The sequence below is a fragment of the Pseudomonas sp. PGPR40 genome (assembly GCF_022014505.1).
Taxonomy (GTDB): Bacteria; Pseudomonadota; Gammaproteobacteria; order Pseudomonadales; family Pseudomonadaceae; genus Aquipseudomonas.
The window spans coordinates 171,034-221,213 of record NZ_JAKLSP010000005.1; the positions used below are offsets into that span (position 1 = coordinate 171,034).

At 59.9% G+C, this 50,180-nt stretch carries 46 protein-coding genes (1 of these 46 running past the window's edge); 26 read left to right on the forward strand and 20 right to left on the reverse strand.

Translation table 11 applies throughout. The features are described from left to right. Positions 1-1,153, reverse strand: the 5' portion of a protein-coding gene (gene quiC / locus MEB48_RS06870; protein ID WP_237883062.1) for a 3-dehydroshikimate dehydratase QuiC. 749 nt of this gene lie to the left of the window's left edge; 1,153 of the gene's 1,902 nt are visible here — the first part of the coding sequence; its start codon is at positions 1,151-1,153; the stop codon falls past the left edge of the window. Positions 1,154-1,642: 489 nt separating this feature from the next. Here quiC and MEB48_RS06875 point away from each other — a divergent pair, with 489 nt between their 5' ends. Further along, the gene (locus MEB48_RS06875) at positions 1,643-2,980 is read left to right on the forward strand and encodes an MFS transporter (protein ID WP_442969065.1); all 1,338 of its coding nucleotides are present in this window, start codon (positions 1,643-1,645) and stop codon (positions 2,978-2,980) included. Here the strand turns inward: MEB48_RS06875 and MEB48_RS06880 are convergent. Both MEB48_RS06880 and MEB48_RS06885 read right to left on the reverse strand, forming a co-directional pair. Further along, the gene (locus tag MEB48_RS06880; protein ID WP_237883064.1) at positions 2,970-3,899 is read right to left on the reverse strand and encodes a DMT family transporter; all 930 of its coding nucleotides are present in this window, start codon (positions 3,897-3,899) and stop codon (positions 2,970-2,972) included. The genes MEB48_RS06875 and MEB48_RS06880 overlap by 11 nt on opposite strands. A 305-nt stretch (positions 3,900-4,204) precedes the next feature. Then, positions 4,205-4,981, reverse strand: coding sequence for an IclR family transcriptional regulator (locus MEB48_RS06885; RefSeq protein WP_237883066.1), 777 nt, complete (start codon positions 4,979-4,981; stop codon positions 4,205-4,207). Between the two features lie 288 nt (positions 4,982-5,269). On the opposite strand from MEB48_RS06885, the gene ypfJ reads away from it, so the two are divergent. Further along, positions 5,270-6,163, forward strand: coding sequence for a KPN_02809 family neutral zinc metallopeptidase (gene ypfJ / locus MEB48_RS06890; protein WP_237883068.1), 894 nt, complete (start codon positions 5,270-5,272; stop codon positions 6,161-6,163). Continuing rightward, positions 6,163-7,122: an alpha/beta fold hydrolase gene (locus MEB48_RS06895; RefSeq protein ID WP_237883070.1), complete on the forward strand. Its 960-nt coding sequence runs from the start codon at positions 6,163-6,165 to the stop codon at positions 7,120-7,122. Before ypfJ ends, MEB48_RS06895 begins: the two co-directional genes overlap by 1 nt. 100 nt (positions 7,123-7,222) lie before the next feature. On the opposite strand, the gene MEB48_RS06900 is transcribed toward MEB48_RS06895, so the two are convergent. From MEB48_RS06900 to MEB48_RS06910, 3 genes are all read right to left on the reverse strand, one after another. After that, positions 7,223-7,816 (reverse strand): HAD family hydrolase, encoded by a 594-nt coding sequence (locus MEB48_RS06900; protein ID WP_237883072.1) that lies wholly within the window; start codon positions 7,814-7,816, stop codon positions 7,223-7,225. Beyond that, the gene (gene tesB, locus MEB48_RS06905) at positions 7,813-8,682 is read right to left on the reverse strand and encodes an acyl-CoA thioesterase II (RefSeq protein ID WP_237883074.1); all 870 of its coding nucleotides are present in this window, start codon (positions 8,680-8,682) and stop codon (positions 7,813-7,815) included. Before tesB ends, MEB48_RS06900 begins: the two co-directional genes overlap by 4 nt. A 106-nt stretch (positions 8,683-8,788) precedes the next feature. Next, a complete protein-coding gene (locus tag MEB48_RS06910; protein ID WP_237883076.1) occupies positions 8,789-9,358 on the reverse strand; it encodes a GNAT family N-acetyltransferase in 570 nt (189 codons plus the stop codon). Between the two features lie 85 nt (positions 9,359-9,443). Between MEB48_RS06910 and MEB48_RS06915 the strand changes: the two genes are divergently transcribed. Together MEB48_RS06915 and MEB48_RS06920 are read left to right on the forward strand one after the other, a co-directional pair. Beyond that, on the forward strand, positions 9,444-10,364 hold the full coding sequence (locus tag MEB48_RS06915) for a histone deacetylase family protein (RefSeq protein ID WP_237883078.1): 921 nt from the start codon (positions 9,444-9,446) through the stop codon (positions 10,362-10,364). A gap of 280 nt (positions 10,365-10,644) precedes the next feature. Beyond that, the gene (locus tag MEB48_RS06920; RefSeq protein WP_237883080.1) at positions 10,645-11,886 is read left to right on the forward strand and encodes a TIGR03862 family flavoprotein; all 1,242 of its coding nucleotides are present in this window, start codon (positions 10,645-10,647) and stop codon (positions 11,884-11,886) included. Positions 11,887-12,026: 140 nt separating this feature from the next. On the opposite strand, the gene MEB48_RS06925 is transcribed toward MEB48_RS06920, so the two are convergent. Further along, complete coding sequence (locus tag MEB48_RS06925; RefSeq protein ID WP_237883082.1) at positions 12,027-13,361, reverse strand: DEAD/DEAH box helicase; 1,335 nt, start codon at positions 13,359-13,361, stop codon at positions 12,027-12,029. Positions 13,362-13,424: 63 nt separating this feature from the next. Continuing rightward, positions 13,425-14,351 carry a drug/metabolite exporter YedA gene (yedA, locus tag MEB48_RS06930; protein ID WP_237883084.1) on the reverse strand — a complete coding sequence of 309 codons (927 nt, stop codon included), beginning with the start codon at positions 14,349-14,351 and terminating at the stop codon, positions 13,425-13,427. A 163-nt stretch (positions 14,352-14,514) separates the two neighbouring features. On the opposite strand from yedA, the gene MEB48_RS06935 reads away from it, so the two are divergent. Next, positions 14,515-14,961 (forward strand): Lrp/AsnC family transcriptional regulator, encoded by a 447-nt coding sequence (locus MEB48_RS06935; protein WP_237883086.1) that lies wholly within the window; start codon positions 14,515-14,517, stop codon positions 14,959-14,961. Positions 14,962-15,091: 130 nt separating this feature from the next. On the opposite strand, the gene MEB48_RS06940 is transcribed toward MEB48_RS06935, so the two are convergent. The 3 genes from MEB48_RS06940 to MEB48_RS06950 form a co-directional block, all read right to left on the reverse strand. Further along, the gene (locus MEB48_RS06940) at positions 15,092-15,703 is read right to left on the reverse strand and encodes a 3'-5' exonuclease (protein WP_237883088.1); all 612 of its coding nucleotides are present in this window, start codon (positions 15,701-15,703) and stop codon (positions 15,092-15,094) included. Positions 15,704-15,725: 22 nt separating this feature from the next. Further along, positions 15,726-16,205, reverse strand: coding sequence for a LabA-like NYN domain-containing protein (locus MEB48_RS06945; RefSeq protein ID WP_008012653.1), 480 nt, complete (start codon positions 16,203-16,205; stop codon positions 15,726-15,728). Between the two features lie 137 nt (positions 16,206-16,342). Then, a complete protein-coding gene (locus tag MEB48_RS06950) occupies positions 16,343-17,098 on the reverse strand; it encodes a DUF2076 domain-containing protein (protein ID WP_237883090.1) in 756 nt (251 codons plus the stop codon). Between the two features lie 177 nt (positions 17,099-17,275). Here MEB48_RS06950 and MEB48_RS06955 point away from each other — a divergent pair, with 177 nt between their 5' ends. Both MEB48_RS06955 and MEB48_RS06960 read left to right on the forward strand, forming a co-directional pair. Continuing rightward, on the forward strand, positions 17,276-17,950 hold the full coding sequence (locus tag MEB48_RS06955; RefSeq protein ID WP_237883092.1) for a YciC family protein: 675 nt from the start codon (positions 17,276-17,278) through the stop codon (positions 17,948-17,950). A 97-nt stretch (positions 17,951-18,047) separates the two neighbouring features. Then, positions 18,048-19,127 (forward strand): endonuclease/exonuclease/phosphatase family protein, encoded by a 1,080-nt coding sequence (locus tag MEB48_RS06960; protein ID WP_237883094.1) that lies wholly within the window; start codon positions 18,048-18,050, stop codon positions 19,125-19,127. A gap of 125 nt (positions 19,128-19,252) precedes the next feature. On the opposite strand, the gene hrpB is transcribed toward MEB48_RS06960, so the two are convergent. Beyond that, positions 19,253-21,769, reverse strand: coding sequence for an ATP-dependent helicase HrpB (gene hrpB, locus MEB48_RS06965; protein WP_237883096.1), 2,517 nt, complete (start codon positions 21,767-21,769; stop codon positions 19,253-19,255). Between the two features lie 109 nt (positions 21,770-21,878). On the opposite strand from hrpB, the gene MEB48_RS06970 reads away from it, so the two are divergent. Next, positions 21,879-22,298, forward strand: coding sequence for a polyribonucleotide nucleotidyltransferase (locus MEB48_RS06970; RefSeq protein ID WP_237883098.1), 420 nt, complete (start codon positions 21,879-21,881; stop codon positions 22,296-22,298). Between the two features lie 30 nt (positions 22,299-22,328). After that, complete coding sequence (locus tag MEB48_RS06975; protein ID WP_237883100.1) at positions 22,329-23,225, forward strand: cation diffusion facilitator family transporter; 897 nt, start codon at positions 22,329-22,331, stop codon at positions 23,223-23,225. Here MEB48_RS06975 and MEB48_RS06980 read toward each other — a convergent pair. After that, the gene (locus tag MEB48_RS06980) at positions 23,219-24,217 is read right to left on the reverse strand and encodes a DUF6515 family protein (protein ID WP_237883102.1); all 999 of its coding nucleotides are present in this window, start codon (positions 24,215-24,217) and stop codon (positions 23,219-23,221) included. The two genes, MEB48_RS06975 and MEB48_RS06980, sit on opposite strands and share 7 nt — an antisense overlap. A 437-nt stretch (positions 24,218-24,654) precedes the next feature. Here MEB48_RS06980 and MEB48_RS06985 point away from each other — a divergent pair, with 437 nt between their 5' ends. Then, the gene (locus MEB48_RS06985) at positions 24,655-25,134 is read left to right on the forward strand and encodes an Lrp/AsnC family transcriptional regulator (protein WP_007894448.1); all 480 of its coding nucleotides are present in this window, start codon (positions 24,655-24,657) and stop codon (positions 25,132-25,134) included. 286 nt (positions 25,135-25,420) lie between these two features. Next, positions 25,421-25,630: a DUF2788 domain-containing protein gene (locus MEB48_RS06990; RefSeq protein ID WP_007937369.1), complete on the forward strand. Its 210-nt coding sequence runs from the start codon at positions 25,421-25,423 to the stop codon at positions 25,628-25,630. Here the strand turns inward: MEB48_RS06990 and MEB48_RS06995 are convergent. The 4 genes from MEB48_RS06995 to MEB48_RS07010 all read right to left on the reverse strand — a co-directional run bounded on the left by MEB48_RS06995 (position 25,625) and on the right by MEB48_RS07010 (position 32,087). Beyond that, entirely contained in the window at positions 25,625-26,266 is a 642-nt protein-coding gene (locus MEB48_RS06995; RefSeq protein WP_269137411.1) for a pseudouridine synthase, read from the reverse strand. The two genes, MEB48_RS06990 and MEB48_RS06995, sit on opposite strands and share 6 nt — an antisense overlap. A 69-nt stretch (positions 26,267-26,335) precedes the next feature. After that, positions 26,336-27,835, reverse strand: a complete 1,500-nt coding sequence (amn, locus tag MEB48_RS07000) for an AMP nucleosidase (protein WP_176466936.1) — start codon at positions 27,833-27,835, stop codon at positions 26,336-26,338. Between the two features lie 149 nt (positions 27,836-27,984). Further along, complete coding sequence (locus tag MEB48_RS07005; RefSeq protein WP_237883104.1) at positions 27,985-29,634, reverse strand: acyl-CoA dehydrogenase family protein; 1,650 nt, start codon at positions 29,632-29,634, stop codon at positions 27,985-27,987. 74 nt (positions 29,635-29,708) lie between these two features. After that, positions 29,709-32,087, reverse strand: coding sequence for a hybrid sensor histidine kinase/response regulator (locus MEB48_RS07010; RefSeq protein WP_237883106.1), 2,379 nt, complete (start codon positions 32,085-32,087; stop codon positions 29,709-29,711). A 697-nt stretch (positions 32,088-32,784) separates the two neighbouring features. Between MEB48_RS07010 and MEB48_RS07015 the strand changes: the two genes are divergently transcribed. From MEB48_RS07015 to MEB48_RS07030, 4 genes are all read left to right on the forward strand, one after another. Then, positions 32,785-33,582, forward strand: a complete 798-nt coding sequence (locus MEB48_RS07015; RefSeq protein ID WP_237883108.1) for a hydroxymethylpyrimidine/phosphomethylpyrimidine kinase — start codon at positions 32,785-32,787, stop codon at positions 33,580-33,582. 18 nt (positions 33,583-33,600) lie between these two features. Further along, a complete protein-coding gene (gene thiE, locus MEB48_RS07020; protein WP_237883110.1) occupies positions 33,601-34,224 on the forward strand; it encodes a thiamine phosphate synthase in 624 nt (207 codons plus the stop codon). An 18-nt stretch (positions 34,225-34,242) separates the two neighbouring features. Next, entirely contained in the window at positions 34,243-35,526 is a 1,284-nt protein-coding gene (gene hemL / locus MEB48_RS07025) for a glutamate-1-semialdehyde 2,1-aminomutase (protein ID WP_237883112.1), read from the forward strand. Between the two features lie 224 nt (positions 35,527-35,750). Then, positions 35,751-36,305, forward strand: coding sequence for a tetratricopeptide repeat protein (locus MEB48_RS07030; RefSeq protein WP_237883114.1), 555 nt, complete (start codon positions 35,751-35,753; stop codon positions 36,303-36,305). A 141-nt stretch (positions 36,306-36,446) separates the two neighbouring features. Here the strand turns inward: MEB48_RS07030 and MEB48_RS07035 are convergent, their stop codons facing one another. Then, positions 36,447-36,776, reverse strand: a complete 330-nt coding sequence (locus tag MEB48_RS07035; protein ID WP_007894425.1) for a DUF1820 family protein — start codon at positions 36,774-36,776, stop codon at positions 36,447-36,449. A gap of 134 nt (positions 36,777-36,910) precedes the next feature. Here MEB48_RS07035 and miaB point away from each other — a divergent pair, with 134 nt between their 5' ends. The 5 genes from miaB (at position 36,911) to lnt (ending at position 42,311) form a co-directional block, all read left to right on the forward strand. Continuing rightward, entirely contained in the window at positions 36,911-38,239 is a 1,329-nt protein-coding gene (gene miaB, locus MEB48_RS07040) for a tRNA (N6-isopentenyl adenosine(37)-C2)-methylthiotransferase MiaB (protein ID WP_237883116.1), read from the forward strand. A gap of 203 nt (positions 38,240-38,442) precedes the next feature. Next, a complete protein-coding gene (locus tag MEB48_RS07045) occupies positions 38,443-39,447 on the forward strand; it encodes a PhoH family protein (RefSeq protein ID WP_237883118.1) in 1,005 nt (334 codons plus the stop codon). Continuing rightward, entirely contained in the window at positions 39,440-39,934 is a 495-nt protein-coding gene (gene ybeY / locus MEB48_RS07050) for an rRNA maturation RNase YbeY (RefSeq protein WP_038981393.1), read from the forward strand. The genes MEB48_RS07045 and ybeY overlap by 8 nt, the downstream gene beginning before the upstream one ends. A gap of 5 nt (positions 39,935-39,939) precedes the next feature. Further along, positions 39,940-40,779: an HlyC/CorC family transporter gene (locus MEB48_RS07055; protein ID WP_237883120.1), complete on the forward strand. Its 840-nt coding sequence runs from the start codon at positions 39,940-39,942 to the stop codon at positions 40,777-40,779. Between the two features lie 8 nt (positions 40,780-40,787). Further along, positions 40,788-42,311, forward strand: a complete 1,524-nt coding sequence (gene lnt / locus MEB48_RS07060; RefSeq protein WP_237883122.1) for an apolipoprotein N-acyltransferase — start codon at positions 40,788-40,790, stop codon at positions 42,309-42,311. Positions 42,312-42,428: 117 nt separating this feature from the next. Here lnt and MEB48_RS07065 read toward each other — a convergent pair whose 3' ends face one another. Further along, positions 42,429-43,208, reverse strand: coding sequence for a YdcF family protein (locus MEB48_RS07065; protein WP_237883124.1), 780 nt, complete (start codon positions 43,206-43,208; stop codon positions 42,429-42,431). Positions 43,209-43,305: 97 nt separating this feature from the next. Then, entirely contained in the window at positions 43,306-43,635 is a 330-nt protein-coding gene (locus MEB48_RS07070) for a hypothetical protein (protein WP_095054624.1), read from the reverse strand. 280 nt (positions 43,636-43,915) lie between these two features. Between MEB48_RS07070 and leuS the strand changes: the two genes are divergently transcribed. From leuS to MEB48_RS07095, 5 genes are all read left to right on the forward strand, one after another. Next, the gene (gene leuS / locus MEB48_RS07075; RefSeq protein ID WP_237883126.1) at positions 43,916-46,522 is read left to right on the forward strand and encodes a leucine--tRNA ligase; all 2,607 of its coding nucleotides are present in this window, start codon (positions 43,916-43,918) and stop codon (positions 46,520-46,522) included. 89 nt (positions 46,523-46,611) lie between these two features. Beyond that, the gene (locus MEB48_RS07080; protein ID WP_095054622.1) at positions 46,612-47,217 is read left to right on the forward strand and encodes an LPS-assembly lipoprotein LptE; all 606 of its coding nucleotides are present in this window, start codon (positions 46,612-46,614) and stop codon (positions 47,215-47,217) included. A 39-nt stretch (positions 47,218-47,256) separates the two neighbouring features. Further along, the gene (gene holA, locus MEB48_RS07085; protein ID WP_237883128.1) at positions 47,257-48,294 is read left to right on the forward strand and encodes a DNA polymerase III subunit delta; all 1,038 of its coding nucleotides are present in this window, start codon (positions 47,257-47,259) and stop codon (positions 48,292-48,294) included. Between the two features lie 206 nt (positions 48,295-48,500). Next, positions 48,501-48,665 carry an alternative ribosome rescue factor ArfA gene (gene arfA, locus MEB48_RS07090; RefSeq protein ID WP_003176285.1) on the forward strand — a complete coding sequence of 55 codons (165 nt, stop codon included), beginning with the start codon at positions 48,501-48,503 and terminating at the stop codon, positions 48,663-48,665. A gap of 62 nt (positions 48,666-48,727) precedes the next feature. Then, positions 48,728-50,050 carry a lytic murein transglycosylase gene (locus MEB48_RS07095; RefSeq protein WP_237883130.1) on the forward strand — a complete coding sequence of 441 codons (1,323 nt, stop codon included), beginning with the start codon at positions 48,728-48,730 and terminating at the stop codon, positions 50,048-50,050. Positions 50,051-50,180 lie beyond the last annotated feature (130 nt).

A 50,180-nucleotide genomic window follows, 5' to 3' on the forward strand; every position in this document is an offset into this window, starting at 1 on the left:
CTTTGTAAGCCACGGCACGCGCCAGCGCACTGGCGCTGTCCTTGACCCGCACGGCGGTGGCGCACAGCGACGGACCGTGGGCCTCGAAAAAACTGTGGGCGAAGGAATAAGGCTCAGAGTTGAGGATCAGGTTGATATCGCCCTGACGCAACAGGCTGACGCTTTTGGAACGGTGTTGGCCGGCCTTGACGAAACCCAGCCGCTCAAGCCAATGGGCCAGCTTGGCGCCAAGGCTTTCATCCACGGCGAATTCAAGAAACTCGATGCCGTTGTATTCGCTGGCGCTTGGGGTGTCGAACAGAATGTCGTGATTGGCTGCGGGCCTGGCTTCCTGTTCCAGACGTTGACGGGTTTTCTCTTCCAGATACAGCAACGAACGAAAACCGTCGGCAGCGTTGGCCCGTGGCGGTGCGGCACGGAAGCCGTCGTTGAAGATTTCCAGCGACAGCGGCCCGGTGTAGCCACTCTTGATGATGGGCGCGAGGAACCCTGGCAGATCGAATTCGCCCTGGCCCGGGAAACAGCGGAAATGCCGGCTCCACTCCAGCACATCCATGGCCAGGATCGGCGCGTCGGCCATTTGCACGAAGAAAATCTTGTCGCCGGGAATCTCGGCGATGGCGCTTGGGTCGCCCTTGAGCGACAGCGTATGAAAACTGTCCAGCAACACGCCGAGGCTCGGATGGTCAGCCTGGCGAACGATATTCCACACCTGTTGATACGTGTTCACATGCCGGCCCCAGGCCAGCGCTTCATAGCCAATCCGCAGGCCACGACTACCGGCCCGCTCTGCGAGCTGGTGCAAATCATCAATCAGGATCTGCTCATCACCGATCGAATCGGCCGAGGCGTTACTGCATACCAGCACCAGGTCGGTACCCAATTCCTGCATCAAATCGAACTTGCGCTCGGCCCGCTCCAGATTGCGCGGCAGGCGATCGCGGCGGCATCCTTCGAAATCCCGGAAAGGTTGAAACAGCGTGATGGCGATCCCGAGATCGGCGCACATCTGTCTGATTTCCCGTGGGCTGCCGTCGTAGTAGAGCAGGTCGTTCTCGAAAATCTCCACCCCGTCAAAACCGGCGGCGGCGATGGCTTCGAGTTTTTCCGGCAGGGTGCCGCTCAAGGAAACGGTGGCAATGGAACGCTGCATATTTCGACTCCCGGTGGTGGGGACATTCTTGTTGGGCAAATTATTGGCTTGACGAATCCACACAGCAATTCAAAGTGTACTACCCGGTTAGTTTTGCGGGCGATTATCGAACACAATGGCGGTTGGCGAATTGACGATTTTTCGTCCACTGCGCAACATCGACACCACATTGAGTCCGGCCACACCCCATGGACTCGGTTACCAAAGACCCTGAACACCACATAAAAATTTCAAAAACGGGTATACGCTCATGCGCTCATTCAACGCCTTGTTTGCTTGCTCCACCGCCCTCACGCCGTACCTGGCATCCATCCGAACCTTGCGCTCGCTCGGCCGACCCGTGCCGCTCGCTGAATAACCCGTTGTCGTCAGTCCGACGAAAACACCTCAGCCGATCAATCACACCGCGCCTGTCGCTCCGATTGATCACGCGCCCTTGAAGTCCCGACAAGCCTCGCCTGTCGGTCATTGAACGGATGGCACACACACATGATTCCTTCTCAAAGCTCTCGCGTGGCTCCGGCCATGGGCGTCGCCACTGGCGGCATCGGCGATAAAATCCGCGGCGCCATGGCCGTCGGCAAAACCCGTTGGGGGATGTTGGCGCTGGTGTTTTTCGCCACCACTCTGAACTACATCGACCGCGCTGCCCTGGGCGTCATGCAGCCGATCCTGGCCAAGGAAATGAGCTGGACGGCGATGGACTACGCCAACATTAACTTCTGGTTTCAGGTCGGCTACGCCATCGGCTTTGTGCTGCAGGGCCGGTTGATCGACCGGGTCGGCGTTAAACGCGTGTTCTTCTGCGCGGTGCTGCTCTGGAGCCTGGCGACCGGCGCCCACGGCCTGGCCACTTCGGCGGTGGGCTTCATGGTCTGCCGGTTCATTCTCGGCTTGACCGAAGCAGCGAATTACCCGGCCTGCGTGAAAACCACCCGATTGTGGTTCCCCGCCGGCGAGCGTGCCGTGGCCACCGGTATCTTCAACGCCGGGACCAACGTCGGCGCGATGTTCACGCCGATGCTGCTGCCGCTGATTCTGCACGCCTGGGGCTGGCAAGCCGCGTTCCTGTGCATGGCGTCGCTGGGCGGCATCTGGTTGCTGTTCTGGGGTCTGAAATACTTCAACCCGGAAGATCACCCAAGCGTCAAACAATCGGAACTGGACTACATCCAGAAGGAAGTCGAGCCAGAACAATCCCGCGTGCCGTTCTCACGCATCCTGCGCATGCGTGGCACCTGGGCCTTCGCCCTCGCCTACTCGATCACCGCGCCGGTGTTCTGGTTCTACCTGTACTGGCTGCCGCCGTTCCTCAATCAGCAATACAACCTGGGGATCAACGTGACCCAGATGGGTATCCCGCTGATCATCATCTACCTCACGGCCGACTTCGGCAGTGTCGGCGGCGGCATCCTGTCCTCGTTCCTGATCGGTCGCGGGGTCAACCCGATCAAGGCGCGATTGATGTCGATGTTCCTGTTCGCCTGCTGCATCATCGGCGTGGTCATGGCCGCGGGCTCGAGCAGCCTGTGGGTCGCGGTGTTTGCCATCTCCCTGGCCATCGGTGCTCACCAGGCCTGGACCGCGAACATCTGGAGCCTGGTGATGGATTACACGCCCAAGCACATGATGAGTACGGTGTTCGGTTTCGGCGGGATGTGCGCGGCGATCGGCGGGATGTTCATGACCCAGTTGGTCGGCCACATTCTGACGGTCACCAACAACAACTACACCGTGCTGTTCACCATGATTCCGGCGATGTACTTCATCGCGCTGACCTGGATGTACTTCATGGCACCGCGCAAGATTCCTACCGTCACTGACTGAAATCCGTTCCTTCGGCAGGCCTGATTCCAGGCCTGCCCTCTCCTACCCTTCGTTGTTGCCAGGCTGCCGCCAATCCGCTGCAACAAATCACCGCGATCCCGACCACCGTGGTCAGGGTCGGCGTGTGAGAAAACAACAACCAACCCAGCAAACCTGCAAAGACAATCTGGCAATAGCCGAACGGCGCCAATAGTGCGGGCGCGGCGTGACGGAAGGCCTGGGTCAGAAACAGATGCGCCGTCATCCCACACGCCCCCAGCGCCACCATCATAAAACCATGACCCAAGCTTGGGACTTGCCAGAAGAACGGCACCAGCGCGCTCATCACCAACGTATTGCACAGCCCGGCGAAAAAGTTGCTGGTGGTCGGGCTGTCGATTTCGCTGAGCTTACGGGTGAGCAACTGATAGAAGCAGAAAAACAATGCCGAGCAGAACGGCAGCAACACCGCTGGCGTGAACAATTCGCCGCCAGGATGAACGATGATCAACACCCCGATAAATCCACAAATCACCGCCAGCCATTGCCCGCGCGTCACCTGTTCACCCAGCAGCGGCACCGACAGCGCCGTCACCAATACCGGTGCGAGAAAGTTGACTGCCGTGGCTTCGGCCAAAGGGATGAACAGCAAACCGGTAGTGAACAGCAAACTGGTTCCCAGCAGGCACAACGCCCGCAACAGTTGCAGCAATGGCCGTTTGGTCCGTAGGACACGCAACCCGGACTGCGGCAGAAAAATCCCGGCCATCAGCAACGTGTGAATGACATAGCGAGCCCAGACCACCATGATCACCGGGTAGAACCCCGAGAGGTATTTCGACAAAGCGTCGTGGCTGGAAAACAGGAAGGTGGCGACGACGATCAGCAGAATCCCTTTGAAGGGCTGATTGACACCGGAAAGCGGAGTGCTGAGGGTCATGGGGTATTCCCTTGGGGTCTTGAGATCAAAAGCTCGCGGGCAAGCCTTAATACCAGTCAGAAGCGCAACCCCTGTAGGAGCGAGGCTTGCCCGCGAAGACGGCAGTACAGTCAACATTGATGTCGCCTGACCTACCGCTTTCGCGAGCAAGCTCGCTCCTACGGACTTCCGCGATTTGTGAATTGTTGGGATTGAACCCAAACAATTTAGAACCCGGTTCCAGATTCTCACAGGAGTAACGACAAATAGTGTTCGATCAGCGCACAGATTCGTATAGCGCTCCCACGCTGTTTTTCTGGGTTGAATTAAACGAACAACTCAGACGCCAGACTCGCCGCCGACAACTCCTCGGTAAATTTCAACAACAGCGGCGCCAATTCATGCAAACGCGCCCCCGGCATCCGCGCACTCGGCCCGGCGATGCTGAGTACGCCGATCACCCGGCCATCACCCGGATGCCGCACCACCGCGGCAATCGCCGACGTGCCTACCGCCGAACTTTCCTCGACCCAGGCATAGCCCTGTTCCCTGGCCAGGCGCAGGCGTTCGAGCAATTCGATGTTGGAGCGTGGTGCGTTCGGCCCGAGGTCCTTGGGCCGGTCAATACCCTGGCGTTCCACCAGCGACAAGGCCTCGGCATCGCTCATGCACGCCAGCCACGCATGCCCCGATGCGGTGTAAAACAATGGCGCATCGCGGCCCATGTCCGGGTCATAACGCAAGCCGGAACGGGCGCCCTGGGATTTGGCGATCCAGATTTGCCGCTCCCCTTCGATCACCCCAAGGCGCACCAGTTCACCGGTTTCCTCGGCCAGGCGATCCAGCACCGGTTGCACGATATCCGCGCCGCTACTCGACAGGTAGCGGAAACCCATGGCCACCAGTTTGGTCGACAGGTGATAACGCAAGTTCTCCGGATTCTGCCGCACGTAGCCCAGCCGGATCAGCTCGGCGAGCAAGCGATGGGTCGCGCTTTTGGGGATATCCAGTCGCTCTGCCAGCGCTTGCATCGGCAGGCCGCGAGGGTCACTGGTAAGGCTTTCCAATACGCTGAAAACACGTTCGATCTGACTGCCGGCCATGGGAGGTTCCACACGAAAATTTACCCGATTCTAGAAGACAAGCTGCCCAATACGAAATCTGGAACCCGGTGTTCGACCGGTAAGCCGCGAGACAAGTCATCGCCCACTCGATAAAAACCCTTCGCCCTGACGGAATTCGAAGGGCTATCCATGTTCAATACAAGTCTGAAATGTTTCGTGAGTGCTAAAAGATGGACGACCGGACTGGCGCCATACCTACTCACCGGCAACACTCATCACCAAGCTTGTTCATCATGCTTCTTCACCAGCAAGAAAAGAGGATCCCCCATGCTCTGGAAAAAAGGCCGACGCAGCGACAACGTGGTCGATGCCCGTGGCGATGATGTCGGTGGTGGGGGCGGTGGGATGCGCTTCGGTGGAGGCAAGGGCCTGAGCCTGACGGCGATTCTGTTGATCGTCGGGATCGGCTGGATCACCGGCCAGGACCCGATGCAGATCCTCGGCCAGTTGACCGGGCAGATGAGCGAGCAATCGGCTCCGGCCACCACCCAAACCCGCAAGGCGCCACCGGCCAATGATGAAGGAGCCGAATTCGTGCGCTCGATCCTCGGCGATACCGAAGACACTTGGCGCCAGATTTTCCAGCAGGCCGATCGGCAATATAAAGACCCGACCCTGATACTGTTCAGCAATCGCGTTAACTCGGCCTGCGGCCTGGCGACTTCGGCGACCGGTCCGTTCTATTGCCCGGCAGACCAGAAGGTTTACCTGGACATGAGTTTCTTTCAGGAGATGTCGCAACGCTTTTCCGCCGCGGGCGACTTCGCTCAGGCCTACGTAATCGCTCACGAAGTCGGACACCACGTGCAGACCTTACTCGGCGTTTCAGCGAAGATTCAGAGCGCTCGCCAACAGGGCCGGCAGATGGAAGGTGACAATGGTTTGCTGGTGCGCCAGGAACTGCAGGCCGATTGCCTGGCCGGTGTCTGGGCCAACAATGCGCAGAAACGTCTGAACTGGCTGGAACCCGGTGACATCGAAGAAGCCTTGAACGCCGCCAACGCCATCGGCGACGACCGCTTGCAACAACAAGGTCAGGGCCGCGTGGTGCCGGACTCGTTTACTCATGGCACGTCAGCGCAAAGGGTGCGCTGGTTCAAAGCCGGATTCGCTCAGGGCCAGGTCGGCCAGTGCGATACCTTTTCCGCGAAGAATCTGTAATGCATAAGTGGTTGTTAGCTCTGTTGTTTACCTGCGCAAGCACTCAGGCTGCGGAGCAGGGAGTCAAAGAAATCAGTTCCGGGCGCTTGCTGTTGAGCGCCGGCGAAATCGCGGTGAGCATTGGCCCGACACCGACGAAAATCGAACGTGTGCTGATCATCGTCCATGGTCGATTGCGCAATGCTGAAACCTACCGTCAGAGCGCCGAGCACGCGACTGAGCAAGCCGGGCAAAGCGCGAACACGTTGGTGCTCGCCCCACAGTTTCTCAATGAAACCGACGTCGCGAGCCAACCGGTGCCTGACAGCGTTTTACGTTGGCAAGGCAATGACTGGATGGCAGGCGGCTTATCCACTGCGCCGTTCACGCTGAGTTCCTATGCGGCGCTCGACGAAATCGTCGCTCGCCTGGGTGATCGGCGACAATTTCCCGACGTGAAGCACATTGTCATCGCCGGTCACTCTGATGGCGCTCAAGTGGTTCAGCGTTATGCCTTGCTGAGTCACCCTCAGCCAGCCCTCGACGCGGAGGGCGTGAAAGTACGCTATGTGATCGCCAATTCTTCGTCGTACGCCTGGTTCAATGAGCAACGGCCGGTGGCGTTCAGTCATGCAGGGTGCCCGAATTACAATCGCTGGACATACGGGTTGGCGGATTTGCCCGCGTATGCCGATGGGCAAACACCCGCGCAGCTGGAAGAAAACTACGTCAAACGTGACATCGTTTATTTACTCGGGCAGCAGGACACCGACCCGAATCATCCGGAGCTGGATAAAAGTTGTGAGGCTAAAGCCCAGGGTGCTTCTGGATTGATTCGTGGGCGCAACTATTTCAATTATCTGAAACGGCGCCATCCTCAAGGATTGAGTCAGCAGCTGATCGAAGTGCCTGGGGTCGGGCATGACGGGGACGGGATGTTTACGTCGCCGGAGGGGCAGAAGGTGTTGTTTGGTCAGTGAGGATTTGTGGTGCCTGATCTGACGCCTTCGCGGGCAAGCCTCGCTCCTACAGGGATCACATATATCCCTGTAGGAGCGAGGCTTGCCCGCGAAGAGGCCCTCAAGCCAAAAGCAGTTGCCGCAATTCGACGCAATCGCGCGCATGCCAATCGGCCAATTCCGGCCACGGATTATCCGGCAGATTCACCAGCACCGTCCGCGTCCCCGCCGCCCGGCCGCAATCCAGATCGAAGCGGTAATCACCGACCATCACCATTTCGCTCGCCTGAACCTTCCAGGCTTCGGCCAGTTTCAGCAAACCGCCAGGATGCGGTTTGGGCGGTGCTTCATCGCGGCCCAGTACATCCTCTACCGCAAAGCAGTCGGCCAGGCCAATGGCCTCCAGCGTGACATGCGCCAACTCGCGAGCATTGCGCGTGAGAATACCCAGACGATAACCGCGCCCGGCCAACTCACGCACCAGCTCCACCGCGCCCGGCGCCGGTTTCGAACCCAACGCCAGATCCCGCTCGTGCTCCAGCAGCCACGCGTGTTTGGCCGCGGCTTCATCGGCTGGCAGTGCCGCGAGGTGGGTCAGGATGTCGTCTTCGGCGGGAATCGCCAACGCCACGCGGATCGCCGCGAAATCATGCACCGCCACCGTCAGGGTGCCGTCCATGTCGAACACCCAGTGCCGCACCTCGGCCAGGCTCATATCCAATCCTTGCGATGACGAATCAGGCCTTCCTGAGTGACCGAGGCCACCAGTTGCCCGGCACGGTTGAACACGCTACCGCGGGAGAATCCGCGCGAATTGCCGGCCCACGGACTGTCCATGGCATACAGCAACCAGTCATCGGCGCGCAGGTCGGCATGGAACCACAAGGCGTGATCAAGGCTGGCGACTTGCATGTCTTTCTGCCAGACCGATTTGCCGTGGGGCAGCATCGAGGTGGTCAGCAGGCCGAAGTCCGACGCGTAAGCCAACAGGTATTTGTGCAGCGCCGGCGTGTCAGCCAACGCACCGTCGGCGCGGAACCAGACATATTTGATTGGATCGGCAGGCTGCGGGTTGTAGGGGTCCTTTTCAGTCACCGGTCGGAATTCGATCGGTTTCGGGCACAGCAGTTTTTCACGCATGTGCTCAGGGATCAGGTGCGCGCGTTGCTGGGTGAGTTCCAGCTCCGACGGCAGGTTTTCCGGGCCGACCACTTGCGGCATTTCAGTCTGGTGCTGAAAGCCTTCTTCGTCGTACTGGAACGAGGCGCTGCAGGTGAAAATCGGATTGCCCTTCTGGATCGCCGTCACCCGACGCGTGCTGAAACTGCCGCCATCACGCACCCGATCGACCTGATACACCACCGGCAATCTGGCGTCGCCCGGGCGCAGGAAATAACCGTGCATCGAATGCACATGGCGCGCCGGCTCGACGGTCTGGCTGGCCGCCGACAAGGACTGGCCGAGTACCTGGCCGCCAAACAACTGACGAAAACCCAGGTCCTGGCTGCGGCCACGGAACAGGTTTTCTTCAATCGGTTCCAGGGTCAGCAGGTCTACCAGATCTTCCAACACTTGGCTCATTCAGACTCTCCTCACACAACGCAATGCCGCGCAGTCTTGGCTGCGGCGGTCGATTCAGTTTATGGCCCGGTTCAACATGAGGGCCATTGTAAACGTCCGCGCCTGCTTATCCATGCAAGGTTTGCAGCCATTGCTCACGGTTGATGCGGTACAACACGTGCGGGCGCAGCGGATGATCGGCCGCGAGCCGCGGGTGTTCGAAGTCATCAAAGGGGGCATGGTGCATGCCGATCGCTTGCATGACTTTTTGCGAAGGCAGGTTGGTTTCAGTGGTGAACGCCACGACCTCTTGCAGCGCCAGCCGATCGAACCCGCAGCGCAGAGCGGTCCACGCCGCTTCACTGGCATAACCCAACCCCCAGTGTTCGCGCGCCAGGCGCCAGCCGATTTCGATGGCCGGGGTGAACGGCGCGTCGAAGCCGACCACACCCAATCCGGTAAAGCCGATGAACGCCCCGGTGTCCTTGCGCTCCAGCGCCCAGAGGCCGAAACCATGCTCGGCAAAATGCCCGCGAACCCGCCCGATCAGCGCTGCACTTTCCAGTCGACTCAAGGGTGCCGGAAAATAACGCATCACCTGTGGATCGGCGCACATCGCCGCAAACGCTGGCAAATCCTCATCACGCCACTGCCGTAACAACAGTCGTGCGCTTTCGAGTTCCAGTATCGGCTCCATCTCGTCCCCCTTTCCCATCCCGCAAGTCTACATCGCTGGTAGGATCCTTCACTTATTCCTACATGCCTTCCTGTATAAATCAGCCATGCCCCTGCCATTGATCTACCACGAAGACTACAGTCCCGAGTTCCCGGCGGATCACCGCTTTCCCATGGACAAATTCCGCCTGCTGCGCGATCACTTGGTGGACAGTGGCCTGACCCGCGACACCGACTTGCTGCGCCCGGACCTCTGCCCGCCAGAGATTCTCGCCCTCGCCCATGACCCTGCGTATATCGAACGCTACATGGGTGGCGAATTGTCCCGCGAAGACCAGCGACGCCTCGGCCTGCCCTGGAGCGAAGCGCTGGCCCGGCGCACGGTGCGAGCGGTCGGCGGCTCGCTGCTGGCGGCGGAACAAGCACTGGAGCATGGTTTGGCCTGTCACCTGGCCGGCGGCACTCACCACGCGCATTACGATCATCCCGCCGGGTTCTGCATCTTCAATGACCTGGCGGTGATCAGCCATTACCTGCTGGAAAGTGGCCGGGTGAATCGGGTGCTGATCTTCGACTGCGATGTGCATCAAGGCGATGGGACTGCACGAATCCTGCACAACACCCCAGAGGCAGTGACCGTTTCCCTGCACTGCGAAAAGAATTTTCCTGCACGCAAAGCCGAAAGTGATTGGGACATTCCGTTGCCGATGGGCATGGGCGATGCTGATTACCTGAAGGTGGTGGACGACGCGCTCAACTATTTGCTGCCGCTCTATCAACCGGATCTGGTGCTGTACGACGCTGGTGTGGACGTGCATAAGGACGACGCCCTGGGTTATCTGAAGCTGACAGATGAAGGCGTCGCCGCTCGCGATGAAAGCGTGATGCGCCATTGTCTGGGCCGGGATATTCCGCTGGTCGGCGTGATCGGCGGCGGCTACAGCAAGGACCGCAAAGCCCTGGCGCGCCGTCATGGAATCCTCCATCACAGCGCCCAACGGGTCTGGCAGTCATCAGGTTGTCATTGATGTGTGGGTCTTTACCCACAATGCCTGTGGAACCGCCTGTGGATAACCTGAGTGAAAGGGTCTGCAGGCCATGCGGTGTATAGGCTACAGAGCCGTGGTTGTTTTTTAACCACCCTTTGAAAACACCAATGCCCCCTGTAGGAGCGGGCTTGCCCGCGAACAGGCCGGCACATTCAACACCTTTGTTGCCTGACACACCGCTTTCGCGGGCAAGCCCGCTCCTACAGGGGTTTGGGCTGCTAGAATGCCCGCCCTATCCCGCCATACCGCAGCTCTCGCCATGACCCAGCCCTCCACTTCCCTCCCCCCTCACGTCGCCATCATCGGCGGCGGCCCTGCCGGTTTGATGGCGGCTGAAGTGTTGAGCCAGGCCGGGATCAAGGTCGACCTGTACGACGGCATGCCTTCAGTGGGGCGAAAATTCCTCCTCGCCGGGGTCGGCGGCATGAACATCACCCATTCCGAGGCCTACCCGGCGTTTCTCTCACGCTATGCCGAACGGGCGCCGCAGATTGCGCCGCTGTTACGGTCCTTCGGTGCCGACGCCTTATGCCAATGGATTCATGACCTGGGCATCGAAACCTTTGTCGGCAGCTCTGGCCGAGTGTTTCCTACCGACATGAAAGCCGCGCCCCTGTTGCGGGCCTGGCTCAAACGCCTGCGCGATGCCGGCGTAGTTATCCACACCCGCCATCGCTGGCTCGGTTGGGATGAGAACGGTGGTTTGCGCATCGACAGCCCCGAAGGCAAAAAAACCATTCAACCCGACGCGACCCTGTTGGCCCTCGGCGGCGGCAGTTGGTCGCGCCTCGGTTCGGACGGTGCCTGGATGCTGCCGCTGGAACAGCGCGGTGTAGGACTGGCGCCGTTGCAACCGAGCAATTGTGGCTTCGAGGTGCAGGCCTGGAGCGAATTGATGGTCAGCAAATTCGCCGGCAGCCCGCTGAAAAACATCGCTATTGGCCTCAATGACGATATGCCACGGCTCGGGGAATGCGTGATCACTGCCACGGGGATTGAAGGCAGTTTGATCTACGCCCTGTCGGCACCGATCCGTGAAGCCATCAATCAACATGGCTCGGCAACCATTCACTTGGATCTGTTGCCGGGCAAGCCTGTGGATAAAATTCAATCTGCGCTGAGTAAGCCTCGCGGCTCCCGTTCCATGGCCAAACACCTGCACAGTCAGCTTGGGCTTGATGGCGTGAAAGCGGCGTTGTTGCGCGAACTGACACCCTCCGACTGTTTTGCTGATCCAGCATTGCTGGCCAAGGCGATCAAGGCATTGCCGCTGACGCTGGTGAAAACCCGGCCATTGGACGAAGCCATCAGCAGCGCGGGCGGCGTGATGTTCGAGGCGATGGATGAACGTTTGATGCTCAAGCAACTGCCTGGCGTGTTCTGCGCAGGGGAAATGCTCGATTGGGAAGCGCCGACCGGCGGCTATCTGCTGACCGCATGTTTCGCCAGTGGGCGAGCGGCAGGGTTGGGGATAGTGGAGTGGTTGAAACACAAGGGGTGAGGACCGAGGTGCCCCCCTCACTGATCGTTCCCACGCTCTGCGTGGGAATGCAGCCCGGGACGCTCCGCGCCCCTTCAAGCCGAACGCGGAGCGTCCGAAGAGGCATTCCCACGCGGAGCATGGGAACGATCTTTACACGATCAAGGCTTCTTCTTACGCGGCCCGGTATTAAACACCGGCACTTTTCGCACAGGCTTGATCGAAGGCTCCGGCGCCGAAGCATCACCGCTCTCAACCCATTTACCCAGGTTGCGTTTACCGCCACTGGAGGTTTTGGGCTTCTTCGGTTTTTTCGGCTTCTTGACAACCTGACCGCTGGCATCGGTATCCGGCACGCGATGCTCAGGCTCGAAATCCTGCTCCATCTGGCGAGTCAACGTCTGACGGGTCAACATCTCGATGGCTGACAGCTGATTCACCTCATCGGCGCACACCAGCGAAATAGCCTGCCCGGTTGCGCCTGCACGCCCGGTACGACCGATGCGGTGGATGTAGTCCTCCGCGACGATCGGCAGGTCGAAATTGACCACCAATGGCAAATCTTCGATATCCAGACCACGCGCTGCCACGTCGGTGGCTACAAGGATCTGCACTTCGCTGGCCTTGAAACGATCCAGTGCCCGCTGACGGGTCGCCTGAGGTTTGTCGCCATGGATGCCGTCGGCGTTGATGCCCAGGCCCTGAAGTTTTTCCACCAGCGCGTCTACACCGTTGCGGGTCTTGGCGAACACCAGCACCTGCTTCCACTTGCCCTTGCGCATCAAGTGAACGAACAGCTCCGGCTTGCGTTTCTTGTCCACCGTCACCACCCATTGCTTGACGGTGTTGGCGGCCACGTTGCGCGGGCTGACTTCGATACTCAGCGGGTCGTTGAGCATTTGCCCGGCCAGCGTACGAATGGCGTCGGAGAAGGTCGCAGAGAACAGCAGCGTCTGACGTTTCTTCGGCAGCGCTTTGTAGATGTTCCCCAGCTCTTCGGAAAAGCCCAGATCGAGCATGCGATCGGCTTCGTCCAGTACCAGGGTTTGCAACTGGTTGAACTTGAGCGCGTTCTGCCGGAACAGGTCGAGCAAGCGGCCCGGAGTCGCCACCAACAGATCGACGCCTTTGCGCAGCTTCATCATTTGCGGGTTGATGCTGACACCGCCGTACACCGCGTACGTGCTCAACGGCAGGTTCTCGGCGTACTGACGCACGCTTTCGTGAACCTGCTCGGCCAGTTCGCGGGTCGGCACCAGGATCAGTGCGCGCACGGAGTTGGCGCTGACTTTCGGCCCTTCCATGGCCAGCAATTGCAGCAGCGGCAAAGCGAAACCGGCGGTCTTGCCGGTACCGGTCTGGGCTGCGGCCATCAGGTCACGACCGGCCAGCACCGCCGGAATCGCTTGTGTCTGCACTGGCGTAGGGGTCTGGTAGCCGAGCGTCTCGAGGGCGCGCAGCAAGGGTTCGATCAGGCCAAGGGTGGCGAAAGTCATGGGAGTACCGTAGGAAAATTCAGCGCGATTGTGCAAAGAGTGTGCAATGGCGCGCAGTTTACCCTAATTCGCGCGGGATTCTGTCGGCACCACTACGGCAGGCCTATCTGCACCACGGCGCCACTGCGGCAACCCGATCAACACCACGGCACTGATGATCACTGTCATGGCCAGCACTTCCTCGATACCAATGGTCTCGCCAACAAATACGATCCCCAGCAATACCGCCACCGCCGGGTTGACGTAGGCATAACTGGTGGCCGCTGCCGGACGCACGTGTTTGAGCAGGTACATGTAGGCATTGAAGGCGATGATCGAACCGAAGAACGTCAGATAGACCAATGCGGCCCAACCTTCGATCGGCGGCATGGCCTCCAGATGTTCGCCACTCACCGCGCTGCCGATCAGCAACACCACGCCGCCCACCAGCATTTCCACGGCACTGGCCATCGCGCCCTGCGGCAACGGCAAGTGTTTGCTCCACACCGAACCGAATGCCCAGGACGCTGCCGCGAACACCAGTAACGCCGCACCCAACGGACTCGATTGCAGATTGGAACCGAGGTTGAGCATGGCGATACCGATCAGCCCGAGCACAATCCCGGCCCATTCGAGACGGGTATTACGCGCGCCCCAGAAATATCCACACAACAAAGTGAACAGTGGCACCGTCGCCACCGCTAACGCCGCAACGCCAGAGGCCACGCCCGTATGCTCGGCGACGCTCACCGCGCCATTACCGCACGTCAGCAGCAAAATCCCGATGATCCCCGCCGCTTTCCACTGCGCCCACGTCGGTGCAGGCGCCCCGCGCCAGCGCAGGAACGCGTACATCAACGTACCGGCGATCACGAAGCGGATACCGGCGAGTAACAACGGCGGCCAGTACTGCACGCCGATGCGAATCACCAGGTAGGTCGATCCCCAAATCACGTACAGCGCGAAAAAAGCAGCGATCAGCGGTAAGGAAAAACGGCGTATGCCAGGCATGGGCAGCTCGAGAACAAGACAAAGAGAGCCGCTATTCTAGAAAGGCCAACGGTGGAAATTAAGTTACAAAACCTGTTTATAGCGCCGGTACACTTTTCAAAACACGGAGTTCAGCGCTATAAACCGTGCTTTCGAAAGTCAGTCTTTTTTCAGGAATGCCATGATGGACAAATACGACCGCATGCTCCTCAGCGCCCTGTTGGAAAACGGTCGTGCGTCCTACGCCGAACTGGCGCGCAAGGTGAACCTGTCCGCTCCCGCGGTGGCCGAACGCGTGGCCAAACTTGAAGCCTGCGGGGTAATCACCGGCTACCAGGCGAAAGTCGACATGGCCAAGCTCGGCCTGCCAATCCAGTGCGTCATCGAACTGCGCTTGAATCAACATGGCAACCAGAAAGCCTACGACGAACTGATCAAAATCCCACAGCTCACCGAATGCCATCGCGTCACCGGCGACCCGTGCGTGATCATGCAAGCGGCGGTGGGCTCGATGCCGGAGCTGGAGGAATTGATCAACCGGATTGCCACATTCGGGTTCAGCAAGACCTCGATCGTGCTGTCCAGCGCCATCGAAAGGCGCGTGCCATTGGGGCAGTTGGAAGGGAAATAGATCTAACGTCACCGCAGACCTAATGTGGGAGCGGGCTTGCTCGCGAAAGCGATTTATCATTCAACATTAATGTCGACTGACACACCGCTTTCGCGAGCAAGCCCGCTCCCACACTCAATCTGCGGCGTACTCAGAACCCACGATACCGCTTCAAATGCTCATTGATCTTCGCCGCCGGCACTTTCTGCAAACTGACCAGCAGATCATGGGACAACTCGCGCAACCCATGCTTGCGCCGCAACTCTTCAGCCAAGTGCGCCGTCAGATTGGCGGCCATTTCCGCATCGGCCATGGCCCGGTGAGCCTTGCCGGTATCGGGCAGGTTGGCGAAGGTTGTGAGGGTGCCGAGTTTATGGTTCGGCGCGGCGGGCATCAGGCGGCGGGCGAGTAACAGCGAGCAGGCAAAGTTCTGCAAGCGTGTGCGTTTGATTCGCCCGAGTTCGTAGTCCCAGAACTTCTGGTCGAACGCCGCGTTGTGCGCCAGCAGCGGCGTGATGCCAACGAATTCGTTGACCTCGTTCATCACCTGCTCGGCCGAAGGCGCGGTGCGCAGCATGGCGTTGCTGATGCCGGTGAGTTGCTCGATAAAGGCCGGCACCCGCACGCCGGCGTTCATCAGGCTTTGGTAACGCTCGACGATGCGCCCCTGTTCAAGAATCACCACGGCAATTTCCGTGGCCCGGCAGCTGCTGCTCGGGGAGAGCCCGGTGGTTTCAAAGTCGATGACTGCTATGCGTTCCAAACCTGTTTCAACTCCGTAAAAATCAGTTCTTGAGCAGCAATGCGCCTTCGATCGGCACGTAACGGCTGGCAGCGCGGATCAGCGAATTGGCCGTCAGGCCCGGCACGCCATAGGCCACCGCTTGCACCCCGTGCTTGCTGATGATGCGTTCCAGCAACATGTCGAAATCACCGTCACCGGAGGCCAGCACCACTTCGTCGACATGGTCGGCGGCGTCCATGATGTCGAGGGTGATGCCCACGTCCCAGTCGCCTTTGGCCGAACCGTCGCTGCGCTGGATGTAGGGCTTGAGCTTCACGATGAAGCCGAGATTGCGCAGGATCTGCTGAAACTGCTGCTGCTTGCTGTCGCCACGATCGATCGCATAGGCATAGGCCTCGACGATCTGCCCCTGTTTGCTGACATCAGCCCACAGTGCGGCGTAGTTGAAGTGGCAACCATAAGCCTGACGCACGGTGTAATAGAGGTTCTGGACATCGGCGAACACTGCGATTTTTTTCACCGTACATCCTCTTTGGCGTGCCGAAGCGCGGGCAGGATCAGGCACCAGGCCCGAAAAGTCGCCCAGTATGCCAGCCCGAAGGATTGTTCCGCGAATAATCGGCCCGGAGCGCCACCGCGCCCCGGACGAATGGCGCATTAGACGAAGGAGTCGTCATCGCCAAAGAGCGATGAGCTGTCATCGCTGTAATCGGCATCGGCGAATCCGCCTTGATCGCTGGAATTGTCAACCACGCGCTGCTCATCGCCCCAACCATTGTTGCTGTCGCTCTGATCGTTGACCTGAGCCGGTTCTTCCTTGATCACTTCAACCACTTCCGGCTGCTGATTGTGCTGGAACAGACTGCTGATGCCTTGCGCCAGCATCACGCCACCGGCCACACCCGCTGCCGTTTTCAATGCACCGCCGAGGAAACTGCTGCCGGCCGCCGGGGATTGTTGCGGTGCATAGTTCTGCTGCGGTGCGGCACCGAAGTTTTGCTGTGGCGGCTGCGCGTTGAACGACGGTCGCCCCGGTTCACGCCAGCCGCCATTCGACGGGGCTGCGCTTTGAGTCGGCGCAGACTGCGGATCACGGGAGCCACCACCGAAAATGCTCGACAAAAAGCCACCGCCGCTCGGCGCCGGAGCCGTCGTCTGAGCCCTGGCCGATTGCAGTTCAGCCTGCAATTGCTGGACTCGCTGGGTGAGTTGCTTGTTCTGTTCATCGAGGCTCTTGATGGCGGCCTCTTGCACCAGAATCGCCTGGGTCATGAAATAGCCCGCCGCTGGCTGGCGAGTCAGGTGCTCCTTGATCCGCGCTTCGGCCTGGACGTCGCGCGGGGCTGAATCCGTTTCGGCCTGTTGCAGCCGGGAAAACAGTCCATCGATCAGGGTTTGTTCTTCGCTGTTCATGGCGACCTCGTAGATTGCCGGGAATATCGTCGCCCTCATCCACGGTGGATAAGGTGCTCACCAGTAATGGGGCAGATACAAGATGTTTCAATGGCCTTTACCGAACGTTTACGTTTGCGCCCCAAAGGGGTTCATCGGTTAAAGTGAGGCACTGCTTTCAACTTGCGATACCGACTGATGAATCCGTTCGATGTACTGCGTGACTCTCTGTATTTCTTCAAGCGCAATCTGCGCCAGATCGTGCAGTTGTGCCTGCCGCTGGTGATTGTCGAGGCGCTGCTGCAACAAGTGGTCGACCATTCCACCAAGCCGGACAGTTTTCCCGGCATCAGTGTGATGGTCGGCCTGCTGGTGTATCCGCTGTACACCGCCGCACTGATCCTGTTTCTCGATGCCCGCAGCCGTGGCGAATCGCCGCGCACCCGCGACTTGCTGGCGACCTCCGCGACCCTGTGGCCGCGTTTTGCCGTGCTGACCGCCCTCAATACATTGCTGATCCTGATCGGCCTGTCGCTGTATTTCCTGCCGGGCATCTGGCTGATGGTGACGCTGGCGTTCGGTGAGTACCTGTTGGTGCTGCGCGGTATGGCACCGCTGGCGGCGATGAAGGAAAGCCTGCGCCTGACCCGCGGAAACTTTCTGCGCATTCTGGTGTGCATTCTGTGCGTGATGGGCCCGCTGTGGGTGCTCAAAGGCGCGACGCTGGCGGTTTATCCTGACCCGCAGAACCCCGTGATCTCGCTGCTGATCGACAGCGCCCACAGCTTTCTGCAACTGTTCACTAGCGTGGTGGTGTTCCGTTTATTCATGCTGATCGCCGATGCGCCCGAGAAGGCTGACGGGACGCTTTGAAGAACGATGCGGGGGATGTGTCGCGGCTAATTGATGGGCATGCCGTTTGCGCTCGGTTATGCTCGGGACCATCTTTTGTAACGCTATAAGCCGAGCCATGACCCGTCTACTGCGCTACACCCTGCTGTGCGTGCTGATTGCCATTGGCCTGATTGCATTGCTGATCTACAGCCTGACCTGGCGTCCCGAGGCCAGGGAAACACTGCCGGTCAGTTGCAACACTCAGGCACCGACGCTCGTACCTGGCCAGGCGCTTAAGGTGATGACCTGGAACGTCCAGTACCTGGCAGGCAAGCGCTACGTATTCTGGAACGATCTGGCCGCGGGAAACGACGAGCGCCCTACGCCTGAAGACATGGCCTTCAGCCTCGACGAAGTGGCGCGGGTGATTCGCGACGAGCAACCGGACATCGTGCTGTTGCAGGAGCTCGATGACGGCGCCAAGGCCAGTGATTACCAGAACCAGTTCAAACTGCTTCAGGCTCGGGTCACCGACCTGTATCCCTGCACAGCCCAGGCCTTCGACTGGAAAGCCGACTTCGTGCCCGAACCGCACATCTTCGGCAGCGTTGGCCGGCAATTGGCAACCCTGAGCCGCTACCAGATCGAACACGCCGAACGCCTGCAATTACCGGTCGCACCGGCCAATTTCATCAGCCGTCAGTTCAAACCGAAAAACGCCTTGCTGGTCACTCACCTGCCATTGAGCGATGGCGGCCAAATCGCCGTGCTCAACACCCATCTGGACCGCGCCACCCAGCCTGACGAAACCTTGCAAACCCAGGTGACGGCCGTGACCAAGGTCCTCGACAAGTATGAAAGCCGTGGCACACCGTGGCTGATCGGTGGTGACTTCAACCTGTTGCCGCTGGGCCAGTATCGACGCCTGCCCGCCGAGCAACGCACGCCCTACTCCGCCGACAGCGCGCTGTATGTGCTGTGGGACAAATACCCGATGATCCCCACCAACAACGAAGCCAGCGGGATCGACCGCGCGCAATGGCTGACCCATTACCCGAATGACCCAGGCTTGAACGGCCCGGACCGGACCGTCGATTACCTGTTCTACAGCCCGCACCTCAAACGGGTCGAAGCGCGGGTGAGGCAGGACGATACGTTGCGGATTTCCGATCATTTGCCGGTGATTGCACGGTTTCTGTTGCCAGCCGCGCCTTAAATCAAAAGCTTCGCGAGCAAGCCCGCTCCCACACTGACTCTCGGTGGTACACAAATGCTGTGCTCACTGAAGATCTAATGTGGGAGCGGGCTTGCTCGCGAATGCCGCACCGCCGATGCAACTGACTATTTACGAGGCTTGATCCGCGCCGTCGCCTCGGCCACCAGCGGATCATCCGGCCAATAGTGTTTCGGATAACGGCCCTTCAAATCCTTCTTCACCTCGGCGTAGGTACTGCGCCAGAAGTTCGCCAAGTCCTGCGTCACCTGCACCGGCCGGCGCGCCGGGGACAGCAGATGCAGTTTCACCACTTGCCGCCCACCGGCAATGCGCGGCGTCTCGGCCAGGCCGAACAACTCTTGCAAACGCACCGCCAGAATCGGCGGCTGTTCACTGTAATCCAGACGAATCGATGAGCCCGATGGCACGCTCAAATGATGTGGCGCCAGCTCTTCAAGCCGTTGCGGCAGCGGCCACGGCAGCAGGTTGTGAACGATGCTCGACAAGTCCAGATTGGCAAAGTGACTGAGCCGCGAGACTTTGCCCAGATACGGCATCAGCCAGTGTTCGAGGCTTTTGAGCAGTGCAGCGTCGCTGACATCCGGCCATTCACTCTGCTCCTTACTGCCGAGATCCAGCTGCCGCAACAACGCAACCCGCGCCTGCCACTGACGCAACTCCGGAGTCCACGGCAACAACTCCAGACCTTTGCGCCGCACCAGGTTCACCAGCGCCTGACTGCGGGCGCTTTCATCGAGACCGGTCAGCGGTTCGCGACTGAGGATCAACTCACCGACCTTGCGCTGACGCTCGGCCCGCAACACGCCTTCGCGCTCATCCCAATCCAGTTGATCGACGCAACGCACCTGTTCGGCCAGCACCGAATCGAACAGTGCCGGATCGAAATCCGTCGCCAGATAAATCCGTTCTTCACGCTGACCCTGGCGACTGCCCAGATCGGCGATCACCAGCCACGGTTGCTTCATCAGGCTGTCCGCTTCGGCAAACAGCGCCGCACGGCCGTTGGCCAATCGATATTCAGCGCCACCGGCCCGCCGCTGCTGGGCGACTCGGTCGGGATAAGCCAACGCCAGCAACGCACCGAGCCAGCGCGGATGCCCGGGATCGCTGACCGGCTCCGTCGCTTTGCCACGCAAGTAGCCGCGATATTGCCGCGCCAGTTGCCGGGCCCGTTGAACCCCACCCTGAGTACCACGAGCGGCTCGCTCTTCACCGGACAGCAGCACCAATCGACTGTGCAGATCGGCGCCAGCGCCACGCAAAATATCCCGTTCACCGAGCAACGCCGCGACATCGCAAGCCATGTCCGCCAACCCCAGCGCCTGTCCCCGCAACAGCAAATGGGCGATCCGCGGGTGCGCCGGCAATTCGGCCATGGCCTGACCGTGACGGGTCAGCGCTTCGCCCTCCAGCGCGCCTAAACGCTCAAGCAAATCCTGAGCCTGTGCATAAGCCGCTGCCGGAGGAACATCCAGCCAAACCAATTGGCCCGGCGTCACGCCCCAACGCCCCAGTTGCAAGGCCAGCCCGGCAAGGTCCGCCGAGAGAATTTCCGCACTGGCGTAAGCCGCCAATTGTTCGTGCTGATCCTGCGACCACAGGCGATAACACACGCCCGGTTCCAACCGCCCTGCCCGGCCCGCACGCTGGGTGGCACTCGCTTTGGAAATGCGCTGAGTATCCAGGCGAGTCATGCCGCTGCCAGGATCGAAACGCGGCACGCGCGCCAACCCCGCATCGATCACCACGCGCACGCCATTGATGGTCAGGCTGGTCTCGGCGATGTTGGTGGCCAGCACCACTTTGCGTTTGCCAGCGGGCGCCGTATCGATCGCGGCGCGTTGGGCGGCGAGGTCCAATTCACCGTGCAACGGGCAGAGCAAAACCTGTGTGCTATCGCCCAATGCATCGGCGAGTTGCTGATGCACCCGACGGATTTCCGCCTGCCCCGGCAGGAACACCAGCACGCTGCCGGTTTCATCGTTCAGCGCGTCGAGGATGGTCTGCACCACCCTTGGCTCGATGAATTCACCAGGCTGAAACGGTCGGCCCCAGCGCATCCCCACCGGATACATGCGACCTTCGCTGCGCAGGATCGGCGCATCATCGAGCAACCCGGCCAGGCGTTCGCCTTCCAGGGTGGCCGACATCAAAAGAATTTTCAGTGGCTGATCGTCACGAAACAGCTCCCTGCCGTTCAGGCTCAAGGCCAGCGCCAGGTCGGCGTCGAGACTGCGCTCGTGGAACTCATCGAAAATCAGCAAACCCACGCCTTCCAGCGCCGGGTCATCCTGCAAGCGCCGGGTGAGGATGCCTTCGGTGACCACTTCGATGCGGGTATTGGGGCCGACTTTGCTGTCGAGACGAATGCGGTAGCCAACGGTTTCGCCAACCTTCTCACCCAGTTCACTGGCCAACCGCTCCGCCGCCGCCCGCGCTGCCAACCGGCGCGGTTCAAGCATCAGAATGGTCTGCCCGGCCAGCCACGGCTCATCGAGCAAGGCCAGGGGCACACGGGTGGTTTTACCGGCACCGGGCGGAGCTTCGAGCACGGCTTCGTGGCGTGTAGCGAGGGCTTCACGCAGGGCGGGTAAAACTTCATCAATCGGCAAAGAAATCATGCTGGCTCCCAAACAGAGCCGCGAGTATAACGGCGAACTGCTCGGCGTTTGTCGCGGTCCTAATTCATACAGACGCCCCTTCGTTTCCAGATAACTCAGGAGATTTCAAATGCGTGCTCCCTTTCGCTTGATCGGCGGTGTACTGGTCGCGACCTTGCTGACCCAAATGACTGCCTGCGGGACGATTTTCTACCCCGATCGTCGCGGTCAGATCGATGGCAAGATCGACCCGGTCATCGTCGCGCTGGATGCCGTGGGTCTGCTGTTTTATATCATTCCGGGCCTGATTGCCTTTGCGGTGGACTTTGCGACTGGCGCTATTTACTACGAGCCCGGCCGGACTGCTCAGGTGGCTCCGGAAAAACTCAAGGAAGCCATCGGTGCCGACGGCAAGGTCGATAACCACAAATTGCAGACTATTCTCGAAACTGAATTGGGGCGCAGCTTCCCGCTGGATGATCCACGCCTGATCCAGCACAAGGGCAGCACTCAGCAATTGGCGATGTTCGGCCTGCAACCGGCCGCGTAATCGGTGCACTAAAAAGGAAAAGCCGCACTTATGACCACCAGTACCGAACACGCCCGCCTGCTGCGGCTGGCGACGCGCGCCTCGGTGGCGGTGGCGTGCATGTTGATCGTCGCCAAAGCCATCGCCTGGTGGCTGAGCGGTTCGGTGAGCATGCTCGCCGGGCTGACCGACTCGGCACTCGATGGTGTCAGCTCGCTGCTCAATCTGCTGGCCGTGCATTACGCCTTGCGCCCCGCCGACGACGATCATCGTTACGGGCATGGCAAGGCCGAATCATTGGCGGGTATGGCTCAGGCGCTGTTCATTGGTGGCAGTGCGGTACTGATTGCCTTGCAGGCGATCGAACGGTTGAAACATCCAGAGCCGGTAGGCGCAACGTGGCTCAGCATCGGGGTGATCGTGTTCTCACTCGCCCTGACCGTGGCCCTGCTGATGTTGCAGCATCGGGTGATCAAGGCAACCGGTTCCAACGCCGTGAGCGCCGACTCCTTGCATTACCGCTCGGACCTGCTGCTCAACGGCAGCATTTTAGTGGCGCTGGTGCTGGCCGGGTTTGGCTGGCATCAAGCCGACCCCTGGTTCGGATTGGGGATCGCCGCCTACATCCTCTGGAGCGCCATTCATATCGCCCGGGAAAGTTTTGCGGTGCTGATGGATGAAGAATTGCCGCCGGATGTCAGTCAGCACATGCTTGAACTGGCCTGCAGCGTACCCGGCGTTTTGGGCGCCCACGACCTGCGCACACGGATTTCCGGCAACCAGTGGTTCGTGCAGTTGCATCTGGAATTGCCGGGGGAGCTGACCCTGTCAGTCGCCCATGGCATCAGCGATCAAGCCGCCGATGCGATTCACGCCGCCTACCCGCGAGCCGAAGTGCTGGTGCACGCCGACCCGCAGGAAGTGGTGAAGGCCGCCAGGGCTCAGTAACTCACCTGATAACCACGACTGCTCAGGCAGTTACCTTGGGCCTGTCGGTACACTTGCACCACCGACGGGGCCGGTTGATAGGTGACAGCGCGCGGATCGAAACCGCTCTGCTCCACAGCCCAGCGATAACACTCGTAACCGTCCCGACTGACCTCCTCTGGCGACTGGCCGTTGGCCGGATACGCCACCACGTCATAGCCACTGCTCACCGGTTGCGGCTGCACGGGGGGTTCGACCACGATGTAATCCTGAGTGCTCGCCTGGTAGGCGTAATACGCGCCGGCCGCCAGGAAAAACAGCGCCCCGCCGATCCATACTTCACGCGCGTAATCAGGCAAGTAGCGGACACGAATTCCGCGAGGGGGCTGAACCACCACGTAACGCGGGCCTTGCGGGCGGTACCAGTAACCACCGGAATAGAAGTAATCCCGGCCACGATACGGCACGCGATAGCTGCGATCCGGGAAGCGGTCGATCACGTAGCCCGGACGATACTGAGGGCCGGCCCCCCAGCCACTGCCGCGTCCATCCGGGCGACCAGGCCAGCGCTGATCATCGTGACGCGAGCCCGAACCGCCGGTCTGCCAGCGCTGGTTGTCATAATTGCGCGGCCGCTCGTCCTGGTAGTAGCCACGGCGAGGTTCCTGGGTCTGGCGCACAGTGTCGGGCCGGCCCTGAATCGGCAGATTGTTACTGGGGTGTTGTTGTGGTCGGCCTTGCGCATTGGGATCGTGCGACGAACGGTTTTGCCGCTGGCCGCCCTGATTCTGATCGTGAAGCTCGAACTGGCGGCTGTTGTCGCCACGAATGATTTCGTTGTTCTGCCGGCGTGGTTGATTGCTACCGTCAGCCCCCTGACCTTTGCCCTGATGATCCGCCCCACGTCCCCCGCTATCGGGACCGCGATATTGCGGCTCATCGGCAAGTGATTGCGCAGTGACACTCACGCATAGCAAACCAACACCGGCGAAACGCCAGATGCTCGACTTCATGCTTTTCCTCACGGCGGGTTAGGGCCTGTACGTAAGACTGGAAAAATGCAGACCCGGTTCTGTGACAGGTTATCAGTCACGCAACTTATTTATTGAGGGGTGGGCGGCAAATTCGGAGCAAGAAAAAAGGGAGACCCGTCGGCCTCCCTTTGAGAACTTCGTCCGTGCTCGACGCTTATGACGTCGGCTCACCTCACGCCGTCTTCTGGACAGTGTGTAGCTCGGGGGCCGACGCATCCCCGGTGGGGGTGGTGACCGCAGCTGGCCTGATTGGGCGAGCCGCACTGGACTGTTTGTCCGAGCAGTGATTCTGGTGATAAGAATAGGCCCGGAGCGGCGACAGAGGATTGCGAAGATTGCTCAAATAAACATCACTTGCGCAATTTTTAACTCCAGATAGATAATCTGCCGCAATAGTTATGATAAAGGCCTGACTGATGAGCAAACTCGACCGATATGACTTGAGCATTTTGGCGGAATTACAGCGCGATGCGCGAATCTCCAATCAGGAGCTGGCCGAACGCATCGGCCTGTCGCCTTCGCCCTGCTCGCGGCGGGTCAAGCAATTGGAAGACGACGGTTACATCACGCGCCAGGTCGCCCTGCTGGACCGCAAGATGCTCGGCCTGAGCCTGACAGCCTACGTGCTGATCGGCATGGACCGCCATACACCCGAGCGCTTCGAGAACTTCGAAGCCGCCATTCGCACCTTGCCGCAGGTGCTGGAATGCAGCCTGGTGACGGGGATGGATGCCGATTATCAGCTCAAGGTAGTTGTGCCGGACATGGATCACTATCAGAAACTGCTGCTGGGGCATCTGACCCGGATTGAAGGGGTGACCAGTGTGCGGTCGAGTTTTGTGTTGAACCAGGTGCTCAACAGCACCGAGTTGCCGCTGACTCATTTGCGCAGCTGAGAATGCCTTCGCGGGCGTAGGAGCGGGCTTGCTCGCGAAAGCGGTGTGTCGGCAACCTCAATGCTGGCTATGCCGCCGTCTTCGCGGGCAAGCCCGCTCCTACAGATTTTGTATCGGTCACAGGATTGCAGCCTGCACCCAGCCCGTAGGAGCGAGGCTTGCCCGCGAAGGGGCCCGCACAGGCGACGAATGACTGCGACACACCGACGCAGGTCAATGCTCCATCAATCTGCCATCGCGTATACTCCCGCCGCCCTTTTTAGCCCACCCGCGCTGGAGATGTTCGATGGATCCTGCAGTATTCGAAGAGTGGATGATGACTGGCCTGGTCAGCATTCTGATCATTTTCATGGGTTTTATCGTCTGGGATCTGGCGAAAAAATCCAAGGCCGGGCGCTTCGGCTCGTTCATTCTGTTTTTCGTACTGGGGCTGGGCGTGGCCGCATTCGTGATCAAAAGCGTGGTAATTGGCCTGATCGAATCCGGCACTTTATAAGCGCGCCGGCACTTCCTTCCACTGGCCCTGATCGAGCCCTTCGATCGACCAGTCGCCGATTCTGACCCGCACCAGGCGCAACGTCGGCAAGCCGACCGCCGCGGTCATGCGCCGTACCTGACGGTTGCGGCCTTCGCGAATGACCAATTCCAGCCAACTGGTCGGCACGCTTTTACGAAAGCGCACCGGCGGGTTGCGCGGCCACAGTTGCGGCTCATCCAGTTGTCGCGCTTGGGCCGGCAATGTCATGCCATCGTTCAGTTCGACGCCATCGCGTAAACGCTGCAACTGCTCGGCACTTGGTTCGCCTTCCACTTGCACCCAATAGGTCTTGGCCAGTTTGTGTTTCGGGTCGGCAATTCGCGCTTGAAGCTGACCGTCGTTGGTCAGCAACAGCAAGCCTTCGCTGTCGCGGTCCAGCCGCCCTGCCGGGTAGATCCCCGGAATCTCGATGAAATCCTTGAGCGTCGCCCGCCCTTCGCCGTCGCTGAATTGCGTCAGCATATCGAAAGGTTTGTTGAACAGAATCAGCTTCGGCTCGGCCGGTGGCGCTTTGGCGACACGACGCGGGGCTGAAGGGGATGGCGCAGGCTTCACGCCAGGGCGGCGGGAAACGGGACGTGGAGGACGAGGCATGGCGAGAAGAACATCTAACGGTCAGGGCTCACCATGCTAGTGGCCTGACCGTTAAATGACCATCGCAAATCAGCGGAACGGCGGCTCGTCGAAGCTGCGCAGTTTGCGCGAATGCAGCGAGTTGAGCTCGGTGCGCAACAGATCCACCGCTTCGATGCCGATTTTCAAGTGCTGGCTGACCGCGCGCTCATAGAAGGCGTTGGCCGAACCCGGCAGTTTGATTTCGCTGTGCAACGGTTTGTCCGATACACAGAGCAACGTGCCGTACGGTACCCGCAAACGATAACCTTGCGCAGCGATGGTGCCGCTTTCCATGTCCACCGCCACGGCGCGGGACAAGTTGATCAGCGGACGCTCCTGCGCCCAGCGCAGTTCCCAGTTACGGTCATCGTAGGTCAACACGGTGCCGGTGCGCAGGCGCTTCTTCAGCTCGTCGCCCTTTTCACCGGTGATGTTGGCCGCCGCTTGTTGCAACGCCATCTGCACTTCAGCCAGGGCCGGAATCGGAATGTTCGGCGGCACGACGCGGTCGAGAATCCCGTCGCGGCGCATGTAAGCGTGGGCCAGCACGTAGTCGCCAATGGTCTGCGACTGCCGCAAACCGCCGCAGTGGCCGATCATCAGCCAGCAATGCGGACGCAGCACCGCCAAGTGGTCGGTGATGTTCTTGGCGTTGGACGGGCCGACGCCGATGTTCACCAGGGTCACCCCATGGCCGTCGCTGGCGATCAGGTGATAGGCCGGCATCTGGTAACGATGCCAGACCACGCCCGCGGCAATCGCCGACGCCTCGCCATGGTCCATGTCCTTTTCGATAATCACGTTGCCAGGCAACACCATGCGCACGAAACGCGGGTCGTTGCGCAGTTGCTCCAGGCCATGAACGATGAACTGGTCGACGTAACGGTGATAGTTGGTCAGCAGAATCCACGGCTGCACATGGCGCCAGTCGCTGCCGGTGTAATGCACCAGTCGGCGCAGGGAAAAGTCCACTCGCGCGGCGTCGAACAGTGCCAGCGGCAGCGGGTCGGTGTTTTCCCAGTCGTATAAACCATCGGCAATGCCATCGGTCGCGGCCGACAAATCCGTACTCGGGAACACGCGCGCCAGCACTGCCGCCGTGACGCCGGAGCCGGCCAGTTCATCGCCCTGCTCGACCACGTACGGATAAGGAATGTTCTGCTGACTGACGCCGACTTCCACGGTCACGGTGAAGTCGTGCATCAGCGGGACGAGTTGTTCCAGCAGGTATTTGCGAAATGCGCGGGGATGAGTGACGGTGACGCTGTAGGTTCCTGGGAGTTGAACCTTGGCATAGGCGCGAGTGGTCTGTGGGACTTCGCCCTGGCAAAGGTAGGTCAGGCGCAACTCGGGATAACGAAACAGAGCTCGCTGTTCAGCGTCCGGCTCGATGCGATCCTTGAGATAACGCTTGAGCGCCTGATTCAGCGCGGTGGTTGCACGTTCGTGCAAGGCAGCAAGCCGATCCACGGCTTGCTCGGCGGTTTCAACGACAATAAACGCTTCGGTCACGATCAGCTTCCTGTGTTCTGACTTGCAGACCTTCATCTTGCCTGCATCATCGCTTCACGGGAACCCTGTGGGAGCGGGCTTGCTCGCGAAGGCGGTTTACCATTCAACAATGATGTTGACTGACAGGCCGCATTCGCGAGCAAGCCCGCTCCCACATTTTATTTGTGTCGACCATAAAGGCGTCGTCAAAACCCTTGCGGAGTCGACCGAGCCACAATCGCTTCCACATCCAGCCCATTCGGCAACGTTCCATATACCCGTCCGGCCGAACCGAGGCGACTGGCAATGAAGGCATCACTAACCGCCGCATTCCCCGCCTCCAGCAACAGCTTGGCCTGAAGCCCCAAGGCGATGTCTTCGGTGAGCTGCCGGGCGCGGTATTGAATGTCGGCGGAGTCCTTGAACGCGGCCTGCAATTGGCTGATATGCGCGGCCAGACGCTTGTCGCCATGACCGTCGCCCAACTCGCTGAACAGCACATCAAGCACACCTGGCTCTTTCGACAACGCGCGCAACACGTCGAGGCATTGCACATTGCCGGAACCTTCCCACGTCGAATTGACCGGTGCCTCACGATACAAACGCGGCAGGATGCTTTCCTCGACATACCCGGCGCCGCCCATACATTCGGCAGCCTCATTGATCATCGCGGGCGCGCGTTTGCAGATCCAGTACTTGCCCACCGCCGTCACCAGTCGGGCGAATTTAGCTTCGTGCTCGTCACCCAGATGATCCAGCGCCCGGCCCATGCGCAAACTCAAGGCCAATGCCGCTTCGCTTTCCAGGGCCAGATCCGCCAACACGTTCTGCATCAACGGTTGTTCGCTGAGCAACTTGCCACCGACCTTGCGATGGGCGCAGTGATGGCTGGCCTGGGTCAGCGCCTGGCGCATCAGTGCACTGGAGCCGACCATGCAATCGAAGCGGGTCATGGCAACCATTTCGATGATGGTCGGAACGCCCCGACCCTCTTCGCCGACCATCCAGGCCAGGGCGCCACGGAATTCCACTTCGCTGGAGGCATTGGACCAGTTGCCGAGTTTGTTCTTCAGCCGCTGTATATAGAACTGATTGCGCGTGTCGTCCGGGCGATGACGCGGCAGCAGGAAACAGGTCAAGCCTTTGTCGGTCTGGGCCAGGGTCAGGAAGGCGTCGCACATCGGCGCCGAGCAGAACCACTTGTGGCCCACCAGTTCATACGCCTGACCGGGCCCACTGGCGCCAACCGGATAAGCCTTGGTGGTGTTGGCCCGCACGTCGGTGCCGCCCTGTTTCTCGGTCATGGCCATGCCGATAGTGACTCCGGCCTTATGGGCCATACCGACGTTGCGCGAGTCGTATTCGGTGGCGAGGATTTTCGGCAACCATTGTTTGGCCAGATCCGGTTGAAGGCGCATCGCCGGGACGCTGGCGAAAGTCATGGTCAGCGGGCAACCGCTGCCGGCTTCAGCCTGACTGTGTAAATAGGTCATGGACGCGCGCGCCACGTGGGCCCCCGGTTGAGGGTCGGTCCAGGGCAAACCCGTCAGGCCATGCTCCACCGCTGTGCGCATCAACTCGTGATAAGCCGGGTGAAATTCCACCAGGTCGATGCGATGGCCGTAGCGGTCATGGCTGACGAACACCGGTTTGTTCTGATTGGCCGCAAACCCCGCCTCCATCAGCGGCCCGCCGGCCAATGCGCCGTAAGCGTCAATCCGCGACTCGGCCCAACCGGCATCGAAACGCCGCGACCACTCTTGCAAAGGCAGGTCGATGCGATAGAGGTTGGTGCCGTCCAGCGATGGAGGCTGGTTGGTGACTTCGTGGGTTTCGGCGAACTGATGCAGGTTCATGACAGGCTCCTTTGGTCAGCCAAGGGACTTTCAGTTAAGCACCGCCCCGAGGTTGAACAAAGTGGCATATCTGCCTAACTGTCGGCGCTTTCGCCTTGACCTGGACAGAGCACCCGCCGATAGAGCGCTGCCTGCAAATCCTCGAATTTCACCGGTTTGCTCAGGTGATCGACCAAAGTGTCGCTCGGGCAATAGCCCCGGTCCGCACTCAGGGCAATCATGAACACGGGTAATTCGGCACACCCCGGCAAGGCGCGGATCCGGCCGCCGATAGAGGCACCGTCCAGTGGCGGCAGCTGACAGTCGAGCAGCACCGCGTCAATGGTTTCACGCTGCAAGTGATCAAGCGCAGCGACGCCGCTGTCGGCGGTACGCACCCGGAACCCAAGCTTGAGCAACATGCCACGCATCACCAATTGATTGATGCCGTTGTCATCGACCAGCAACACCGTGCAGTCCTGAGGCAAGCGCAGGTGGGAAGTTTGCCGGATAATCGAGGGCGCAGATGCCACCACGGGTAACTCGAACTCGACATCCAGTTGAAAGCGACTACCACGACCCGGTTCCGAGCGGTGGCTCAGGCGCCCGCCGAGCAATTCGACCAGTTGCCGACAAATGGCCAGGCCTACGCCCAGACCACCGTATTCACGGGTCATCGAGCCGTCGAGCTGGAAGAAGCGCTGATACAGCGTCGCCTCGTCCAAATCGGTAAAACCAATGCCGGTGTCGATCACCGCAAAGGACAGCGCCAGCCGATCGGGCGCTACCGGTTTGCCCGTTACCCGCAGCGCCAACCCGCCGATCCGGGTGAATTTGATCGCGTTATCCAGCAGGCATTCCAGGCATTGCATCAGCTTGCCGCTGTCGCCGTGCAAGCGATCCGGCAGCCCGGAGGTAACCTCGACCTTGAAGTCCAGCGACTTGCTCGACGCATTGCCCTCGAACTGCAGGCGCAAGGCCTCGACCACGCTGCGCAAACTGAACGTGTCCGGATAGACCTTGAGCCTGCCGGCCTGCAATTCGGTCAGCGTGAGGATACCGTTGACCATGCGCATCATGTCCCGCGCCGAACCTGCAGCCGTCTGCTGATATTGCTCCAGCTCAGGGTTCATCTCGACGGTTTGCATCAACTCCAGCGAACCGATCACACCGTTCATGGGCGTGCGCAGTTCGTGGGTCAGGGTGGCGAGAAATTCGTCCTTGAGCTTGTTGCTGTGAGCCAGTTGCTGGTTCAGTACTTCGAGCTTTTGACCGGCATCGAACAATGTCTGTGCCTGTTGCTCGCGCATGGCGTTAATGCGATCGGCCAGGGCCAGGGACAGCAGCGCCACTTCGATCGCCGAACCGATCTGACTGGCGTACATGGTCAGGAATACGTTGGGCAGGTAACCCAGCACCATCATGGTGTTGACGATGCCACCGAGCAGGAACGCCGACCAGGCAATGATGAAGTACCGCGCGACCCGCAGGCCACGCCACCAGGCGAAAATCCCGGCGGCGAAAATCACCACGGTAAAGACCAACGCCAGCAACGTTGCCAGACGCAGGGCCAGGGCGTAACTGGTCATCAATGACAACCCGACCACCAGCGCACTGAACGCAATCAACGCCAGCAACAATCGGTCTAGCCAGCGGCGGAGGGTGGCCGTCTGCAAGAAGCTGCGGGCGAACTGGCTGCCGAACAACCCTGAACAGCCGATGAAGAACGGCGTCGCGGCGTTGGCCCACCACGGATTGTTCGGCCAGAAATATTCCACGGCCGCACCATTCACCGACAGTTGATACAAGCCGAACGAGGCGATGTAAACGATGTAATAGAGGTAGCTGGTGTCGCGCACGCTGAGGAAGATGAACAGGTTGTAGACCAGCATCCCCAGCAACACACCGTAAATCAGCCCAAGCACATAGAGGCGCACCGGTTGCTCTTCGAGGTAAGCGGTGCTCGACCATAAAGTGACAGGCGCTTGGATCGACCCTTCGCTTTGCAGGCGCAGGTACACGGTTTGCGCCTGCCCAGGCGCAAAATTCAGATCGAACAGATAGTTGTTCTGGCGGATCTCGCGAGTGGCGAACGGCAACGCATCGCCGGTCTGTCGGACCAATTGATAATCACCGCCAGCATCGGGCAAGTAGAGATCAAGGTGATCGAGGGGCGGATAAGCCAGTTCCAGCAACCAGCTCCGTTGGGCCGACGGATTGGTCGGGCGGTACTGCAGGTCGATTTTCAGCCAGAACGCCGAACGCGAATAACCGGCATTGAGGGTGGCTTTATCGTGGGGTTTGAAGTGCCCGGCCGCCGCTTGCGCACGGACATCGGCGATGGTCGCCTGACCGCCCGCGTCTTCATACACCTGCATCGTTCGGCCCAAGGGGAGGCTCTGGGTGAACTCGTCGAATTCGACGGCGCTCGCCAGGAGGGGCAAGCACAACAGCAACATCAGCAAATAGCGCATTTAAGCCCCAGCGTGGCCTGTCCGGTTCTGTCAGGAAGCCCCCCATTCCTTTTGAGTAGACGTAAAACCGGTATTACCTGTTATTGGTTTGGATCCACTCTAGCATAGCCGTTGGTGGCCACTAAGCACCATTGAAATTTTCCCTACGAAGGCTCTAGAACAAGCGTTCCAGAGCCATGCATTGAATTAGAGCTGTTGGTTGGCCAGGTTATGAACCTGGCATGGAACTGAGTGAACACTTGTGGCGAGAGAGCTTGCCCCTTAATGCCGGGCTTGCCCCAATGCCAGTCAGTTAAGCGCAATTCCTGTAGGAGCGAGCTTGCTCGCGAAGACGGAAGTACAGTCAACATTGATGTCGCCTGATAAACCGCTTTCGCGAGCAAGCTCGCTCCTACAGGGTTCCGTGCCTTAACTGACTGGCATTGGGGCTCAGGCGACATCAATGTTGGCCATACCGCCGTCATCGCGGGCAAGCCCCAATGCCAGTCAGTTAAGGATAAATCGGACCTGTAGGAGCCAGGCTTGCCGGCGAAAGCGCACTCAAGGACGCCTTCGCCGGCAAGCCTGGCTCCTACGAAAAGCGGTTTGCTCGCTTAACTGACTGGCATTGGGGCAAGCCCGCTCCTATAGAGCGCGCTGCGCCGCGATGGCTGCCACAACACCCGAAAAAATATGTTTGGTGGTAAGCTCGCGCACCATGAATATCTACAGCTCTCGCCCCGTTGTCCTCTGTCTCTCCGGCCACGACCCAAGTGGTGGCGCCGGCTTGCAGGCAGATATCGAAGCCCTGCTCGCCCAGGGTTGTCATGCGGCTCCAGCCGTCACCGCCCTGACGGTGCAAGACACTGTCAACGTCAGTGACTTCCGTGTTCTCGATCGCGAGTGGGTGCTGGCCCAGGCCAACGCCGTGCTCAACGATTCCGAAGTCGCCGCCGTCAAACTGGGCATGCTCGGTTCCCTGGAAATGGTCGACACCGTGGTCGAATTGCTTGCCGCGCATCCGCATTTACCGGTGGTCTGCGACCCGGTGCTGCGCGCCGGCGGCGGCGGACGACTGGGCAAGGACGAAGTCGGCTACGCCATGCGCGAACGCCTGCTGCCGCTGTCGATCATTGCTACCCCCAACCTTCCCGAAGCCCGCATCCTCGCCGAACTGCCCGAAGGCACCGCGGACGAGTGCGCTGAAAAACTTCTGCCGTTCGTCAAACACCTGCTGATCACCGGCGGCCATGGCGACGAACACGAAATACACAATCGCCTGTACAGCCGCGACGGTCGCCGCGAAACCTTTATCTGCCAGCGCCTGCCCGGCAGCTATCACGGTTCCGGTTGCACACTGGCCAGCGCCCTCGCCGGTCGCCTGGCCCAGGGTGAACGCCTCGCCAGTGCCGTACAGAGCGCGCTTGACTACACTTGGCGCACCCTGCGTGATGCGGAGCAACTGGGCAAAGGCCAGTTCGTGCCGCGCCGCTTGCCACTGGACTTCTGTTCGTAACGCCATGAGGCTTGCCCGATGAAACTACGTGGCCTGTACGCCATTACCGATAGCCAGTTACTGGCCGGGAAATTTCTTTCGTACGTGGAGGCGGCGCTCGAAGGCGGCGTCACTCTGCTGCAATACCGTGACAAGAGCAGCGACGAAGCCCGCCGCCTGCGTGAGGCCGAAGCCCTGCGCGATTTGTGCGAACGCTACAAGACCCAACTGATCATCAACGACGACGCCGAACTGGCCGCGCGCCTGAACGTCGGCGTGCACCTGGGGCAGACCGATGGCCCGCTGATGCCGGTTCGGGCACTGCTCGGTCGTCAGGCAATTATCGGCTCAACCTGCCACGCGCAACTCGAACTCGCCGAACAAGCCGCCAAAGAAGGCGCCAGTTACGTCGCCTTCGGCCGCTTCTTCAACTCCAACACCAAGCCCGGCGCACCGGCCTGCAGCCTCGAACTGCTCGATCAGGCCCGCAGCAAACTGCACCTGCCGATTTGCGCAATCGGCGGCATCACCCTGGATAACGCAGCACCACTGGTGGCCCACGGGGTCGATCTGCTGGCGGTGGTGCAGGGTCTGTTCGGTGCCGAGAGCACGGCTGAAGTGACACGCCGCGCCCGCGCCTTTAATGAATTATTCAAATCCTGATTTTTTGAGAGCCCGATCATGTCTCGTTCTGAAACCCTGTTTGCCAATGCCCAGAAACACATTCCCGGAGGCGTGAACTCGCCTGTTCGTGCGTTCAAGAGTGTTGGCGGCACGCCGCTGTTCTTCAAGCACGCCGAAGGCGCCTACGTCACCGACGAAGACGACAAGCGTTATGTGGATTATGTCGGTTCCTGGGGCCCGATGATTCTCGGCCATAGCCATCCAGACGTGTTGGACGCGGTGCGCAAACAGCTGGAACACGGCCTGTCCTACGGCGCCCCGACCGCGATGGAAACCGAGATGGCCGATCTGGTCTGCTCGATCGTGCCGTCGATGGAAATGGTGCGCATGGTCAGCTCCGGCACCGAAGCGACCATGAGTGCCATCCGTCTGGCCCGTGGCTTCACCGGCCGTGACAGCATCATCAAATTCGAAGGCTGCTACCACGGTCACTCCGACAGCCTGCTGGTCAAGGCCGGTTCCGGCGCCCTGACCCAAGGCGTGCCGAGCTCGGCCGGTGTGCCCGCGGCGTTCGCCAAACACACCCTGACCCTGCCGTTCAACGACATCGACGCGGTAGAAGCCCTGCTCGCCGAAGTCGGCCAGGACGTGGCCTGCATCATCGTGGAACCAGTGGCCGGCAACATGAACTGTGTGCCACCGGCACCGGGCTTCCTCGAAGGCCTGCGGACCCTGTGCGACAAACACGGCGTGGTGCTGATTTTCGACGAAGTGATGACCGGTTTCCGTGTCGCCCTCGGCGGTGCCCAAGCCCATTACGGCGTCACGCCGGACCTGAGCACCTTCGGCAAGATCATCGGCGGCGGTATGCCGGTTGGCTGCTTCGGCGGTAAACGCAAGATCATGGAACAGATCGCACCCTTGGGCCCGGTGTACCAAGCGGGTACGTTGTCGGGTAACCCGCTGGCGATGGCGGCTGGCCTGACCACACTGCGCCTGATCAGTCGCCCTGGTTTCCACGCCGAACTGAGCGACTACACCAGCCGCCTGCTCGACGGCCTGCAACAGCGCGCCGATGCCGCTGGCATTCCGTTCGTGACCACTCAGGCCGGCGGCATGTTTGGCCTGTATTTCAGCGGTGCCGACGACATCGTGACCTTCGATGACGTGATGGCCAGTGATGCCGGCTTGTTCGGGCGTTTCTTCCACCTGATGCTGGAAGGTGGCGTGTACCTGGCGCCAAGCGCCTTCGAAGCCGGTTTCACCTCGATCGCCCACGGCGAAACCGAGTTGAAACTGACACTGGACGCCGCCGAGCGTGCATTCGCCGCCCTGAAATAAAGCTGTGACGCTGACGTTGGCGATTGCCAGCGTCAGCTTTCACCTACATTCGCGCCCTTTTTCCTACTCCTCTGCCAATAATCCTCCGCAAAGCGGGCGATATATTCCCCGCGCAGCAGAAAAACGAGTAAAGACTTTGTAAGGTTGGCCCTGCTTATTTCATAATGCGCGCTTATTGGATCCCTCGATGGGTCCACGCGCCCCTCAGAGGTAAGTCGATTCCCATGAACCGCACCGGCCGCACCCTTGCATTGGGCTGCCTGTTGCTCCTTCAGCCCCTGCTCGCGTTCGCACAAGCAGGCGGCAACTCGTTGTTGATCCCGGCGATGGGTCGCTGCACCCTCAATACTCAGCCGCAAGACCTGACACAAGCGCTCGCCGCCTGTCAGAAAGCGTCGGATGAAGGGGATGCGCAAGCGCAATACGAGTTGGGTGAGTTCTACTACGACGGCAAAAACGCGCCACGCGACCTCAATCAAGCCCTGAGCTACTTCGAAAAGGCCTCGCTGCAAGGCCACGCCCAGGCGCAATTCAAACTCGGCACCATGTTCTTCCATGGTGAAGGCGTACCGGCCAATAATGTTCAGGCGTATATCGTGCTGAAAATGGCCGCAGTCAACGGTGCGGAAGAGGCGCTGGACACCGCCGACGAAGTCGCCGAGAAAATGCCTCGCGAAGATCTGGAAGTCGCGACCCAGGTGCTGGGGCAAATTTTCCGTAAATACCTGATGGAATTGCAGAGCGCCGACGGGCGTACGCCGTTTTCGCCATTGCCCTGAATTCTGCATCGATCTTTCTGGCCCCTTCGCGAGCAAGCCCGCTCCCACATTAGATCTTCAGTGAACACGATATTTGTGAGCACCAGAGATTAAATGTGGGAGCGGGCTTGCTCGCGAATGGGGGCAACTCGGTCTTGAAGCTTACTTCTCAGGCATCGGCATCGGAAATGGCATGACATTGCCGACCGCACCGCGGGCTTCGCTGATTTTCGGCGTGCCGAGGCGCTCGACCTCGTCGATGCGCACGATCGAATGCATCGGCACAAAACTACGCACAACGCCTTCGAACTGAGCCTTGAGCTTCTCTTCGCTCGGATCGACGACCACTTGCGTGCGCTCGCCAAAGACGAACTCTTCCACTTCCAGGAAGCCCCACAGATCACTTTGATAGATCTGCTTGGCATACATTTCGTACACCTGGCCTTGGTTGAGGAAAATCACCTTATAGATTGGAGCTTCACGTTTGGTCATGGTGGGCGAGTAACACATCGGGGATAAAAATGAGGGCGCGAACTATAGCATAGCCGCCGGACGCACAATGGTAGGAACCTTGGAGCATGTTCCCTATAATGCGCGGTTCTTTGAATCACGTGAGACTGGGGTCCATGGCCAAGAAGCTTTACATCGAAACCCACGGTTGCCAGATGAACGAGTACGACAGCTCGCGCATGGTCGATCTGCTGGGTGAACATCAGGCCCTGGAAGTCACCGCTCGCGCTGAAGACGCCGACGTGATCCTGCTCAACACCTGCTCGATCCGTGAACGCGCCCAGGATCGGGTGTATTCCCAGCTGGGTCGCTGGCGCGAACTGAAACTGGCCAACCCGGAAATGGTCATCGCCGTCGGCGGTTGCGTGGCCAGCCAGGAAGGCGCCGCCATCCGTGATCGCGCGCCGTACGTGGACGTGGTATTTGGCCCGCAGACCCTGCACCGCCTGCCGGAAATGATCGACGCCGCGCGCCTGACCAAGCTGCCGCAAGTCGACGTCTCGTTCCCGGAAATCGAAAAATTCGACCACTTGCCCGAGCCGCGCATCGACGGTCCGAGTGCCTACGTGTCGGTGATGGAAGGCTGCAGCAAGTACTGCACTTTCTGCGTGGTGCCTTATACGCGCGGTGAAGAAGTCAGCCGACCGTTCGACGACGTGATTGCCGAGATCATTCACTTGGCCGAAAACGGCGTGCGTGAAGTGACCTTGCTGGGACAGAACGTCAACGGTTACCGAGGCACCACTCACGAGGGTCGCCTGGCCGATCTGGCGGAACTGATCCGGGTAGTGGCGGCTGTCGATGGCATCGACCGGATTCGCTACACCACGTCGCACCCGCTGGAGTTCTCCGACAGCCTGATCCAGGCCCACGCCGATGTGCCGGAGCTGGTGAAACACCTGCATTTGCCGGTGCAATCGGGTTCCGACCGGATTCTTGCGGCGATGAAGCGCAACCACACCGCGCTGGAGTACAAATCCAAGCTGCGTAAATTGCGAGCCGCCGTGCCGGGAATCTGCATCAGTTCAGACTTTATCGTCGGTTTCCCGGGCGAGACCGAGAAAGACTTCGAACAGACCATGAAGCTGATCGAAGACGTTGGTTTCGACTTTTCCTACTCGTTCGTCTATAGCCAGCGCCCGGGCACGCCGGCCGCCGATCTGACCGACGAAACGCCGGAAGAACTGAAAAAAGAACGCCTGAATGCCCTGCAACATCGCCTGAACCAGCAAGGTTTCGAGATCAGCCGACAAATGGTGGGCTCCATTCAGCGGATTCTGGTCACCGATTATTCGAAAAAAGACCCCGGCGAACTGCAAGGCCGGACCGAGAATAATCGTATCGTCAACTTCCGCTGCGACAATCCGACCCTGATCGGCCAGTTCGCCGATGTGCACATCGACGCCGCGCAACCGCACTCGCTGCGGGGCTCGCTGATCCAGTAACACCACAAAACCTGTAGGAGCGAGGCTTGCCCGCGAAGGCCGCGCCACGATCTATCTGACGGAGCGCGTTATCGTTCTTCGCGGGCAAGCCTCGCTCCTACGGGTTCGGTGTTCGAATCTGGAATATTTAAGAGCTTTCGCACCCAGGCGACTGGCGCTATCCTTGATTCATCATAATTGCCCCAGGGCGGCTAAATACGACCTTGAACGCACCTATAGAACCACATCGTTTCATCCTCGAGCCTTTTGAAGCTCGCCGCTTCGCCAATCTGTGCGGGCAATTCGACGAGCATCTGCGCTTGATCGAACAGCGCCTCGCGATCGAGATCCGCAACCGCGGAAACCAGTTCGAACTGATCGGCGAGCCCAAGCACACCACCTCCGCGGAAAACCTTCTGCGCCGCTTGTACCGTGAAACCAAAGGCACCGAGCTGTCGCCGGACATGGTTCACCTGTTCCTGCAGGAATCGGCCGTCGAGGAACTGGACGACCACTCCCCCGCCGAACCGTCCGTCGCCTTGCGCACCAAGAAAGGCACGATTCGTCCTCGCGGCAGGAATCAATTGCGCTATGTGAAGGAAATCCTCGGTAACGATATCAACTTCGGCATCGGCCCAGCCGGTACCGGCAAGACCTACCTGGCCGTAGCCTGCGCGGTAGACGCGCTGGAGCGCGAGCAGATTCGCCGCATTCTGTTGGTTCGTCCGGCGGTTGAAGCAGGCGAAAAGCTCGGCTTCCTGCCCGGTGACCTGTCCCAGAAAATCGATCCGTACCTGCGCCCGCTCTACGACGCGCTCTACGAAATGCTCGGTTTCGAATACGTCGCCAAACTGATCGAACGTCAGGTGATCGAAGTCGCGCCGCTGGCCTACATGCGCGGTCGTACGCTGAACAACAGCTTCATCATCCTCGACGAAAGCCAGAACACCACCGTCGAGCAGATGAAGATGTTCCTGACCCGGATCGGCTTCGGTTCAACGGCGGTCATCACCGGTGACATCACCCAGGTCGACTTGCCACGTGGCACCAAATCCGGGTTGCATCATGTGATTGAAGTGCTCAAAGATGTGCCGGGCATCAGCTTCACGCACTTCCAACCCAAGGACGTGGTGCGCCATCCGCTGGTGCAACGCATCGTCGAAGCTTATGAGCGCTTCGAAAATCGCGCCGCCGATGCGGCGCCAAAGGACAACCCGCGCGATGCTTGAGCTTGATCTGCAACTGGCTACTGAAGCGTCTGCCCCAAGCGAAGCCGAATTCCGTCAATGGTGCGAACTGGCTCTGCGCCAGCGTACCGCCGACTCCGAGATGACCATCCGTTTGGTCGACGAAGAAGAAGCACGCGAACTGAATTTCACTTGGCGGCAGAAAGACTACGCCACCAACGTTTTGTCGTTTCCGGCCGATGTCCCCGATGAGTTTCTCGACATTCCCCTGCTCGGCGATCTGGTGATCTGCGTAGCGGTTGTCGAGCGCGAAGCGGCGGAACAAGGCAAGGAATTAAAGGCCCACTGGGCGCATCTGGTCATTCACGGCTGCTTGCATCTGCTTGGTTACGACCATATAGATGACGACGAGGCCGAAGAAATGGAAGCACTGGAACGAACGTTGCTTGCAGAACTGGGTCATCCTGACCCTTATGCGGACGACGAAACAGACACATCCCCTACCGTAACAACAAAGGATTCAGAGTAATCGCTATGAGCGAAGATCGATCGAGCAACGGGCAAAAGTCTTGGCTGGGTAAGCTCACCCAGGCTTTTGCCCACGAGCCGAAGAACCGCCAGGAGCTGCTGGAGCTGCTGCGCGATGCACATCAAAACAAGTTGCTGGACAGTGAAGCGCTGGCCATCGTCGAAGGCGCCATCCAGGTTGCAGACCTGCAAGTGCGGGACATCATGGTTCCGCGCTCGCAGATGATCAGTATCAAGGCGACCCAGACACCCAGAGAGTTCCTGCCGGCCGTAGTCGAATCGGCCCACTCCCGCTACCCGGTGATCGGCGAAAGCCACGATGACGTAATGGGCGTATTGCTGGCCAAGGACTTGCTGCCGCTGATCCTCAAGGAAAATGGCGACAGCTTCAACATCAAGGACCTGCTGCGCCCGGCCACGTTCGTGCCCGAGTCCAAGCGCCTGAATGTGCTGCTGCGCGAGTTTCGCGCCAATCATAACCACATGGCCATCGTCATTGACGAATACGGCGGTGTGGCCGGTCTGGTGACCATCGAGGATGTGCTCGAACAAATCGTCGGCGACATCGAAGACGAGCACGACGTCGAAGAAGACAGCTATATCAAGCCGCTGCCCAGCGGTGACTTCCTGATCAAGGCCCTGACGCCGATCGACAACTTCAACGAGTTCTTCGACAGCGAATTCTCCGACGACGAATTCGATACCGTCGGTGGTCTGGTGATGAGCGCATTCGGGCACTTGCCAAAACGCAACGAAATCACTGAAATCGGCGCCTATCGCTTCCGCATCCTGAACGCCGACAGCCGTCGAATTCACTTGCTGCGCTTGACACCTATTGCCCGTTAAGGATTGACATGCTCCGTGTAACCCGCCCCGGCTGGCCCGGTAATCTGCTGGCCGTGGCGGCCGGTGCACTCACCACTCTGGCCCTGGCGCCGTTCGATATCTGGCCGCTGGCATTGCTGGCGGTCGGTTTCTTTTATGCCGGTTTGCGTGAACTGAGCCCCCGCCAGGCCCTGGGCCGTGGCTGGTGTTTCGGTTTCGGCCTGTTTGCCGCGGGCACCAGCTGGATCTACTACAGCATTCACAACTTCGGCGGCGCCTCGGTGCTGCTGGCCGGGCTGCTGATGCTGGCTTTCACCGCAGCCATCGCCTGGTTCTTTGCTCTGCCTGCCTGGATTTGGGCACGCTGGCTGCGCCGTAACGAGGCACCGCTGGCCGATGCCTTGGCTTTTGCCGCGTTATGGGTGGGTCAGGAAGCCTTTCGCGGCTGGTTCCTGACCGGTTTCCCATGGCTCTATTCCGGTTATAGCCAGCTCGATGGCCCACTGGCCGGGCTCGCGCCGGTCGGCGGAATGTGGCTGATTTCCTTCACCCTGGCCCTGACGGCCGCTCTGATTTACAACGCTATGCGGCTGGTGCGCACTGGCCGTAAAGGCTTCATCGCGGTCGGCGTGTTGCTGCTGGCTGGCCCATGGGTGGCCGGCATGGCGCTCAAGGAACATGCCTGGACCAGCCCTTCGGGCGCGCCGCTGAGCGTTGCGGCGCTTCAAGGCAACATTGAACAAAGCATGAAGTGGGACCCGTCGCAGCTCAACGCGCAATTGGCGCTGTACCGCGACATGAGTTTCAGCTCCAAACGCGTCGACCTGCTGATCTGGCCGGAAACGGCGGTCCCGGTGCTCAAGGAGTCCGCCGAGGGCTACCTGAACATGATGGGAAGCTTCGCCGCCGAGCGTAAATCCGCGCTGATCACCGGCGTGCCGATTCGCCAGGAAGTCCATCACGAGAAGCGCTTTTTCAACGGCATTACTGTTGTCGGGGAAGGCGATGGCACTTACCTGAAGCAAAAACTGGTGCCGTTCGGCGAATACGTTCCATTGCAGGAAGTCTTGCGCGGCCTGATCGCTTTCTTCGACCTGCCGATGTCCGATTTTGCCCGTGGGCCGGCCGATCAAGCGCTGCTGCAAGCCAAGGGTTATCAGATTGCGCCGTTCATCTGCTACGAAGTGGTCTATCCGGAATTCGCCGCTGGCCTCGCTGCCCGCAGCGATTTGCTGCTGACCATCAGTAACGACACTTGGTTCGGCACCTCGATCGGCCCGCTGCAACATTTGCAGATGGCACAGATGCGCGCACTTGAAGCCGGCCGCTGGATGATCCGCGCCACCAACAACGGCGTAACCGGCCTGATCAACCCGTTTGGCCAGATCACTGCGCAGATCCCGCAGTTCGAACAAGGCATTCTGTATGGCGACGTGGTGCCGATGCACAACCTGACGCCGTACCTGGAATGGCGTTCGTGGCCGCTGATCACCATTTGTGTGTTGCTGTTTGGCTGGGCGTTGGTTGCGAACCGGATGGCGAAGACCGTTTAAAGCTTCGCGAGCAAGCCCGCTCCCACATTTGATCTCCAGTGAACACAATATTTGTGTTTGCCGAAAATCCAGTGTGGGAGCGGGCTTGCTCGCGAAGACGGCATCACAGGCACAACATCAATCAGGGTCAACATCGCCCCGATAAAACAACGAATACCCGATCTGCCCCACCGCCTCATTCATCAACTGCCCGCTCTGCCAGATCGATTTGAATTCCGGCATCCAGCCGCCCAGCGGCCGGGCATTGTCCACACCTAAAAACCCCACTGGCGCGGGCACCACCTCAAACCCGGCCTGCCGGAAACTCCAGACCGCTCGCGGCATATGCCAGGCCTGAGTCACGACCACCACCCGCTTGATCCCCTCCGGCAACAACACCTGGGCGCTGAATTGCGCATTTTCCCAGGTCGTGCGGCTGCGCCCTTCCTGCCAGCGCACCGTCACGCCGAAATCATCGAGCAATGAATCAGCCATCAGCTTCGCTTCGGTCGGTGGCGTGCCGTAATGCAGGCCGCCACTGGTCAGAATCGGCAAGCCGGACGCCTTGGCCAGGCGCGCGGCATAGCGTTCGCGCCCCAGACCTACACCCGTCGGCTGGTCAATGCCCCAAGCCGGATCGCCACGCTCACGGCCTGACCCCAACACCACGATCGCATCAGCGCGCTGGCCCAGGGTTGCCCATTCCTCGCGCGCCAGCGGCGGCTCGCGCTCCAGGGCCTTGGCACTCCACTCCACCATCACTGGCAAGCTCATTAACCAGAAGCCGCCCATGCCCAAGATGAAACACAACCCCGCCAGCCTCGGCCTTGAACGGCGCCACCACCAGGCAAGTACCAGCAGCAGCAATAAAATGCCGGGCGGCAATAGAAGTTGTTTAATGAAATAACGAAAAGGCATCGGGCATCTCCATAGATGCCCGAAGCCTAGGTGGATTGACGCAATGCGACAACAAATGTGGAAGGACTTGGCTTCAAAAAAAGCATATCCAGCAGCTTCAAGTGCCCTTATTGAATTGCAAAGACCGGACCTTTACCGCGCCTTTGCCGGGTGCCTTGTCCTTGAGCCAGATGATCTTGGCCGAACGTGGTGCCTCGAGTTGCTTCACTGCTGCTGATAAGCATCCCTGCGTCTCACGCTCACTACGGTCCAGATACGCCTTGACCAGTTCAAACTCTGCGGGGCTCAAACCGCGCAGCTCCAGCTCCAGGGGACGCTCATCGCGAAGCCGACCGGCGGTTTTGGCCACATCCAAGGCCATTGCGAGACGGTCTATCAGTCTTTCATATAGCTCCGGTTTTGTAGCTTTTTGCCGTGACTCAACCATCCATCACCTCATTGAAGATAAGACTCACTCCCCATTTAGAGCTTAGCTTCGCTGAAAAAACCGGCTGAGCGCCGCGACCAACGGCCCTCGGGGCGGGCATTGGCCGCGCTCTTGCGTGTAATCAGGGTTTCCCTCGGTAGAGTGCGGTCATGTATGCTACGGCGCTTCCTGTAACTCCACTTCCAGCTCGCCTGGGCACCGAAACGCCGATTTGGCGTTATCACCGTCCAGCGTTGCATTGAAGAGGATTAGGCCACCCCTATTCAGTTCAAAAGTAGCCATGCACGAACAATACCAGCCCCGTGAAATCGAAGCCGCCGCCCAATCGTTCTGGGACGAGCAAAAGTCCTTTGAAGTCAGTGAACAGCCAGGCAAGGAGACGTTCTACTGCCTGTCGATGTTCCCTTACCCCAGCGGCAAGCTACACATGGGGCACGTGCGCAACTACACCATCGGCGACGTGATCTCCCGCTATCAGCGCATGCAAGGCAAGAACGTCCTGCAACCCATGGGTTGGGACGCCTTCGGCATGCCGGCGGAAAACGCCGCGATGAAAAACAACGTAGCGCCCGCCAAGTGGACCTACGAAAACATCGCCTACATGAAAAACCAGCTGCGCAGCCTGGGCCTGGCGGTGGACTGGTCCCGTGAAGTGACCACCTGCAAGCCGGATTACTACCGCTGGGAACAATGGCTGTTCACTCGCCTGTTCGAAAAAGGTGTGATTTACAAAAAAAGCGGCACCGTGAACTGGGACCCGGTCGACCAGACCGTCCTGGCCAACGAGCAAGTGATCGACGGTCGCGGCTGGCGTTCCGGCGCGCTGATCGAAAAGCGCGAAATCCCGATGTACTACTTCAAGATCACCGCCTACGCGGATGAGCTGCTGGAGAGCCTCGACGAACTGACTGGCTGGCCTGAACAGGTCAAGACCATGCAGCGCAACTGGATCGGCAAATCCCGCGGCATGGAAGTGCAGTTCCCGTACAACGTCGATTCCATCGGCGAAACCGGTGCACTGAAAGTATTCACCACCCGTCCAGACACTTTGATGGGCGCGACCTATGTTGCGGTAGCCGCCGAACACCATTTGGCTACCCTGGCCGCACAGAACAACCCTGAGCTTCAAGCGTTCATCGCTGAATGCAAGGGCGGCAGCGTTGCCGAAGCCGACGTCGCCACTCAAGAGAAAAAAGGCCTGCCGACCGGCCTATTCGTCGAGCATCCGCTGACCGGGGAAAAACTCCCGGTCTGGGTCGCCAACTACGTGCTGATGCACTACGGCGACGGCGCGGTGATGGCGGTTCCGGCCCACGACGAGCGCGATTTCGAATTCGCCCACAAGTACAACCTGCCGATCAAATCCGTGGTGCGCACAAGTTCCGGTGACACCAACCCGACCCCTTGGCAGGACGCGTACGGCGAGCACGGCACGCTGATCAACTCCGGTGAATTCGACGGCCTCGACTTCGCAGGCGCCTTCGACGCCATCGAAGTGGCGCTGATCAAGAAAAACCTCGGCGCCTCCCGCACCCAGTTCCGCCTGCGCGACTGGGGCATCAGCCGTCAGCGCTACTGGGGCTGCCCGATCCCGATCATCCACTGCAACACCTGCGGTGATGTACCGGTCCCGGAAGATCAACTGCCCGTGGTGCTGCCGGAAGATGTCGTACCGGACGGCGCCGGTTCGCCGCTGGCGCGCATGCCCGAGTTCTACGAGTGCACCTGCCCGAAATGCGGCGCTGCGGCCAAGCGTGAAACCGACACCATGGACACCTTTGTCGAGTCCTCGTGGTACTACGCCCGCTATGCCTCGCCGCACTTTGAAGGCGGTCTGGTGGAAAAATCCGCGGCCGACCACTGGCTGCCGGTGGACCAGTACATCGGCGGCATCGAACACGCCATTCTTCACCTGCTCTACGCGCGCTTCTTCCACAAGCTGATGCGCGACGAAGGCCTGGTGAGTTCCAACGAGCCGTTCAAGAACCTGCTGACCCAGGGCATGGTGATCGCCGAGACTTACTATCGCCGTGAAGCCAACGGCGCTTACACCTGGTTCAACCCGGCGGACGTCGAGCTTGAGCGTGACAGCAAAGCCAAGGTTATCAGCGCCAAGCTGAAAGCTGACGGATTGCCGGTGGAAATCGGCGGCACCGAGAAGATGGCCAAGTCAAAGAACAACGGTGTCGACCCACAGTCGATGATTGACCAGTTCGGTGCAGACACCTGCCGCCTGTTCATGATGTTCGCCTCGCCGCCTGACATGAGCGCGGAATGGTCTGACTCAGGCGTGGAAGGTTCGCACCGTTTCCTCAAGCGCGTCTGGCGCCTGGCTCAAGCTCACGTCACTCAGGGCCTGCCGGGCAAACTGGACGTCGCCAGCCTGAACGACGAGCAGAAAGCCGTTCGTCGTTCGATCCACCTGGCTATCAAGCAGGCGAGCCAGGACGTCGGCCAGCACCACAAATTCAACACCGCCATCGCTCAAGTGATGACGCTGATGAACGCGCTGGAAAAAGCCCCGCAAGGCACCGAGCAGGATCGCGCACTGATTCACGAAGGCCTGGAAACCGTAGTCCTGCTGCTGGCACCGATCACCCCGCACATCAGCCACGAGCTGTGGCATCGCCTGGGTCATGCCGATCCGGTCATCGATGCCGGTTGGCCGGTGCTGGACGAAAGCGCCCTGGTGCAGGACAGCCTGCAGCTGGTCATTCAAGTGAATGGCAAGCTGCGCGGTCATATCGAGATGCCGGCCAGCGCCAGCCGCGAAGAAGTCGAAGCTGCTGCACGGGCCAACGAAAACGTCCTGCGCTTCGTCGATGGCCTGACTATCCGCAAAGTGATCGTAGTGCCCGGGAAACTGGTCAATATCGTCGCCAGCTAAATTGGATCGGGCGCCAGGTCATGCCTGGCGCCGAGTAAAACCTTTCGGGCCGCTTGGCCGGCCCACATGGTTTCAAGGGGAGCAACAAGATGATCAAACGCAATTTGCTGGTGATGGGGCTTGCAGTCCTGCTGAGCGCCTGCGGTTTCCAGCTGCGTGGCACCGGCACCACCGAACTGGCGATCAAGGAGCTCGATCTGAACGCCCGCAATGCCTACGGCGAAACCGTGACGCAAATGCGTCAGGTGCTGGAAAGCAGCGGCGTCAAGGTCTACAGCGGCGCACCTTACAAGCTGTATCTGGCTGACGAACAGGAAAGCCAGCGCATCCTTAGTTACGCCGGCGCCGGTCGTACTGGCGAGTACGAGCTGAGCATGGTGGTGAGCTATGACATCCGCGCCCAAGGCAACCTGCCACTGCTCAGCGACAAGCTGCAAGTGCAGAAAGTCTTCATCCACGACGGCAACAACCTGGTGGGCTCCGACCAGGAAGCCAACGATGCCCGCAAGGAAATGCGTCGTGAACTGGTTCAACGCATGATGCTGCGCCTGCAACAGCTGACCCCAACCCGGTTGGAACAACTGCAACAGACCGCTGAAGCCAGAGCCAAGGCTGAAGCCGACGCATTGGAAGCAGCGCAGAAGGCTGAAGCGCAGACGCCGCGTCAGTCGCCTGTCGAACTGCCGCAGCAATAAGTCTTACGGGGCGCTCAGGCGCCCCGTTCGCCTCTTCTTATGAAACTCGCCCCCGCCCAACTCGCTAAACACCTGCAAGGCGCCCTCGCGCCGGTCTACGTCATCAGTGGCGATGACCCACTGCTGTGTCAGGAAGCTGCCGACGCCATTCGCGCAGCCGCCCGCCAGCAAGGTTTCGATGAGCGCCAGGTCTTCGCCGCCGATGCCAGTTTCGACTGGGGTACGCTGCTGCAGGCTGGTGCCAGCATGTCGCTGTTCGCTGAAAAGCGTCTTCTGGAATTGCGTCTGCCTTCCGGCAAACCCGGTGACAAAGGTGCTGCGGCACTCATCGAATACTGCTCGCGCCCGGCCGAAGACACGGTACTGTTAATCAGCCTGCCCAAGCTTGATGGCAGTGCGCAGAAAACCAAGTGGGGCAAGGCGCTGGTCGAAGGTCCGCAGACCCAGTTCATTCAGATCTGGCCAGTGGATACCAACCAGTTGCCGGGCTGGATTCGCCAACGCCTGTCCCAGGCTGGGCTTTCAGCCAGTCAGGACGCTGTCGAACTGATCGCCGCTCGGGTCGAAGGTAATCTGCTGGCCGCCGCCCAGGAAATCGAAAAACTCAAGCTGATGGCCGAGGGTGGGCAGATCACGGTCGAAACCGTGCAAGCGGCAGTGGCCGACAGTGCGCGCTTCGATGTCTTCGGCCTGACCGACGCGATTCTTAATGGAGAGGCTGCTCACGCTCTGCGCATGCTCGAAGGGTTGCGCGGCGAAGGCGTCGAACCACCAGTGATTCTCTGGGCGCTGGCCCGGGAGCTGCGTCTGCTGGCCAATATTTCCCTGCAATACAGCCAGGGCACACCGCTGGACAAAGCCTTCAGCCAAGCCCGACCACCGATCTGGGACAAGCGCAAACCGCTGATGAGCAAGGCATTGCAACGCTACTCGGCGCAACGCTGGGCGCAATTGCTGCTCGAAGCGCAGCGCATTGATGCGCAAATCAAAGGCCAGGCAGCGGGTTCGCCGTGGATGAGTCTGAGTCGGTTGACGTTGTTGATGGCCGGGCAGCGGCTGAGCTTGCCTGCCGAGTAAAACTTTTGACCGGTAGGAGCAGGCTTGCCTGCGAAGACGGCGGTACAGCCAACATTGATGTCGCCTGACATACCGCTTTCGCGAGCAAGCTCGCTCCTACAGGGATCCGTGCGTCCGAAAGGTCCTACACAATGTAGGGACTAGACAAAATCCCTGCTTCGGCAGATTATTCCCCCGCAAAATCCACTCACTTGCGAGAAATCATCATGAGCAAAAAGCCATCGAAGCATGGCCCCAACAAGGCCAAATCCATCATCGCCCAGCCACTGTTCCGCAGCCGTCAGGAACGAGCCGGCAAGGGCAAAGGCAGCTACCGCCGCGAAGCCTTCCAGTCTAATAGCTGGGAGGCTTCTTACTTTCTGGCGGCCTGAAAGGCAAGCCATCGCTCAACATGTTAAGGTCTGCACCTGATTCGTATCCTCTGGACCTGTGCATGCCCCTTTGTCTTTCCCGTCATTGGCACCTTCGCCAATTGATAGCTGCCTCCAGCCTCATTCTGCTTGTCGCCTGCGCGGAAAAACCCACCGCCGCCGACGCCCAACCGCTTCAGACCCGCACCGTTGCGACGGCCCCTGCGGTCATTCCGCCGGTGGTTCCAACCGGTGAAAATCTCGACATCCAGCCCACCCAGACCTTTGCCGAATGGCAGGCGGGTTTCCGTAAAGACGCCCTCGCCGCCGGTATTCGCGCCGACCTGTTCGACCGTGCGTTTGCCAATATCAGCGTGGACGACAGCGTTATCCGTGCCGACCGCAGCCAACCGGAATTCACTCGTCCGGTGTGGGAATACCTTGATGGCGCACTGTCGCCGCTACGGGTGCGCAAAGGTCAGGCGCTGGTCAGCCAGCACGCCGACATCCTGCAAAGCATCGAGCAGCGCTATGGCGTGGACCGCCAGGCGCTGGTCGCGGTGTGGGGCATGGAAAGTAACTTCGGTCAGTTCCAGGGCAGCAAGTCGGTGATCAACTCCCTGGCGACCCTGGCTTATGAAGGTCGACGTCCGGGCTTTGCTCACGCGCAGTTGATCGCTGCCTTGCAAATCCTGCAACAGGGCGATATCGCCCCTGAGAAAATGCTCGGTTCCTGGGCCGGCGCCATGGGCCAGACCCAGTTCATCCCGACCACCTACAACACTCATGCCGTGGATTTCGACGGCGATGGCCGCCGCGACATCTGGAACAGCTCCGCTGATGCATTGGCCTCGACCGCGCACTACCTGCAAAGCTCCGGCTGGCAGAAAGGCCAGCCCTGGGGCTTCGAAGCGCAACTGCCGAGCGGTTTCAATTACGTCCTGGCCGATGGCACGATTCGCAAGAGCGTTGCCGAGTGGCGGCAACTGGGGGTGACCCTGCCCAATGGCGCCCAGATTCCGGCAGGCTCCGAACACCTGTCGGCCGCCCTGCTGCTGCCGGCCGGCTATCGCGGCCCGGCGTTCCTGGTCCTTGATAACTTCCGCGCGATTCTCAAATACAACAATTCTTCGTCCTATGCCCTGGCCGTGAGCCTGCTGTCCGAGCGTTTCAATGGCGGCGGTTTGATCAGCGGTCTATGGCCAAAAGATGACTTGCCGCTGAGCCGTACCGAGCGAATCGAGCTGCAAAACCTGTTGAGCGCCCAGAACTACGACGCAGGGACCGCCGACGGGATTATCGGCGCCAATACCCGCAAAGCGATCCGTAACGCCCAGCAGTCGTTTGGCTGGCCGGCGGATGGTTACCCGACGCACAAGTTGCTGGAAGGGTTGCGTAGCCGCTAAAAGCTTCGCGGGCAAGCCTGTTGTGGTCCAGTTTTTTTGGACCGCTCTGTAGGAGTATTAGGCCGCCCGCTCTTCAAAAAGGGCTGGCGGCAGGTTATTCGAGGCTGTGTGGCAACGGCGATGGTTGTAA

Bases quoted from the DNA above. Each gene is read 5' to 3' on its own strand.
- MEB48_RS06875 (WP_442969065.1), top strand. From the start codon at position 1,643: ATGATTCCTTCTCAAAGCTCTCGCGTGGCTCCGGCCATGGGCGTCGCC.
- MEB48_RS06880 (WP_237883064.1), bottom strand. From the start codon at position 3,899: ATGACCCTCAGCACTCCGCTTTCCGGTGTCAATCAGCCCTTCAAAGGG.
- MEB48_RS06885 (WP_237883066.1), bottom strand. From the start codon at position 4,981: ATGGCCGGCAGTCAGATCGAACGTGTTTTCAGCGTATTGGAAAGCCTT.
- ypfJ (WP_237883068.1), top strand. From the start codon at position 5,270: ATGCTCTGGAAAAAAGGCCGACGCAGCGACAACGTGGTCGATGCCCGT.
- MEB48_RS06895 (WP_237883070.1), top strand. From the start codon at position 6,163: ATGCATAAGTGGTTGTTAGCTCTGTTGTTTACCTGCGCAAGCACTCAG.
- MEB48_RS06900 (WP_237883072.1), bottom strand. From the start codon at position 7,816: ATGAGCCTGGCCGAGGTGCGGCACTGGGTGTTCGACATGGACGGCACC.
- tesB (WP_237883074.1), bottom strand. From the start codon at position 8,682: ATGAGCCAAGTGTTGGAAGATCTGGTAGACCTGCTGACCCTGGAACCG.
- MEB48_RS06910 (WP_237883076.1), bottom strand. From the start codon at position 9,358: ATGGAGCCGATACTGGAACTCGAAAGCGCACGACTGTTGTTACGGCAG.
- MEB48_RS06915 (WP_237883078.1), top strand. From the start codon at position 9,444: ATGCCCCTGCCATTGATCTACCACGAAGACTACAGTCCCGAGTTCCCG.
- MEB48_RS06920 (WP_237883080.1), top strand. From the start codon at position 10,645: ATGACCCAGCCCTCCACTTCCCTCCCCCCTCACGTCGCCATCATCGGC.
- MEB48_RS06925 (WP_237883082.1), bottom strand. From the start codon at position 13,361: ATGACTTTCGCCACCCTTGGCCTGATCGAACCCTTGCTGCGCGCCCTC.
- yedA (WP_237883084.1), bottom strand. From the start codon at position 14,351: ATGCCTGGCATACGCCGTTTTTCCTTACCGCTGATCGCTGCTTTTTTC.
- MEB48_RS06935 (WP_237883086.1), top strand. From the start codon at position 14,515: ATGGACAAATACGACCGCATGCTCCTCAGCGCCCTGTTGGAAAACGGT.
- MEB48_RS06950 (WP_237883090.1), bottom strand. From the start codon at position 17,098: ATGAACAGCGAAGAACAAACCCTGATCGATGGACTGTTTTCCCGGCTG.
- MEB48_RS06955 (WP_237883092.1), top strand. From the start codon at position 17,276: ATGAATCCGTTCGATGTACTGCGTGACTCTCTGTATTTCTTCAAGCGC.
- MEB48_RS06960 (WP_237883094.1), top strand. From the start codon at position 18,048: ATGACCCGTCTACTGCGCTACACCCTGCTGTGCGTGCTGATTGCCATT.
- hrpB (WP_237883096.1), bottom strand. From the start codon at position 21,769: ATGATTTCTTTGCCGATTGATGAAGTTTTACCCGCCCTGCGTGAAGCC.
- MEB48_RS06970 (WP_237883098.1), top strand. From the start codon at position 21,879: ATGCGTGCTCCCTTTCGCTTGATCGGCGGTGTACTGGTCGCGACCTTG.
- MEB48_RS06975 (WP_237883100.1), top strand. From the start codon at position 22,329: ATGACCACCAGTACCGAACACGCCCGCCTGCTGCGGCTGGCGACGCGC.
- MEB48_RS06980 (WP_237883102.1), bottom strand. From the start codon at position 24,217: ATGAAGTCGAGCATCTGGCGTTTCGCCGGTGTTGGTTTGCTATGCGTG.
- MEB48_RS06985 (WP_007894448.1), top strand. From the start codon at position 24,655: ATGAGCAAACTCGACCGATATGACTTGAGCATTTTGGCGGAATTACAG.
- MEB48_RS06990 (WP_007937369.1), top strand. From the start codon at position 25,421: ATGGATCCTGCAGTATTCGAAGAGTGGATGATGACTGGCCTGGTCAGC.
- MEB48_RS06995 (WP_269137411.1), bottom strand. From the start codon at position 26,266: ATGCCTCGTCCTCCACGTCCCGTTTCCCGCCGCCCTGGCGTGAAGCCT.
- amn (WP_176466936.1), bottom strand. From the start codon at position 27,835: ATGAAGGTCTGCAAGTCAGAACACAGGAAGCTGATCGTGACCGAAGCG.
- MEB48_RS07005 (WP_237883104.1), bottom strand. From the start codon at position 29,634: ATGAACCTGCATCAGTTCGCCGAAACCCACGAAGTCACCAACCAGCCT.
- MEB48_RS07010 (WP_237883106.1), bottom strand. From the start codon at position 32,087: ATGCGCTATTTGCTGATGTTGCTGTTGTGCTTGCCCCTCCTGGCGAGC.
- MEB48_RS07015 (WP_237883108.1), top strand. From the start codon at position 32,785: ATGAATATCTACAGCTCTCGCCCCGTTGTCCTCTGTCTCTCCGGCCAC.
- thiE (WP_237883110.1), top strand. From the start codon at position 33,601: ATGAAACTACGTGGCCTGTACGCCATTACCGATAGCCAGTTACTGGCC.
- hemL (WP_237883112.1), top strand. From the start codon at position 34,243: ATGTCTCGTTCTGAAACCCTGTTTGCCAATGCCCAGAAACACATTCCC.
- MEB48_RS07030 (WP_237883114.1), top strand. From the start codon at position 35,751: ATGAACCGCACCGGCCGCACCCTTGCATTGGGCTGCCTGTTGCTCCTT.
- MEB48_RS07035 (WP_007894425.1), bottom strand. From the start codon at position 36,776: ATGACCAAACGTGAAGCTCCAATCTATAAGGTGATTTTCCTCAACCAA.
- miaB (WP_237883116.1), top strand. From the start codon at position 36,911: ATGGCCAAGAAGCTTTACATCGAAACCCACGGTTGCCAGATGAACGAG.
- ybeY (WP_038981393.1), top strand. From the start codon at position 39,440: ATGCTTGAGCTTGATCTGCAACTGGCTACTGAAGCGTCTGCCCCAAGC.
- MEB48_RS07055 (WP_237883120.1), top strand. From the start codon at position 39,940: ATGAGCGAAGATCGATCGAGCAACGGGCAAAAGTCTTGGCTGGGTAAG.
- lnt (WP_237883122.1), top strand. From the start codon at position 40,788: ATGCTCCGTGTAACCCGCCCCGGCTGGCCCGGTAATCTGCTGGCCGTG.
- MEB48_RS07065 (WP_237883124.1), bottom strand. From the start codon at position 43,208: ATGCCTTTTCGTTATTTCATTAAACAACTTCTATTGCCGCCCGGCATT.
- MEB48_RS07070 (WP_095054624.1), bottom strand. From the start codon at position 43,635: ATGGTTGAGTCACGGCAAAAAGCTACAAAACCGGAGCTATATGAAAGA.
- leuS (WP_237883126.1), top strand. From the start codon at position 43,916: ATGCACGAACAATACCAGCCCCGTGAAATCGAAGCCGCCGCCCAATCG.
- MEB48_RS07080 (WP_095054622.1), top strand. From the start codon at position 46,612: ATGATCAAACGCAATTTGCTGGTGATGGGGCTTGCAGTCCTGCTGAGC.
- holA (WP_237883128.1), top strand. From the start codon at position 47,257: ATGAAACTCGCCCCCGCCCAACTCGCTAAACACCTGCAAGGCGCCCTC.
- arfA (WP_003176285.1), top strand. From the start codon at position 48,501: ATGAGCAAAAAGCCATCGAAGCATGGCCCCAACAAGGCCAAATCCATC.
- MEB48_RS07095 (WP_237883130.1), top strand. From the start codon at position 48,728: ATGCCCCTTTGTCTTTCCCGTCATTGGCACCTTCGCCAATTGATAGCT.